This is a genomic window from Dyella sp. 2YAF14 (assembly GCF_052114725.1).
In the GTDB taxonomy this organism is placed as follows: Bacteria; Pseudomonadota; Gammaproteobacteria; order Xanthomonadales; family Rhodanobacteraceae; genus Dyella.
Window position 1 is genome coordinate 57672 of the sequence record NZ_JBFRFH010000007.1, and the last position, 57671, is coordinate 115342.

The 57671-nt window shown below is 60.8% G+C and carries 49 protein-coding genes and 1 pseudogene (2 of these 50 cut by a window edge); 24 read left to right on the top strand and 26 right to left on the bottom strand.

Annotation, left to right across the window (positions count from 1 at the left end):
• The 3 genes from AB4Y82_RS12430 to AB4Y82_RS12440 all read right to left on the bottom strand — a co-directional run.
• On the bottom strand, positions 1-1105 hold the 5' portion of the coding sequence (locus AB4Y82_RS12430) for an SEL1-like repeat protein (protein WP_441605300.1). It extends 200 nt beyond the left edge of the window; the window shows 1105 of its 1305 coding nt (coding positions 1-1105); its start codon is at positions 1103-1105; the stop codon falls past the left edge of the window.
• A gap of 809 nt (positions 1106-1914) precedes the next feature.
• On the bottom strand, positions 1915-2289 hold the full coding sequence (locus AB4Y82_RS12435; RefSeq protein WP_441605299.1) for a hypothetical protein: 375 nt from the start codon (positions 2287-2289) through the stop codon (positions 1915-1917).
• A gap of 368 nt (positions 2290-2657) precedes the next feature.
• Positions 2658-3641, bottom strand: coding sequence for an MBL fold metallo-hydrolase (locus AB4Y82_RS12440; RefSeq protein WP_441605298.1), 984 nt, complete (start codon positions 3639-3641; stop codon positions 2658-2660).
• Positions 3642-3781: 140 nt separating this feature from the next.
• On the opposite strand from AB4Y82_RS12440, the gene AB4Y82_RS12445 reads away from it, so the two are divergent.
• Positions 3782-4366, top strand: a complete 585-nt coding sequence (locus tag AB4Y82_RS12445; protein WP_441605297.1) for a TetR/AcrR family transcriptional regulator — start codon at positions 3782-3784, stop codon at positions 4364-4366.
• A gap of 466 nt (positions 4367-4832) precedes the next feature.
• On the opposite strand, the gene AB4Y82_RS12450 is transcribed toward AB4Y82_RS12445, so the two are convergent.
• Complete coding sequence (locus AB4Y82_RS12450; RefSeq protein ID WP_441605296.1) at positions 4833-6113, bottom strand: M24 family metallopeptidase; 1281 nt, start codon at positions 6111-6113, stop codon at positions 4833-4835.
• A gap of 545 nt (positions 6114-6658) precedes the next feature.
• Between AB4Y82_RS12450 and AB4Y82_RS12455 the strand changes: the two genes are divergently transcribed.
• Complete coding sequence (locus tag AB4Y82_RS12455; RefSeq protein WP_441605295.1) at positions 6659-8155, top strand: DUF1254 domain-containing protein; 1497 nt, start codon at positions 6659-6661, stop codon at positions 8153-8155.
• Positions 8156-8164: 9 nt separating this feature from the next.
• Here AB4Y82_RS12455 and AB4Y82_RS12460 read toward each other — a convergent pair whose 3' ends face one another.
• Together AB4Y82_RS12460 and AB4Y82_RS12465 are read right to left on the bottom strand one after the other, a co-directional pair.
• Positions 8165-9484: a DUF1214 domain-containing protein gene (locus AB4Y82_RS12460; RefSeq protein ID WP_441605294.1), complete on the bottom strand. Its 1320-nt coding sequence runs from the start codon at positions 9482-9484 to the stop codon at positions 8165-8167.
• A 140-nt stretch (positions 9485-9624) separates the two neighbouring features.
• A complete protein-coding gene (locus tag AB4Y82_RS12465) occupies positions 9625-11940 on the bottom strand; it encodes an alkaline phosphatase D family protein (RefSeq protein ID WP_441611315.1) in 2316 nt (771 codons plus the stop codon).
• A gap of 46 nt (positions 11941-11986) precedes the next feature.
• Here AB4Y82_RS12465 and AB4Y82_RS12470 point away from each other — a divergent pair, with 46 nt between their 5' ends.
• Both AB4Y82_RS12470 and AB4Y82_RS12475 read left to right on the top strand, forming a co-directional pair.
• Entirely contained in the window at positions 11987-12832 is an 846-nt protein-coding gene (locus AB4Y82_RS12470; protein ID WP_441611317.1) for a methyltransferase domain-containing protein, read from the top strand.
• Positions 12833-12893: 61 nt separating this feature from the next.
• On the top strand, positions 12894-13211 hold the full coding sequence (locus AB4Y82_RS12475; protein WP_441605291.1) for an antibiotic biosynthesis monooxygenase family protein: 318 nt from the start codon (positions 12894-12896) through the stop codon (positions 13209-13211).
• 67 nt (positions 13212-13278) lie between these two features.
• Here the strand turns inward: AB4Y82_RS12475 and AB4Y82_RS12480 are convergent, their stop codons facing one another.
• Positions 13279-13839 carry a methyltransferase family protein gene (locus AB4Y82_RS12480; protein ID WP_441605290.1) on the bottom strand — a complete coding sequence of 187 codons (561 nt, stop codon included), beginning with the start codon at positions 13837-13839 and terminating at the stop codon, positions 13279-13281.
• A 239-nt stretch (positions 13840-14078) separates the two neighbouring features.
• Here AB4Y82_RS12480 and AB4Y82_RS12485 point away from each other — a divergent pair, with 239 nt between their 5' ends.
• Entirely contained in the window at positions 14079-15014 is a 936-nt protein-coding gene (locus tag AB4Y82_RS12485) for a GlxA family transcriptional regulator (protein ID WP_441611319.1), read from the top strand.
• 246 nt (positions 15015-15260) lie between these two features.
• Complete coding sequence (locus tag AB4Y82_RS12490; protein ID WP_441605288.1) at positions 15261-16253, top strand: VOC family protein; 993 nt, start codon at positions 15261-15263, stop codon at positions 16251-16253.
• 160 nt (positions 16254-16413) lie between these two features.
• On the opposite strand, the gene AB4Y82_RS12495 is transcribed toward AB4Y82_RS12490, so the two are convergent.
• Positions 16414-17286 carry a GNAT family N-acetyltransferase gene (locus AB4Y82_RS12495; RefSeq protein ID WP_441605287.1) on the bottom strand — a complete coding sequence of 291 codons (873 nt, stop codon included), beginning with the start codon at positions 17284-17286 and terminating at the stop codon, positions 16414-16416.
• Positions 17287-17931: 645 nt separating this feature from the next.
• Positions 17932-18345 (bottom strand): PDZ domain-containing protein, encoded by a 414-nt coding sequence (locus tag AB4Y82_RS12500; RefSeq protein WP_441605286.1) that lies wholly within the window; start codon positions 18343-18345, stop codon positions 17932-17934.
• A gap of 655 nt (positions 18346-19000) precedes the next feature.
• On the opposite strand from AB4Y82_RS12500, the gene AB4Y82_RS12505 reads away from it, so the two are divergent.
• The 4 genes from AB4Y82_RS12505 to AB4Y82_RS12520 all read left to right on the top strand — a co-directional run bounded on the left by AB4Y82_RS12505 (position 19001) and on the right by AB4Y82_RS12520 (position 22699).
• Complete coding sequence (locus tag AB4Y82_RS12505) at positions 19001-19240, top strand: hypothetical protein (RefSeq protein ID WP_441611321.1); 240 nt, start codon at positions 19001-19003, stop codon at positions 19238-19240.
• 449 nt (positions 19241-19689) lie between these two features.
• Complete coding sequence (locus AB4Y82_RS12510; protein WP_441611323.1) at positions 19690-19977, top strand: RcnB family protein; 288 nt, start codon at positions 19690-19692, stop codon at positions 19975-19977.
• Between the two features lie 327 nt (positions 19978-20304).
• Positions 20305-21504 (top strand): DesA family fatty acid desaturase, encoded by a 1200-nt coding sequence (locus AB4Y82_RS12515; protein ID WP_441611365.1) that lies wholly within the window; start codon positions 20305-20307, stop codon positions 21502-21504.
• 478 nt (positions 21505-21982) lie between these two features.
• A complete protein-coding gene (locus AB4Y82_RS12520; RefSeq protein ID WP_441611325.1) occupies positions 21983-22699 on the top strand; it encodes a Crp/Fnr family transcriptional regulator in 717 nt (238 codons plus the stop codon).
• Positions 22700-22738: 39 nt separating this feature from the next.
• Here AB4Y82_RS12520 and AB4Y82_RS12525 read toward each other — a convergent pair whose 3' ends face one another.
• From AB4Y82_RS12525 to AB4Y82_RS12535, 3 genes are all read right to left on the bottom strand, one after another.
• Positions 22739-22903: a DUF1328 domain-containing protein gene (locus AB4Y82_RS12525; RefSeq protein WP_441611326.1), complete on the bottom strand. Its 165-nt coding sequence runs from the start codon at positions 22901-22903 to the stop codon at positions 22739-22741.
• A gap of 810 nt (positions 22904-23713) precedes the next feature.
• Positions 23714-24064, bottom strand: a complete 351-nt coding sequence (locus tag AB4Y82_RS12530; RefSeq protein ID WP_441611328.1) for a hypothetical protein — start codon at positions 24062-24064, stop codon at positions 23714-23716.
• Between the two features lie 351 nt (positions 24065-24415).
• Positions 24416-25369: a hypothetical protein gene (locus AB4Y82_RS12535; RefSeq protein WP_441611330.1), complete on the bottom strand. Its 954-nt coding sequence runs from the start codon at positions 25367-25369 to the stop codon at positions 24416-24418.
• A 51-nt stretch (positions 25370-25420) separates the two neighbouring features.
• Between AB4Y82_RS12535 and AB4Y82_RS12540 the strand changes: the two are divergent.
• The 3 genes and pseudogenes from AB4Y82_RS12540 to AB4Y82_RS12550 form a co-directional block, all read left to right on the top strand.
• Positions 25421-25545 (top strand): annotated as a pseudogene (locus AB4Y82_RS12540) (IS30 family transposase); the annotation flags it as partial.
• A gap of 357 nt (positions 25546-25902) precedes the next feature.
• Positions 25903-26928: an HAD family hydrolase gene (locus AB4Y82_RS12545; protein WP_441611332.1), complete on the top strand. Its 1026-nt coding sequence runs from the start codon at positions 25903-25905 to the stop codon at positions 26926-26928.
• A 98-nt stretch (positions 26929-27026) separates the two neighbouring features.
• The gene (locus tag AB4Y82_RS12550) at positions 27027-28700 is read left to right on the top strand and encodes an arylsulfatase (protein ID WP_441611334.1); all 1674 of its coding nucleotides are present in this window, start codon (positions 27027-27029) and stop codon (positions 28698-28700) included.
• Between the two features lie 87 nt (positions 28701-28787).
• On the opposite strand, the gene AB4Y82_RS12555 is transcribed toward AB4Y82_RS12550, so the two are convergent.
• From AB4Y82_RS12555 to AB4Y82_RS12565, 3 genes are all read right to left on the bottom strand, one after another.
• Entirely contained in the window at positions 28788-29387 is a 600-nt protein-coding gene (locus AB4Y82_RS12555) for a response regulator (RefSeq protein ID WP_441611336.1), read from the bottom strand.
• A gap of 218 nt (positions 29388-29605) precedes the next feature.
• On the bottom strand, positions 29606-30100 hold the full coding sequence (locus AB4Y82_RS12560; protein WP_441602132.1) for a hypothetical protein: 495 nt from the start codon (positions 30098-30100) through the stop codon (positions 29606-29608).
• Between the two features lie 204 nt (positions 30101-30304).
• A complete protein-coding gene (locus AB4Y82_RS12565; RefSeq protein ID WP_441602131.1) occupies positions 30305-30673 on the bottom strand; it encodes an RcnB family protein in 369 nt (122 codons plus the stop codon).
• A gap of 431 nt (positions 30674-31104) precedes the next feature.
• On the opposite strand from AB4Y82_RS12565, the gene AB4Y82_RS12570 reads away from it, so the two are divergent.
• Complete coding sequence (locus tag AB4Y82_RS12570) at positions 31105-31824, top strand: hypothetical protein (protein ID WP_441602130.1); 720 nt, start codon at positions 31105-31107, stop codon at positions 31822-31824.
• 80 nt (positions 31825-31904) lie between these two features.
• A complete protein-coding gene (locus tag AB4Y82_RS12575; RefSeq protein ID WP_441602129.1) occupies positions 31905-32738 on the top strand; it encodes a transporter in 834 nt (277 codons plus the stop codon).
• Positions 32739-32818: 80 nt separating this feature from the next.
• Here AB4Y82_RS12575 and AB4Y82_RS12580 read toward each other — a convergent pair whose 3' ends face one another.
• Together AB4Y82_RS12580 and AB4Y82_RS12585 are read right to left on the bottom strand one after the other, a co-directional pair.
• Positions 32819-33043, bottom strand: coding sequence for an Imm32 family immunity protein (locus AB4Y82_RS12580; protein WP_441602128.1), 225 nt, complete (start codon positions 33041-33043; stop codon positions 32819-32821).
• Positions 33044-33195: 152 nt separating this feature from the next.
• Positions 33196-33873, bottom strand: a complete 678-nt coding sequence (locus AB4Y82_RS12585) for a hypothetical protein (protein WP_441602127.1) — start codon at positions 33871-33873, stop codon at positions 33196-33198.
• A 1006-nt stretch (positions 33874-34879) separates the two neighbouring features.
• On the opposite strand from AB4Y82_RS12585, the gene AB4Y82_RS12590 reads away from it, so the two are divergent.
• The 3 genes from AB4Y82_RS12590 (at position 34880) to AB4Y82_RS12600 (ending at position 37451) form a co-directional block, all read left to right on the top strand.
• Positions 34880-35338: a radical SAM protein gene (locus AB4Y82_RS12590; RefSeq protein ID WP_441602126.1), complete on the top strand. Its 459-nt coding sequence runs from the start codon at positions 34880-34882 to the stop codon at positions 35336-35338.
• Complete coding sequence (locus tag AB4Y82_RS12595; protein ID WP_441611338.1) at positions 35301-35984, top strand: SPASM domain-containing protein; 684 nt, start codon at positions 35301-35303, stop codon at positions 35982-35984. The genes AB4Y82_RS12590 and AB4Y82_RS12595 overlap by 38 nt, the downstream gene beginning before the upstream one ends.
• A 243-nt stretch (positions 35985-36227) precedes the next feature.
• Complete coding sequence (locus AB4Y82_RS12600; protein WP_441602124.1) at positions 36228-37451, top strand: sulfotransferase family protein; 1224 nt, start codon at positions 36228-36230, stop codon at positions 37449-37451.
• An 81-nt stretch (positions 37452-37532) separates the two neighbouring features.
• Here AB4Y82_RS12600 and AB4Y82_RS12605 read toward each other — a convergent pair whose 3' ends face one another.
• Positions 37533-37973 carry a hypothetical protein gene (locus AB4Y82_RS12605; protein WP_441602123.1) on the bottom strand — a complete coding sequence of 147 codons (441 nt, stop codon included), beginning with the start codon at positions 37971-37973 and terminating at the stop codon, positions 37533-37535.
• Positions 37970-38560 (bottom strand): DUF5671 domain-containing protein, encoded by a 591-nt coding sequence (locus tag AB4Y82_RS12610; RefSeq protein ID WP_441602122.1) that lies wholly within the window; start codon positions 38558-38560, stop codon positions 37970-37972. The genes AB4Y82_RS12605 and AB4Y82_RS12610 overlap by 4 nt, the downstream gene beginning before the upstream one ends.
• 478 nt (positions 38561-39038) lie before the next feature.
• Between AB4Y82_RS12610 and AB4Y82_RS12615 the strand changes: the two genes are divergently transcribed.
• Positions 39039-40415, top strand: a complete 1377-nt coding sequence (locus AB4Y82_RS12615; RefSeq protein WP_441611339.1) for an aldehyde dehydrogenase family protein — start codon at positions 39039-39041, stop codon at positions 40413-40415.
• Between the two features lie 115 nt (positions 40416-40530).
• Here AB4Y82_RS12615 and AB4Y82_RS12620 read toward each other — a convergent pair whose 3' ends face one another.
• Both AB4Y82_RS12620 and AB4Y82_RS12625 read right to left on the bottom strand, forming a co-directional pair.
• Entirely contained in the window at positions 40531-41205 is a 675-nt protein-coding gene (locus tag AB4Y82_RS12620) for a cysteine hydrolase family protein (protein WP_441602120.1), read from the bottom strand.
• Positions 41206-41273: 68 nt separating this feature from the next.
• On the bottom strand, positions 41274-43196 hold the full coding sequence (locus tag AB4Y82_RS12625; RefSeq protein ID WP_441611341.1) for a M61 family metallopeptidase: 1923 nt from the start codon (positions 43194-43196) through the stop codon (positions 41274-41276).
• 723 nt (positions 43197-43919) lie between these two features.
• Here AB4Y82_RS12625 and AB4Y82_RS12630 point away from each other — a divergent pair.
• On the top strand, positions 43920-46817 hold the full coding sequence (locus AB4Y82_RS12630) for a TonB-dependent receptor plug domain-containing protein (RefSeq protein WP_441602118.1): 2898 nt from the start codon (positions 43920-43922) through the stop codon (positions 46815-46817).
• A 1040-nt stretch (positions 46818-47857) separates the two neighbouring features.
• Here AB4Y82_RS12630 and AB4Y82_RS12635 read toward each other — a convergent pair.
• Positions 47858-49132 (bottom strand): MFS transporter, encoded by a 1275-nt coding sequence (locus AB4Y82_RS12635; RefSeq protein WP_441611343.1) that lies wholly within the window; start codon positions 49130-49132, stop codon positions 47858-47860.
• A gap of 266 nt (positions 49133-49398) precedes the next feature.
• On the opposite strand from AB4Y82_RS12635, the gene AB4Y82_RS12640 reads away from it, so the two are divergent.
• Entirely contained in the window at positions 49399-49686 is a 288-nt protein-coding gene (locus AB4Y82_RS12640) for a hypothetical protein (protein ID WP_441602116.1), read from the top strand.
• 78 nt (positions 49687-49764) lie between these two features.
• On the opposite strand, the gene AB4Y82_RS12645 is transcribed toward AB4Y82_RS12640, so the two are convergent.
• Positions 49765-50634, bottom strand: coding sequence for an isocitrate lyase/PEP mutase family protein (locus AB4Y82_RS12645; RefSeq protein WP_441602115.1), 870 nt, complete (start codon positions 50632-50634; stop codon positions 49765-49767).
• A 160-nt stretch (positions 50635-50794) separates the two neighbouring features.
• On the opposite strand from AB4Y82_RS12645, the gene AB4Y82_RS12650 reads away from it, so the two are divergent.
• Positions 50795-51628, top strand: a complete 834-nt coding sequence (locus tag AB4Y82_RS12650) for a helix-turn-helix transcriptional regulator (protein WP_441602114.1) — start codon at positions 50795-50797, stop codon at positions 51626-51628.
• A 3-nt stretch (positions 51629-51631) separates the two neighbouring features.
• On the opposite strand, the gene AB4Y82_RS12655 is transcribed toward AB4Y82_RS12650, so the two are convergent.
• Positions 51632-51892, bottom strand: a complete 261-nt coding sequence (locus AB4Y82_RS12655) for a hypothetical protein (RefSeq protein WP_441602113.1) — start codon at positions 51890-51892, stop codon at positions 51632-51634.
• 189 nt (positions 51893-52081) lie between these two features.
• Here AB4Y82_RS12655 and AB4Y82_RS12660 point away from each other — a divergent pair, with 189 nt between their 5' ends.
• Both AB4Y82_RS12660 and AB4Y82_RS12665 read left to right on the top strand, forming a co-directional pair.
• The gene (locus AB4Y82_RS12660) at positions 52082-52225 is read left to right on the top strand and encodes a hypothetical protein (protein ID WP_441602112.1); all 144 of its coding nucleotides are present in this window, start codon (positions 52082-52084) and stop codon (positions 52223-52225) included.
• 222 nt (positions 52226-52447) lie between these two features.
• On the top strand, positions 52448-54658 hold the full coding sequence (locus AB4Y82_RS12665) for a TonB-dependent receptor (RefSeq protein WP_441611345.1): 2211 nt from the start codon (positions 52448-52450) through the stop codon (positions 54656-54658).
• Between the two features lie 43 nt (positions 54659-54701).
• Here the strand turns inward: AB4Y82_RS12665 and AB4Y82_RS12670 are convergent, their stop codons facing one another.
• Together AB4Y82_RS12670 and AB4Y82_RS12675 are read right to left on the bottom strand one after the other, a co-directional pair.
• Positions 54702-55727 carry a PfkB family carbohydrate kinase gene (locus AB4Y82_RS12670; RefSeq protein ID WP_441602110.1) on the bottom strand — a complete coding sequence of 342 codons (1026 nt, stop codon included), beginning with the start codon at positions 55725-55727 and terminating at the stop codon, positions 54702-54704.
• A gap of 132 nt (positions 55728-55859) precedes the next feature.
• Positions 55860-57671, bottom strand: the 3' portion of a protein-coding gene (locus tag AB4Y82_RS12675; RefSeq protein ID WP_441602109.1) for a TonB-dependent receptor. 477 nt of this gene lie beyond the right edge of the window; only the last 1812 of its 2289 coding nucleotides appear in the window; its start codon lies off the right edge, out of view — the gene reads right to left on this strand; it ends in the stop codon at positions 55860-55862.

Below are 57671 nucleotides of genomic sequence, written 5' to 3' on the forward strand. Positions count from 1 at the left end.
CTGTGTCCGCCAGGGCGTACGCAATCACATCGTCAGACAGCACACCCGAACCGACGTGGTACATGACGGCGAGATTGAACAGGGCCGCCGCATTTCCCTTCTCTGCCGATCGCCGGAAAAGTGTCGCGGCGAGTGCATCGTCCCTGGGAGCCCCCTCTCCGTTTCCGTACATCATGCCCAGACTGTTGAGCGCGTTGCGGTCTCCTTGGCCTGCTGCCTGACTATAGAGGTCCTTGGCTTTGGCGTAGTCCCGAGGGACGCCGTTGCCCTCGCGATACAGGTCGCCCAGGCCAGACTCGGCCTGCGCGTCGCCCGCTGCGGCTGCCATGCCATACCAGTGCAAGGCTTCCGCAAAGTCCTGTGCCACGTCATCGCCATTTGCATAGATGCGGCCGAGGCCTCGTTGCGCCTGGACGTTGCCTTTCAAGGCTGATTGCTTGCGCATGGAGACCCCACGGTTGACGTCGCGCGGTACGCCATCGCCTATCTGGTACATCACGCCAAGGTTGTTGAGCGCCATATCGTTGCCTTGGGCGGCGGCTTCCCCGTACCAATGCACCGCTTGCTCCTTGTCCTGGGTTACGCCTCTTCCATCGTCGTACATAAGTCCAAGGTTGTATTCGGCCAGGTCGTAGCCTTGCTTGGCCGAGCTCGAGTACAGCGCCGCCGCCTTTTCCTGGTCCTGCGGCACGATCCTGCCGTGCTCGTACATGCGTCCAAGGTTGTACTCAGCCCTGGCGTTGCCCATGTCCGATGCCTTTTGATAAAGAGCCACCGCGCGCGGCAGATCACCTGGGATACCTTCAAGCTCGGCGGCAAGGCTATTGATGCCGTCCGGGTAACCTTGTGCCGCGGACTGTTCGAAGAGTTTCATCGCGATCTCTTCGCTGGCTTGGACGCCCTGCCCGTAGATGTACATTCGGCCCAATCGTTGTTGCGCTTCAGCGTTGCCGCTTTTTGCCAACGGCTCAAAGGCCGCCCTGGCCGCAGCGAAATCCCCTGCCTCCAGCGCTCGCCGACCTTGATCCAGCTGATTCGACGCCGAGCAGGACCCAAGCAGCACAACTGCCGCAGCCATCCACATGCGAAGCGAAAGCCTTTCCATTTTTCCCCTTGAGGCCGGTTCATCCGGCCGATTACGTCATGGGACGTTCAATGTACCGAACCGACCTAAGAAGAAGCAGGACCAGTTTCTGGATGGCATTCGATCCAGGAACTTAACCTGAGCCCGTTCGCCCAGACTCAACGAGACAGCACAGATCTGGGCTGTGGTTCGAGAACCGAACCATCCATGAGTACCCAACAATCCATGGTCGGCCATTGGCCTGTCATCGGACCATTTGAAGTGAGCTCGTAGGAGATGGTCCACGCCCAACCATCCAGCACCTTTTGTAGCTTTGCTCTATCTAATGACCAGTAGGCCGCAGTCGATGTACTTAGAACAGTTAGATCTACCTGGCCCGGGGGTATCTTGACGATGCATTCTTTGCTTCTAGCTATCGCATCGGCGCGGGATAGAGGCGGATCAGGCGCCACAGCCGGGTTCCATTTCGGAGCCCGACCAACCATAGCGGCTGTAATGATGTACTCGTACTTATAAAACCCATCCCAGCGTGCATAGGTGGGATAGACCGCGAGCTCGTCGTCCCCCATGGCTGCGCATGAAGCGGATGAAAGAACACACCCCAGAGCGAACCCGAGCGCGGCGTTTCCAGGAAACCGCCAGTGGTGCGCCAGGCGAAGTACCAGTCGATTGCCTGTTTCCATGGATGCTGTCATTGGCCGAAATCCTTTCCAGCAAGAAAGTGTCCGCTTTGGGTTGCGGATTCAGCCGGTGGTTGCAACACACTGAAGACTGCGCGAGCAGCAGGAGTGTTGCAACCACCGGCTGAATCCGCAACCCAAAGCGGACACTCAAAATTCCGCAGTCGTCCAGTTCGACGCGTACACAGTGAGCTTGAAGAAGATATACGTCATCACCGTCCACCCTGCGAGTTGTCCAATCAGAGTAACAATAAAGTTTATGGGCTCTTTGGCAGCATAAATCTCCCGCGCCCCTATTCCAACGCTCCCAACGATGAAGCCGCTCAGGGCGTTTCGGATATGCCCAAACACGATCATCAAGGAACCCGTCGCAAGCGGAAAAGCAGCGATGAACCTGCATATGCTCAGCACCGTGGACCTGGCTTCCACCAAGTGAAACCGAGTCAGCACCCAGTAAAGCACTCCCATCAGGAAGAAGTTGCCGAACATCACGCACGACACGACCAGGAAGAATTTCTTGCCCACGCCCCGTCGCGGTTCCGCAAGGTCCCCATCTTCGTAGACGACTAGCGGATCAGGTGAGTCGTGCGAGGTTTTCGCATAAGCCTTGCCACAAGAAGGACACTGCCATTCAGGGGCAGAAGAGCCCGGGCCCCTTTGATGGCCACAGGCCCGACATACGGTCTCCATTCCCTCTCCATCCATAGATTTACCTTATTGAGAGAAAGCTGGGGTCAGAGTGCACTTCTCCCGACCGCTTGCATGGAAAGTCCACTCTGACCCCAGTTTTGCCTTCGTAATCTGCATGACACACGCTGACACAATCAATTCAGCGCTATGTTGCAGCCCCGGGGCCACAGCCCGCAGCCCCGGTCTGCTCGTTCTACCTGCGTTTAGTGGATAGCGGTATAGCTGGCCGGAATCCAGGTATAGCTGTTATTGCCGGTAGCGCGGATGTGGCCCACGCCGGGGAACGACAAGTGGGCGCCGGCGATCCAGTACCCTTGCTTGGCAGCGTCGGCCAACAGCTTCAGACGGGCTGCCTCGGCAGATTTGTTGTCCGCATCGAAATGAATGGTGACGGTGGGTTGGGCAAATTGCACCGCGCCCACGTGAATCACATCGCCCCAGGCCAGCAGCTTCTGGCCTTCGCTCTCGATCATGTAACCCGCGTGTCCCGGTGTGTGGCCGGGCAGGGGCACGGACTTGATGCCAGGCAACAACTCCGCAGCGCCATCAAACGGCTTGTACCTGCCGGAATCCACATATGGCTTGAGTGCGGCCTGGGCACCTTGGAAGAAGCCCTTGTCATCCTTCCCGGCCTTATCCAGGTTGGCCTGGCTCAGCCAGAAATCGCCTTCGCGTTTGTCGGCGCGCACGAGCGCGTTGGGGAACACGGCCTTGCCGTTGGCCACCAGGCCGCCAATGTGATCCGGGTGCATGTGGGTGATGTAGATTTCATCCACCTGCTCAGGGGTGTAGCCCGAAGCCTTCAGCGCATCGACCATCTTGCCCAGGTTGGGGCCAAACAGTGCGCCTGCGCCGGTATCGATCAGTACGAGTTTGTCGCCGGTATTGATCAGAAAGGCGTTGAAGTTCATCTCGTAGGGCATGCTGATGTAGTTCGCCGCGAGAGCCTTCTTCACCTGCTCAGGCGTAGTCTGTGTCAGCAACTGGTCGACGGGCAACGCCGTCGTGCCATCGGAGAGCGCGGTGACTTCGAATTTTCCGAGCATGAAACGGTAGTACGCCGCACCGGACTTCCTGATCTGCGGCGCCGCCGCCTGCGCCTGCTGCACTGGCGCTGCCACGGCACCCAAGCCAAGGATCACGGCCATTGCAAGGCCGGCACGCATCAACACACCCGAAGATTTCATTATCGTGACCTTATTGTTTGCAGGAGAGCAACATGGGTACCTCGCGGCGTTGCACCGTCGAGGCAGGGAGAAAATCGAGGTTTCACATTCTGGACTGGATGGTCCACAATGCACCCACACGCTGTCAAGGTGATGACGTCATGCCAAAAACCATGTCCCGCGCTGGCCGACCTCGATCGTTCGATCAACAGGTGGCTCTAGGTGACGCCCTGGGCGTGTTCTGGCGCAAAGGCTACGAGGCCACTTCGCTGGATGACCTCACCGAGGCAACCCAACTCAGCCGATCAAGTTTTTACGCAGCGTTTGGCTCAAAGCGTGAGCTGCTCCTGCATGCCTATCGGCGCTATGCCGATGCTTTCTACGCCGACATGAAGGCACTGGCGGATGAGCACGAGGATACCGACGACGCCTTGCGCGCCATGGTAAGAGCCCTGGTGGACACCCGGCCTGATGATCGTGGTTGCTTTTGCGTGAATGCCATCGTGGAGCTAGCCCCCAGCGACCCGGAGCTGGCTGAACTCGGGCGCGCGCATATCCAGCGTATGTGCGCACTGCTGGAAGAACTCATCACGCAACGCGGCACCCGGCGGCCAATGGCGCGTGCCCAAGCGGCGACGCTGATGACATTGACTATGGGCAGCGCGGTGTTTCGCAAAGCCAGTGTCGCCGAGGACACCCTCAAATGGGTGCAAAAGCAGGCCCTTGGTTTGCTTGACCTTACTTAAGCCGGACGCACTCGTCCGATGAACTGACTCGTCTTTACCCTTGGTATGGCAAATACGAGATTAGCGATATTTCGACATTTGAACGCTCTGGACGAACGGTTTTCGAGGCTGTCCGAGTATTGCGGCAGGTCGTCGAGTGCAGTGCCTATGGTGTATCTTTTTTTTCTATGGCAACGAAGTATCCAGTTTGCTTCTCGACATACTGTATCGCCTGGATGAGATCCCTTATTGAATAGATGGGGTCGCAGCACACGTCGCCAGCAACGGCCAGAACCATCGTCAAATTTGAGCCGAGCCAGATCCATCCAGCCATGCTCCCTCCGATGCTCGCGCCAGATTCGCCTTCGCGTATCCGTTTCGGGTCGGAAGCGAATCTGACGCACCGCCTGATTTCTGGTTGTACCTGACTCCGCTTCGAGTCCAGAGCGGAGGTTTCCCCAACGCTCGTCAGTACTCGTGAAACCCATCAAATCGGGTCGTCGATCGACTTGGCGAGCTCAGTGAAAAGTTTTGGGCCGGTCTCGGTCATGTGCCAGCAGTCTTCCAGGCGGATGCCGAATTCGCCGGGAATGTAGAGCCCCGGCTCGTCGGAGAAGCACATGCCCGCCGCCAGCGGCGTGGCGTCGCCATGCACGAGGTAGGGCGACTCGTGGCCGTCCAGGCCGATGCCGTGGCCGGTGCGATGCGGAAGGCCGGGAAGCTTGTAGCCGGGGCCCCAGCCTTCCTTTTCGTAGTAGGCGCGCACGGCATCGTCGATGGCGCCCACCGGGGAGCCCAGCTTGGCGGTGGCCAGCGCAATCTCCTGGCCGCGCTTGACGGTATCCCAGACCTTGCGCTGTTTCGCGGTCGGCTTGCCCATCACCCAGGTGCGCGAGATGTCCGATTGATAGCCGTGCACGGCGCAGCCCACATCCATCAGGATGACCGAACCCTCGTGCAGGGTCTGCGGCTGGCGCGAGCCGTGCGGATAGGCGCTGGCCTCGTTGATCAACACCAGGGCAAATTCCGGCGCGCCGCCCAGGGCCTCGGTGGCGGCGTTCATCATGGTGGCGATCTCGTCGGGGCGCATGCCGGCGCGAACGTGGCCATGGACGTAGCGCAGCGCGGCCAGGGTGACGTCGTTGGCGGTTTGCATCAGCGCGAGTTCGGCCGGGGATTTGATCAGGCGCACGGCCCTCACCAGCGCGTCGCCGGAAACCACGGTGTAAGCGCCGGCGCTTGCGTCGCGCACACCATCGACGATGAACAGTCGCGTGGTGGCTTCGAAGGCAATCGGGCCGGAGGTCACGCCGCGGTCGCGCAGTGCGCCGACCAGGCGGGCAAACGGACTTTCATGCTCGTTCCACGGCCGCACATCGTCGCCCACGGCCAGGGTCTCGCGGATCGAGGGCTCTTCGAAGGCCGGGGTCACGACGACGATGTCGCCCCGGGCCGGAATCACCGCAGCCGTCGTACGCTCCGAGCGATGCCACTGGATGCCGGTGAAGTAGTCCAGGCTCGAGCCCGACTCCAGGATCAAGGCGCCGATCTTCTGCTCGACCATCAGCTTTTGCAGCCTGGCGATGCGTGAGCGTCGCTCCTCAACTGTAATTGGCTTGGCGCCGCCGGTGATGGACGTCAATCCGGCCAGCCCGGTGGGGGCGGCTTGCGCGGCAGGCGCGGCCTGCGCCGAGCGGCCGGCCAGCATAAGGGTGGACGCAGCAGCGGTGGCGGCTACAGCTCCTGTGAGAAAGTCGCGACGACGCATGAAAACTCCGGACCGATACCAAGGATGCCTCGCAGTATGAGGCCGGAGTTGGCGACGCGACTACTGTCCGGCGTGGTGTCAGATAGCATTTGCGCCATCACCACGACCTGGTTCACCATGCGGCGTTGCTCTACGCCTGCGCTCTACGCCATGCCCCTCGCGCAGGCTCGCGCCGCAAGAGCCTGACGCGCATCGTCGCCCGCCGTGAGCATTGCGTATGAACGCGCATCGATGTCATGCGTTCGCGACGGATCGAATTCGGACGTCCATCTCGTTTCATCCAGTGGCTGATGGCCGACTGTCATGGGAGCGATGTCGCATCTGTCGGTCATGCCCCATGCATACGGGCAGCGAGCCGCTCGTTGCCGGCCAGAGGCCCGGCAGTCATCCCATCCCTGCCGCTGTCGACGCGGCGCGTTTAGGTGTTTTTACCTACCTCGTATCGGTAGTACCACAGAGGCGACGTTCGCCTGCCTATGGTTGGATAGCGGCGTTCTGCACCCACGAGCCGTGCAGCAAGATGGTTTCCGACTGGAGGCATGGTCATGTCCAGAGCACTTCCACTTTTCTCGGTGACTCTGGTGTTGTTGGGCGCAGGAGGCCTGGCGCACGCCTGTCCGTCGACCGATGCTCAAGCGGGATCGCCTCAAGTCCCGGCCCCTGCTCACGCCAGTGAACTGAAGGGCACGCCTGAGGGCACGATGATGACCAAGGAGTATGTCCAGGCCATCGGTCGCATGGCGTACATCTGGGGTTGGCCGCTGGTCAACAACTACAACCGGTCGCTCGCGCTGGCCAAGCTTCCCGGACCCGGCCGCAATGGCGGCATCCTCCCCGTGTCGCCTCCGGGCGCCATCAGCATGCTGACCGACTATCTCAAGGCGGATCAGAAGTTCATCACCTGCCCGAACCAGGACACCGTCTACGGCTCGGGGTATCAGCATCTCGATACGCTGCCGGTCGTCGTTCAAGTGCCCGATTTTGGCGACCGCTTCTATGTCTACCAGATCGCCGATGCGCGAACCGACTCTTTCTGTACGATCGGCAAACAATACGGCACCAAGCCTGGCTTCTATTTGCTGGCAGGCCCCAACTGGAAAGGCCAGGTACCCAAGGGCATCACCGGAGTTTGCCGGTCAACCACGGATCTGGCGGTCGTATTGCCGCGCGCCTTTATGGACGACACGCCCGAGGATAAAGCGGCCATACAGAAAACGCTGAGCCAGATCATGGTCTATCCGCTGGACAAGTTCGACGGCAAGATGAAAACCATCGACTGGCACAAGACGCCCGATTACCCCGCGCCGCCAAGCAGCGGAGCGGGCGAAATCCAGTGGGTCGTTCCGGAGAAGTTCTTCGACGAGCTGCCTGTCGTGATGAAGCAGATTCCCCCGCAACCGGGTGAGGAGTCACTGTACGCCTCGATCCAGTCGGTGCTGGATGCCGCCGCCAAAGATCCGCAGCTCAAGCAGGCGCTGGTGCAGACCGCCGTGGCCTCAGAGAAGGAAATCATTGCGCCGCTGTTCGAGTTCCGTAACAACGGTCGTCCAGTGGGCAACGGCTGGACCTCGCCGCCCAATGGCGCCAACTGGGGCGTGGATTATCTGTCGCGCACCGCAACGGCCAAGTCGAACATGTACGACAACGCGCCGCAGGAAACGCGATACATCTACACCGATTTCGACGCCAAGGGCATCAGGCTCAATGGCGCAGGCAACCATGCGTATACGATCACCTTCCCCAAGGGCCAGACGCCGCCGGTAAAAGGGTTCTGGTCGTTGACGATGTACAACAAGCACCACTTGTTCGAGCCCAATGCGCTCAATCGCTATTCCCTGGGCACCAAGAGCCGGGACCTCAAGACCAATGCCGATGGATCGCTCACCCTCTATGTCCAGCACGCCTCTCCCGGCAAGGACAAAGAGAGCAATTGGCTGCCCGCCCCGGCGGATGACTTCTCGCTCTACATCCGCGCCTATTGGCCCGACGCCGCCATCACCAATGGCACGTGGAAGCCGCCCTCGGTGTTGAAGACGCCCTAGCCGCCAGCCTCACAGCTCCTTCAAGGCCGGCGGAAAGTAGCTGCGATCAGCCACAGCACCCTTGGGTCGATAGAAGCGGAAGGTCAGGCTGTAGCCTGTTCCCTTCGGCGTGGGGATCCAGTTGCCATCGGGTGCGCCGCTTGGCTTGGCGGCGCCAAAATACAATGTCAGTGAGCCATCCTTGCCGTAGCTCAGCTTGGAAAAATTGCTCAGCAGATAGCGTTTGAGTGGATTGGGAAGAACACGGCGATGGCCCGAATCCACCGCAATGACTGACCAGAAGTACGTCGCGTAGAGCGTCGGCAGCTGCTCCTTCTCAAAGCGCAACGCGTAGGAGTGATCGCCATTGAGCGGCTTGCCCGAAGGATCGATAAAGGCCTTGTAGTAAATCACCTCTTCATAGCTGTTGGCCCAGATGCCGCCAAGGTTGACTAAGGTACGCAGCAACCAGTTGCTGCCATACACACCGATCGTTGTGGGCAGCGCCCAGCCATCTTTTACCGTGCCATCGCCGAGCGTTGGCGAGGCCTTGTAGATCGCAGGAATCGCTTGCTGGCGAATCACCTGATCGACATGCTGACGCACGCTCGCATCCTTGATCGCCCTGGCAACGGCGCGCGTACTCGCCTGTAGCCTGTCCATGCCCGGGTTGATATCGGCGGCGCTATCCAGCGCCACGGTGGCCGAGTCGAATGCTTCTACGCCTGGCAACTTTTCGATGTCGAACCTGACCGTCTTTGGCACCTCGGGCGCGGCAGGGTGACCGCTGGTGCGGATGTTGAACTTCTTCTGCAGCACCACGGCCTCGTCCGGCGTTGCTCCCAGTTCAACGCGGGAAAGCACGCGCAGCACTTTGGCGGACACATCCACACGCTGCGTCGTTGACGGCAGCTGGACCACGGCGCCCTTCAGGCACACGGCAAACTCACCATCAGGACGCTGCGGATAAACGCGTTCATTGATGTTCGCCAGGGTCTCACCCCAGCCGTTGAGGAACTGCACGGTGTAGTAGCGGTCTTTCACCTTCGGCACCGTGATCAAGGCGCAGCTCTTCTCATCGATGGCCACCCAGGCTTCCGAATAAGCGACATCAAGATTGGGGTTGGGCCAGTCCACCTCACCCACCTTGCGGTGGACGAGTTGGTTCCACTGAAAGCCGTTGCTGAAGTCCGCCTGCTCCTGGTTGAGCACCAGCAGTCGACTGAGCAGATAGATATAGCTATCGCTGATGTCCTGGTCGTTCGGCACGGGCGTTGGCGTCTGCCCATGGGCCATTGCGGCAACGAACGCCGCCAGAGCAACACTCAGGTACCGCGCATAAGCTTTCATGACCGTTCCCCATTGGCACCGCAACAGCGTGCACTGTCCCGGCCGGTCATTTCGACAGCAAACGTACGGTTTTTTGGCGCGTATTTTTACTTATCGTCGATGCTGGAAGTACGGCGGCTTGCGCCACGATGCCTCCTCTCTCAAACCGAGAATGGCGCATCGCCCTCCAGCATCCGTTGCTCAAGACGCGGCGACTGACCCTTTTCCCACAGCGATACGCGATGCTGCACGCGATAGACCAGCGGGCCGCCGTCTTCGCGATCACTGCGCTCAAGGGGTCGCGGCAGGCAGACGAACTGCGTCTCCAGCGCATGGCCTGACGCCCGCACGACGGCATAGCCGTGCCCACCCATATCGACGAAAGCCAGATGGGGCGCGTTGTCGGTATTCGTCATGGCACGCGCTTTTGCCAGGTCGCCGCTCTTGGCGTACTCCAGACAGGACCGAACGCCGTGGCGAAGCAGCATGTTGATGGTCGGCGCCGGCTTGTCCACGCCCGGCCTGTTGGCAAGGAACAAGGGGCGCAGCGGATGATCTTTGGGGAAACTGTGCTCCATCGCCTCCACCATGCCAGGCGCGGAGATCGAACCGACCACGAAGGCCACACCCACCGGTTCGAAGGCTTGAGGCGGCAACGACTTCGCAGCCAGCCCGGCCCAGAAACTGTGGCGGTCGCCGGCGACGGTCGCAAATCCGGTAATGCCTTCGCGCGCGACAAAATCGTAGATCTCGGCGCGCTCGACATAGGCGCTGCCATGGTCGCCACCGCCGAATCCTGCATACCCGGCGCCCGGCCACGGCCTGGTCAATCCGGCAGGCAAGTTCTGCGGGTCAGCGCGCATATCAAGCGTGGCGGTGGTATTGCCCCAGATCTTCCAGGTCGCGTCCGACATCTTCAACTGCTGGAGAAACCAGGTTTTCTGCCTGGCACCCAGGATGGTCTGGGCGGGCTTGTCGCGCCAGAAGTTGTCCACGTCGTGGCCATCGTAGCGAATCGATGGAGGCGGGTTTCCGTGGTTGTAGGTGCGCCCGGCGTCGAGGATCTCCTGCACTTCCTGCGGAATGAACTGAGGGAAGTCCTTGCTTGAGAAAACCTTGGCCTCCGGTCGGCCAACGGGCTCTTCGGAGCGATAGCTACGCTGATCGGTAATGACCAGATCCACATGCTTGCCCCAGCGCAGCGCACGGTAGCCGGTGAGGCTGGCCAGTGCGACCAGATTGTTCGCTTCCAGACCCAGCCCTGCATCATCGTAGTGTTCGATGGGTGCATCCACGACACTGGGCGCAGTGAACCATTCGAGCGATTCACCCGGTGTCTTGACGCGAGCGGGATGGAACTCGAACCACGCCTGGTTGGCGGCAACTTTGCGTGTCTGCGCGGGCCGTGTCTTGCCATCGAATTTCTGCAGACTCTGCCAGCCTTGCCAGCTGAACTCGTGGTTGTCCCAGATCGACACAAAGGGAAAGCGTGCCCGGGCGTCCTGCACATCCGGGTCGCGCAGGTAGGCACGGTAGACCGCGCGATAGTCGTCCACCGTGGTCGGCACATGGAAGTCGTCTATTTTTTCGCCGTGCGCGTAGCGAACGACATCCCGGATGCGCCGGTCGTACATGCCTTGCGGCCGGTCTTCCGGATACCACACGAGTTCGTAAATGAAATCGCCAAGGTGAAGTACGAACCCGAGACGATCCTCCGGAGCGGCACGCTCGTCTTCATAAATCATCCGCCGGTATGCATTCTGTGCGCCCACATTCGCGTTCTGGCATGAAACGAAGGCGAAGCGTACGGGGCGCTCGTCCGATTCTTCGGGTGCGGTCAGCGTGCGGCCGATGCGGCTGCCATGGCCCTCGCTGTCCGTGAAGCGATACCAGTATTCGCGCGCGGGCTTCAGTCCGCCGATCAGCACGCGGCAAGTCCAATCGGACGCGATCGATACCCGCGCCTTGCCACTGGCGACGACGCGCTCAAAGGCAGCGTCTTCGGCCACTTCGACCTGAAGTGTCCAGCGCTTGCGGGCATCGGCGGAGGGATAACGCGTCCAGAGCATCACGCTCTCGGCCGTGGGATCGCCGGAGGCGACGCCTTCGGGGTATCGCTCTGTGCATGGGCGCCACGCCACACTCGACTTCGCAAACATCGGCCTGCACCAGATGGCCGCCGCGCCGAACGCGGCAGCAGCTGCGAGAAACTGACGTCGAGTGAGCTGCATCATGATGTGTGTCTCAATGATGGATGCCGCGAGCCATGATCCAGGCAGCCTCTGGACGGCTCGGCATGGCATGGCATGGCGGCTGGCAGCATATCGACCGGGGCGGTCAGCGACCCGTGTCGATGGACATATGACCCATGACCTCCCCTGCCCGTCCCCCGAGCGGCAGTTTTTCTTCACGAGCTTTGCCGCTGGCGTGATCCCTGAACGCCCACTAGGCTTGGCATGGCTCACGGTCGAGGCCATACAGGCCTTCGGCCACCGCAGCTCCCACTCAGGCATGCGTGATCCCATGACTCGTCCGACAACCACGTTGGGACTGCTTGGCGATACGGCGTCGCGCGACTACGCGGACAAACTCCGGCTGTTCAACGCCTTCGCCGCACCGGAAATACGCCAGGCCATCGCGAGTCTGGCGCTGAAGCCCGGCATGCGCATACTCGATGCAGGCTGTGGCACGGGCGAGGCACTGGCATGGCTGGCGGACGACGTCGGCCCTGACGGCGCCGCGATCGGCATGGACCTGGCGACACCACACGTCAGGGCGGCGCACAGCACGGCCGCCAAGAGCGGCTCACTGCTGCTGCAAGGAAACATTCTGGCGCTACCGATGGTGGCGGCCAGTGTTGACCTGGTCTGGTCAGTGAACGTGATCAACCATCTCCGCTCGCCGGTTGCGGGCCTGCAAGCCCTGATGGCTCTGGTTCGCCCTGGCGGGCGCGTTGCGCTTGGTCAGAGCTCGCTCTTGCCCGACATGTACTTCGCCTGGGATTCCCGCCTGGAGCGCCTGGTCAACGAGGCCGTTCGGCAGTACTACCGTGACCGATACCAGCTGGACGAGCGCGACCTCACCTCCATCCGCGCCATCGCCGGCCTGCTGCGCCAGGCCGGATTGCGGGACGTGCATGTGCGCACCTTCATGATCGAACGCCTCGCCCCCTTGCGGCTGGAGGACGAGAACTACCTGCTGAATGCCATTTTTCGCGGCACCTGGGGCTCGCGGCTGCAAGCGTATTTGTCGAGCAGCGATCATGAAGAAGTGATGCGCCTGTGCGACCCCAACCATCCCGACTATGCGTTGCGCCGCCCCGATTTCCACTTTCTCCAGAGCTTCACATTGGCCGTTGGCGTGGTCTGATTTCCGTAAAGCGCAAGCCGACGGAGCAGTTCAAGCCGCGCCCAAACCGGAGGGATAGAGCATGAGCTACGCCACCGTTTGGGAGTTCCTGGTACCCGAGGATCAACGGACGGCTTTTGAAACAGCCTATGGCCCCGACGGTCCGTGGGCTCAGCTGTTTGCGCGAGCCCCTGGCTTTCTTGAAGTAAGACTGCTCCGCAGCCGCGAACATGCGGGCCGATACCTCACCATGGACCGCTGGCAGACCGCCGCTGCGTTTGAGACCTTCAAGAAGCGTTTCGCCGGGGAATATCACGAGCTGGACAGCGCACTGGAAGGCCTTGCCTCTTCCGAAGTGCCCGTCGGCTCATTCGATGAAATCCCCCCGATGGCGCCATAAGGGACGGCGGCGACACAATCGCTTCACCCGCCCTGAGGCCACGGCTTCATGGCCTCCACGGCGTCGGTCAGTAGACCCAGGGAACAAGGCGTTTGGTGCGTACCGCGTACTGATGAAATGCGTCGCCAAACGCCTCGGCCAGCGCCGCTTCCTCTTCCTTGATGCGATAGAGATAGAGGCACGTAGTGAGGCTCACCATCACGATCACGCCAAGCCAGTTGCTCAAGGTCAGGGCAAAGCCGAAGAATCCAATCATGGCGCCCAGATAGCTTGGGTGGCGCACATAGGCGTACAGGCCTTCTTCCTTGAGTTGATGATCGCCGCGAATCGCCACGTTCGGTGTGTGGAACCGGCCCAACTGGGCGATGGCGAGTGAACGCACGGCGATGCCGATCAGCAGAACGACCAGTCCTGCCCATTGCAGGGCCACTGAGTTCAAGCTTCCCACCGCCCCGTAGGACAAGGCGATGCAGATGGCGAAGACCACCGGACCACCCATCATCAGCAACTTCAATGACCGGTGATCCCGATTCTCCGCCGTGCCCGTCTTCAGGCGAAAGACCGCGAAGGCATCGATGATCAACCACACGAAAAAAACGACCAGGCCCAGGTTGCGCACCATGTTCATGCCGTCTCCGCCTCTTGTGCCTGGATAAGAAGCGCGGACCGTCCACGCATCACACTGCGCTGGCCCCGCACCCCGCCAGCATCCTCCGTCGGACCTGGCCCAGCAAGTGAAAGCGATCCCGTTACTTCGTCTTCAGCGAAATTGGCCCGCTCGCTTCGCTGCTCGTGATCATGGCCTTGACGCACGCCTTGCAGTTACGCCACTTTCTCGACACTGGACCGAGTCATGCGACTGCCACCATGCGACGCGACATCGCCATCATTGTTTTTCCGGGATTTCAGCTGCTGGATGCGGCCGGCCCGGTCGCGGTATTCGAGATGGCCGATCGGTTTCGGCCGGACAGTTATGCGATTACCGTCCTGGCCCCCGGAGGCGGCGTCGTGCGCAGTTCGTCGGGGGTGAGCCTGGCGGCCTCGCCGATTGAACGCAAGCCGTTCGACACCGTGATCGTATCGGGCGGCAATCTCGCGCAGATCGAAGAGAACCAGGGCGACATCGTCAACTGGCTCGGCGACGATGCGTGGCGGCGAGCGGCGGGTGTCTGCTCCGGCGCGTTCTTTCTCGCGCAGGCCGGCTTGCTCGATGGCCGGCGCGCGACCACGCACTGGGCCGTCGCCGAGCGTTTCCGATTGCTCTATCCGCAGGTACGGCTCGATGCCGACCGGATGTTCGTCCGGGACGGCAACGTGTGGACCTCGGCAGGCATTTCCGCAGGCATCGACCTGGCGCTGGCGCTGGTCGAAGACGACTTCGGCCCTGGCATTGCGCGGCGCACGGCGCAGCAGCTCGTGGTGCACCAGCGACGACACGGCGGGCAGTCGCAGTACTCCGTGCTGGTGGACCAAGGTGGCAAGACCGGACGCTTCGGCGACCTGATCAACTGGATGCGCACACGCATTGCCGAACCGATGACGGTCGAGCGCCTGGCCGAGCGCGCCGCGATGAGTCCCCGCCATTTTGCCCGCGCCTTCTCGGCAGAAATCGGCGCGACGCCGGCAAAAGTCGTGGAAGGCCTGCGCCTGGAAGCCGCCCGCATCGCGGTCGAGACCAGCCACCTCACCCTGGACCACATCGCGGCATCCACGGGCTTCGGAGACGCGAGCCGCATGCGTCGCGCTTTCGTGCGCGCGTTCGGCATGTCACCACTGTCGCTACGCCGCAGCGCCGGCGGGTGATCGCCGCGGGCTACCACGACGCTTGCGATGCAAGGCGTTGCGCCCGATCCGAGATGGCCGTTTTTGTCCGGAAATTGTCCTTGTAGGCGCCGTTCGGAACACGCATAAAAGAGCGCCGAGAGTCCCCTGGCCAGGTGGCGAGCGCACCGACCCGCCCATGGCCGCTGTTCGATTCATCGCAGCCGCAGGCGTCATCACTTCTGCGGCCTGCACGAGAGCACCATCCACGTTCATGTGAGGATACGCATGCGCCTGATCCCCTTTCTTTCAGCATGTCTTGTGTGTTTCGCCGCCGCCCAGCCCGCCACGGCCGCAGCCGCACCGGTGGCTCCCACCACGCGACTCGACCATATCCTGCTGTGGGGCCGCGGGATCGACCAGGTCACGTCGGTCATGGCGGTCAAGCTGGGCTTTCAAGTCCGGCCAGGGCGCGACCCTGATGGCGTGGCCAATCGCTATATCCGCTTTTCGGATAGCAGCTTTATCGAATTGCTCGGCATCACACGGCCCAATCCCACGTTCGATCCGGGCATGAAAGAGGATCAGCAAGCATTGAAAGGCGGCCCCGGTTCACGCACGTTCGGCTTTCGCTCTTCGTCGCTCGATACGATCCACCAGTCACTGCAGTCGCTGCATTACGCCGTCACGCCATTTTTTTCCGGGCCCGATAGCGCCAAGCCAGGCTGGCGTCTGTTCGCCTTCGACCGCGCACCGCTGTCGAGCAACACCTTTTTCATCGACTACGCGGCTGGCTACGCACCCGATCAGTTCGACCCCGCCAATGCCGACGACTACCGCGTGACGCGCGAACACCCCAACGGCGCGCGCGAGCTTTCGTCGATATGGCTGGTATCGGGCGACGCCGATGCCGATCGCCGGCAGCTTGAGAAAATGGGTTACGGCAACGCAGTGCCGGTAAAGCTGGCCGCACTCGGCGCCAAGGGATTCTGCGTGCCCGTCGGCCCGACCGCGCTGCTGGCACTGCAACCCGACGGCGCTGGGCTGGCCCAGCAGACCATGGCGAGCGGCGGCCCACGCATCCTGGGCGTGAGCTTGGGGGTGAGTGATCTCGAACGTGCGCAGCGCTGGGTCGAGCGCGGCTACGAGCACAAGCTGGCGACTTATCGCGGCCTGTCCGGCGATTCCTTCCTGGCCCCCACGCAGGAAGACCTTGGCCTCTCCATCGAATTCCACGCGATACAGGCCGGCGGCTCGCCTTGTCCAGGCGCGCGGCTGTAGAGAGCACACGACCAGACACTGTTCGGGCATGGCGCAAACCTGGAGGGCTGCTTCGGACCGACAGCAGAAGCTCGATCGATACCGCGTTACTGCGCCAAGCGACTCGACGCCGTTCGTTTCGCTTGAACAGCCTCCCGCGACAGCCGGCCGTGCGCTGACATCACAGTTGCTTCTCAAAGAAGCTATCGGCATAGGGATCGTCGTTGAAGCGATCGATCTCTTTCCATCCCGTCTTGAGATAGAGCTGTTTTGCCTCAGGCAATGCGCGATTGGTATCCAGGCGGAGCGTTTTGATGGACAGCTCCCGCGCAATTCGCTCAGCCTGGGCCATCAGGCGCTTCGAAAGTCCGATGCCACGCGCAGAAGGCGCCACCCAGAGCCGCTTGATCTCCGCCACGCCGGGCCCGCCTCCCTTCAACCCCACGCAGCCAACAGGAAGATCGTCAGAGCAGGCGACCAGGAACGCGCCGCGAGGCCGCGTCATCTGCGCGGCGACCGGATCCCGCGAACGCGATACGTCGAAACCATGCTCGAAGCGACTGCTGATTTCCGCATAGTAGGCGCCGAGGCAGTAGGTGGCTGCCTCCCCTTTAGGGTCCGCCTCTTCAATGATGACGCGGTCGCGCCCAAGTACGCAGGCCACGAGATCCATGGCTGCCAACAGTTCGTCTGGCCGCGCGTGGCCGGCGAGCATCGCGTCGGCCTGGGTGTTGGAAAGCTTTTCGTACGCCCGAAATTCCGATCGCCCAGTCTTGGTCAGATGCACGACGCGGCGGCGCGCGTCCTGCGTACTCACCACCGTTTCGACCAGGCCTTCATCTTCAAGGCCGCGCAACAAGCGGCTCATCAAACTGGTTTCGACACCCAGGTACTCCCTGAGCACCGCGACGTCGGTTCGCCCGTGCCCAATGGCATTGATGACGCGAGCAGACCCCAGCGGCCGACCGCGTCCAAGAAAGGACTCGTCCAGCGCGCCGACTGCTGCCGTCACGGCCCGGTTGAAACGACGAACACGCTTGATGGCATCATCCATATACCTAACTTAGGTCAGGTAATTTACAACGTCAAGCGGACAGCCCCTCAAGGCAGGCTCCGGACGTCGTCCGCTTCGGTCGCAAGCAGACGATTGCCCGTCCAAGACTTATTCGCCCCGACGACACTCGTCAGGAAGTCGGCCAAAGCTATCTCGGATAAAAGTGTCTGCCCCATTCGAGAGCAAAAAATCCACCGTGTCCTCACGCCCGCCAGCATAGGCGTAGTGCGAAGCGGTAGACCATTCGAGTCGATGTAAGACATCGGATCTATCGGAACGCATGGGTCTTGATCAACATAGTTGACCAGATGGCTATACCGAGCCTGGACCTCGGCTATCTCTTCTGCGTTCATGRCTGACCCTGCCAAATCTTCACCAGCTTCCATCCTCAGCCTGACTGATGCGAAAAGCGTCCGTTTTTGCCTGCACACCATGGCCCGAAGCCGAAGCAAGATCATCTAAATTCATAGGTACGCACGGACCACGAATTTCGCGCGTTTGTTCGCCAGGCGCGCATGCCCAAGATGGTCATGCGCGCCAGGGAGTGATCAATGCGAAAGAATCCATCAGGAAAAGCAGCGCCAGGAAACAGGCAGGTCCAACCCGAAGCGCGACGCCGACTTTCAACCCTGTGTCACAAGACGATCAGCTTTTCGGGATGAACTTCGCGTAATCGACCCGCGCAAACTGAAGGTCTCGTCGCTGGTAAATGCGCATGTCGATGTCGTGGTGGTTAACGGTAAGCACGACAGGACTCGGCGCGTGACTCTTCATCTGCCCGACGAGTTGTCCCACCCAGCGCACCGGCTGCCCATCGATCCGCTCTATCTGGTCGGTGCTGTGCAATCCCATCCAACCGTCAGGCCGAACCTGGCTCACGAAAACCCGCTGGAATGCATCCGTCGTCAAGACGATGCGATGGCCTGCATCTTTCCAGACAAGAAAATTCCCGCTGTAGGACAAAGTACCGTCCTGGCCCGATGGACCGTCATCCGAAAAAGCCGGCATAGCCATCGCAAGCGCCGTGGATGCCACCAATGCAAGTGTCGAAGTCTTCATAGCGATACCTCTTCCTGAGCCGCTAAGGACAGTGGAAGCATCGCACTAGGAAGAATCACAGCCCGGGGGCTTCCACACATGGGAGTGCGCCAGTGAAACCAAGCCGGCAGCTACCGGCGCTGAAAAACTATAGCACCCGCCTTCCGCCGGCACTGCCTTCACAAAACCATCATGCAATCGGCTAGCGACCTGCAAAACCAGACTCTGTTTTCACCAGCTTTTGGCGTCTGCTTTGGGTCGAAAGCGGACCTTTCCATTCAAGCTACCAGATGTCCAATCGTGCGCTGCTGGCCAGGATATGGTCACCAACGGTCAGTCCGCCAGGATAGTAATCGTCCAGCTGCCTATCTAGGTCGATGGCCTTGGGCACTCGGGAGATGAAAGCGCCCCCTCTCGCCAGTCTCGAATCTGTTTCGATAAGACCCCCCTACTCTTCGGCTGGCTTACCACAGCGGCTATCGCAGCGGCAGCCTTCATTATGTTTGTTACATGGGGAACTGGTTCCTGTGTTGCGCACCGCACAGATGCCTGGACGCTTCACGTACATGCTGTGAGAACAGCAGGCATGCCTTCAGTGCGGCCGGGTCCCGTTTTAGCAGGGTGCCTTTGCAAAGGATATGGATTGAAGCCACGAATGGCCTGCATGGAGTAAATCATGGTCGATATCGCGGGTGTACATCTACAGGTCCACTACCGAGCTACCTATCGGGTCATGGATAAACAGACCCGATGGCGGGCCACTTTTCACTGGGGCAAGGAAGAAATCCGCCAAGAGGGCCAGTTGTTGGACGGCCAGTCAACGTACCCCACCTCTCGGACCCGCCTTCATATCTTCCTTCAGCGCTACATCGAATCCATGCCCTGGAGTGAAGAATTTGGCACGCAGATACGCTGAGGAGGTTCAACCTCCTTCCCACGAGCGGGGTTTGTCTTAAGTGGACATTGATGACCGGAACATGGCAGCCGGAGGGTTGGTCGGTGCATGGAACAATGCCTACCGAACCATTTGCTCATTTCTTTCTCAACGGCTTTACGAAGGGATTCACATGTGCCGGGCTCTGGCCGGTACGTCCGCGCGCGAAGAATTTGTCGAGACGATTCACAAACACTGCCCTGATCACTCTATGTGGTCTCCCGTACCGACTCATGCTCGCCACAAGCCCATGCTCGACCGACAGCATCGACGGCTCTAGCGCGACTCAACGTCCTGAGAAAGCGCGCAATCGCACGCACCTTGCTGTTGGCCTGTGGCATACCACGGGCTCCGCCTCCACCAAGGACAAAATCATGAAAACGAAAGTCGTTTTGGCAACATGAGCTGCGCTGGTACTTTCCGGTGTCGCGATGGCTGCACAAGCCCAACCTATTGGCCAAAGTTCGGGAGACACCGTTAAAACGGTTCAAACCACGACAACCGTGCAGCATATCAACGGTCGCAACGAAGTTTGGTACAAAGAGGGAGGTGTTGTACCTGCCGAGTACCGCGGCGATACGTATGCCGTGCAGCAGTGGAAGAACGAGCACCTGAATGAACCTGTTCAGGGTTCCCACTGGATACGCGGCGACAATGGCGACTTCCTGCTAGTTGATAACAATTCCGGCATGATCACCAGCATCAGTCGTCAGCACTAATTGACATGTCAGTTGCGACTCCCGGCTTCCCGGACGGAGCGATCGATGTTCGGGTCGCCTGGAGGTAGGTTTCGTCGGGTTGGAACGGGCAAATCCGTTGACTGCCATCCATCGTTTTTCGCCGCACACGGGGGGGCGGAAAAGGAGGTGAGCCGCGCCAACGAGGCTCTCGCGCTGCCCTAGCGCCGACGCTTCCGCTTTGCCAGTGCGGCAAACATGACGGTTGTACCCACGAACCAGGCCAAGGTCCTAACAACGGGAAGTGCGCAAGCCGAAATCGAACCGACACGGCGTTGCAGTGCGATCGCACTAGTTATGCATCAATCAATGATTGACCGATTTTTGACCATGGCTTCGCACGGCGTGCTCCGCGCAGACGTGGTCACGATGCTGCTTTACCTTCTCGTGATGACTCAGCTCACGATTTTCACGGTGACGCTTTACCTCCACCGCAGTCAGACTCACCGGTCGGTGGATTTTCACCCCGCGCTCGCGCATGCCTTTCGATTCTGGAGCTGGCTAACCACCTCGATGGTGACTCGCGAATGGGTGGCGGTACATCGCAAGCATCACGCCCATGCGGACACTGAGCACGATCCGCATAGTCCTTACATTGCCGGTATCCACACCTTGCTTTGGAAGGGCACTGAGCTCTACACCATGGCGAGCCAGGACAAGCAATTGCTTGCCTCCTATGGCCGCGGCACGCCGGATGATTGGATCGAGCGCCATATCTACACGCCTCACTGCAACTGGGGTCCCACGCTATTGGCCGTGATAAGCCTCACCCTATTCGGCGTGGGCGGCATGGCTATTTGGGCCGTGGAGATGATGTGGATACCTTTCTGGGCTGCGGGTGTGGTCAATGGCATCGGACATTGGTGGGGCTATCGAAACTTCGAGACGCCAGACAAGTCCGCCAATGTTCTGCCTTTCGCAATCTGGGTGGGAGGCGAGGAGCTGCATAACAACCACCACGCCTTTCCCAGTTCGGCAAAATTCTCTGTGCGGCGCTTTGAATTCGACATTGGCTGGCTGGTTATCCAGGTGCTTGCCGCACTTGGACTGGCACGCGTCAGGCGGGTCGCCCACGTTGAGCGGTCACGAATGGACTATGGAGCGGCACGCCCTGTACCTCTTGCGCCACGGGTGAAGGTGATGACGGCGTTCTTTCGCAAGGTGACGCTGCCGGCGGTCAAAGACGAGATGCGCCGAAGCAAAAGTTCGCCGCTCTCCATGCGCTTGCACCGAGCGTTGGCTGATGGTGGACGATGGCTTTCTGCCGATGAGCGGGCCAACTTGAATGCGTGGATCAACGCCAGACCTTACCTTCGCACCATCTGTCAACTGCGAACCCAGCTGGCTGCGCTGATGGAATCGCGTAACACCGACCATACGGCAGAAGCGCTCACCGCATGGGTCAGCGCAGCTCAGGCCAGTGGTATAGATTCGCTCCAGCGGTTCGCCTTCTCACTGAGCGAAGGCCTGATCGCGCAGCGCGCTCCGCTTGGAGACAAGATTCAATGAAACCCGGTGCGAGGCCCAAAGTTGTCGACATACTGTGCCGGTTGTCGATGCCCACTCCAGGGCGTTCCATCTATCGCGCGACGTAGCCCCGATCGATCAGGATCACATAAACCAGAACCGATGACTCGGCCTGCGCGCGGCTGTCAAACGCGGCTCATCGCATTTCGATGAACTGCCGATGCAGTGGTGGGCGCGGCATTCTGGAGCCCCGCGTGATGAGTGGACCATGGGAGCTCGGCTCTGCCTATCAGCACCAAGGCTTCGTTAGGTCTGATGCCGGTCGAGATACGACATGGGCTGACGGCTCTTTGCGGGCACCGTACCCCTAGCTTGCAGTCCCAAGCCCCTCATCGCTCCTTTGACGGGACCGGAAGCCTGCCTGGCGGACTTACCGGTCGCCGCGGGGCCCGTCGTGCCGTGCCCTCCGGTCCGCAAGAGCGGTGGTAAAGTAAGCAGGTAAACCGCGAAGAGGACAGGTATGCCGGCCATTTCCGACCCGCGAGATAATCGCCTACTTGCCGCACTGCCAGATGCCGAGTGGGAACGATGGGCGCCTCACCTTGATCCTGTGGACATGCCGCTCGGTAAAGTCCTCTACGAATCGGGAAGCCGGCTTAGTCACGTGTATTTTCCCGTGACTTCCATTGTCTCTCTACTGTATGTCATGGAGGATGGCGCTTCCGCCGAGATCGCCGTAGTTGGCAACGAGGGCATCGTCGGCATTTCGCTATTCATGGGCGGTGAATCGACGCCAAGCCGGGCGCTGGTCCAAAGTGCCGGCCAAGGATTTCGGCTGAAATCCGAACTGATGCTGATGGAGTTCAATCGCGCCGGCCCCGTACTTCACCTGCTGCTGCGCTACACGCAGGCGCTGATCACCCAAATGTCTCAAACAGCGGTGTGCAATCGGCACCACTCGCTCGATCAGCAGCTCTGCCGCTGGCTCCTGTTGAGTCTTGATCGTTTGCACTCCAGCGAACTAGTCATGACACAAGAGCTTATTGCCAACATGCTTGGTGTGCGCCGCGAAGGCGTCACTGAAGCGGCCGGAAACCTGCAACAGGCCGGGCTGATCCGCTATCAACGCGGGCACATCACAGTGGTGGACCGTGCCGGGCTGGAGCGGCGCACCTGCGAGTGCTACGCGGTGGTCAAGAAGGAGTATGACCGGCTACTGCCGTCGACGACGCCATGACCGTGTGTACCCGGCGGGCCTTCGAGCCATTGGACTGAACTACTGGGTTCGACGGCTCCGCCCCATAACGAGGCACACAGCGCACAGCCCGAGAAAGACGAAGAATAGGATCTTGGCGACACCAAAAGTTGCGCCCGCGACCGCGGAGAAGCCGAGCACTCCTGATATCAACGCGATAGCCAGGAATATCAATGCGTAGAGCATGATGACCTCCGAACAGCGATCCAATGATTACCTGCAGACGACCGTCGGAAAAGGGACGTCGGCATTGGCAAGATGTGGTCTTTAAACCATCGCGGTGTGACGCCAATGCGGCCACATCGTTGAAAGATATGTGCAGGCGAAGCGCCAAAATTCCCAGCGCTAGGTATACGCGTTAGGTCCTTCCATGTCGGTGCGTTCCCGCACGTCCGATCTTCAAATTCAGTTAGCCGTACCTCAAGCATCGCTGGGTCATGGTTAGTGGGGCGAACGACCCGTCTCTTCAGCACGTCGCGTGCGGCTTTCCTACCGCACTCGTCACTGCGGTAGGCGCAGCGACGTCCGGCGCATGACAACTTTGTCTATTCAAGGTCGAAGGTATATTGGCAATCCCTGAGGGAGAATTTGATCGATTGCCGCCTAACGCCTGGCATCGCCGGGGCTCCCCAGCGATACGAGGTGGCGCATCGTCACATGACTGTCTCGATCGAGCAGGAATAGCGCTCTTTTTATCTTAGCCTTCACGTACCGGGGCCGACACTGGCCGCACGCAACCGGTAGGCCTCGACAGTGCTGCGACTGACTTGAAGTCTTGGTTCGCCACAGAGGTGCGGAGTATGCAATGTGGATAATTCTGAAGTCGCCGCGGCCGCGGCTGAGGCAGAGCAGGGCGAAGTCTTGAGCGCTACCGAGCTTGATGCCCCGTCCAACGAAATGCCGTTGCCCCACTATCCTCGGTCGTATTCCAGGGTGGGCCTAGCTGGCTGGCAAGGTCCGCTTCGGGTCGGCAGCGGACCTTAGCCGGCACCAAAATTAGCACGCGTTCAGCCCCAATAAGACCATGTCCAAGGGTTTTATCAGCTTGGAACAAATTGCCGAGGCGGAGTGAGCTCTTGCGGCCCTGATGGCTTTGGCGATGGCTATGTTGCGCACCGTACAGACGTTGAGCGGTCCATTAGGCAGCATGGAGTTCGGCAGCACGAGTGACATTTTATGTCCGATGAAGATGACATCAGGCAGGTCGATATCGACCTCCTTTTCGTGCTCAGCCACGGCGAGCTGTTGCACATTCCGTTGGCGAGTGCCAATCGGCTGATGACGTGGAGATTGATTCAGCCAGTCAGCATGCTTGATGGCGCGTCGGTGATTGGTATGAAGCGCCATAACGTGGGCATTACGCGAAGGGGCCTTTGCATGGTGTCCGCGGTACGAAAAAGGCAGGAGCCACGGTTCATCGCGCCGGCTCTGTGACAGGTGAGGCGGACGCCAGCCACGTTTCGATGCTTTCCTAGCCTGAGGTCGTCGTTGACGTGATACGTAAGGCTGCTGCCCCTGTTTACAAGATCTAGAGAGCTTCGTTGACTCTACGGAATGCGGTTTGAGACCGCCCCATGTGGGCGGTTTTTATTTGATCGTCATCGAATACGCATTAGGCGTGCCCACTATGGGTAGACAGCTGACAGTTCATGGCCGATGGGGCCCGGCCTCGCTGTGCCGCTGCAATGGCACGTCCACCTATCCGCCCGTGAAGGCGGCGAGGTCCAAAATTACCAATGTCCCATCGTCAGTGAGCCGGGCAAAATCGCGGTGAAGGATTGCGGCAATTACCGCCGGGTGACGGAACTGTAGGCCCGGGTAATCCAAGATGTTCCAGCGTTCATGAAGTCCGTCCGAATGAAGGGCCAATAGGCCTTCGGCTCCTGAATAGCGAAACTCCCGAAACTTCGGTTCTCTCCGACCCAAGATGCCGGGAACGCTGACCAGGCCACGACTACCGGCGGAGCCTACGATCCGACCTGACACGTCTCCCACCCCCGCAAAAGTGAGGACTTTGGAGGAACGATCGAAATGAGCCAAGGCGCCGACGCCACCAATCGTAGGGCCCATCTGAGTGTGAAGATTGTGCGCCGCCAAGGCTGGTGCGCAAAAAGGATCGCGGAGAAACGCCTCAATGCCGACTGCGACGGCAGAGGCAGCCAAAGGACCATGGCCTAGCCCATCTAGAAGGGCGACTGCTACGGCCTTTTCGTTAATCGCGAATGTCCAGCTGTCACCGCAGAAAGACTCGTTTCGGTACGTATGCTGGATGGCTCCAAAACGCCGATCCAGAGACTGGCCGAGGTCACCCAGCCGGATAAAAGCCGCACTGCCTTGCGGACCTTCCCACGAATCAAACCGTTCGTTGGTGGCCATTGCTACAGGCCGCTCAAACCTGACGGACTGCCTTGCTGTAGCCACGATTTCAAGCCCGGATACGTTGCCGTCGAGGCGTCGAAGGTGAAGTTCGCCACCGACCGGGGCCAACGATGCTTGCCAGCTCGCCAAAACATCCTTTGCCCCCACGACGTAATGCGGATCTAGCGCACCTGAGCCAAGCAGCTCACTAAACAAGCCCACGACAGAGAGCGTCGAGTTTTGGTTGGTGACCTGGACGCTCATCCGCAGAGATGGGCTGTGATACTCGATCATGGCGCAAGCACGGCTGTTCCTAAGTACGTAATGCGGTGTGAGTACGGAATGCTATCAGGCATTACGCAGGCTAAGCTCAACGCCGTCGCTAGAGAATTGAACGGACGAGCCCGAGAGACGTTAGGCTTGAAACACCGGCCGAAAAATTTCAACGAGCTGTTGCGTTGTCCGGTTGAGGCCGCCGTCAGAAGCGGACATTAGAACCCTCTCCAAGTGTCCTTACAGCGACCACACGAACAATCCAAAAGCCACGCGGCCCCGGGGGCCTCCACCGATATGGCACCCCCACAGTATGGGCACACCTGATCTACGGAGAGTCCTCTGCGACCAGCGTAGCGACCCCAAGAAAGACCGTAAGCATCATTGCCAATGTTCGCCGCATAGTGCCCCGAATGCGCCCCTTTGGGGATACCGCTTTAGTAGTTCTACTTAGCTGTTTCCAATAGAAATACGGTGGCGCAAGTCGGGGGGCGGGCTTCAATCTAGTCCGCACTAGACTTTCCGTTTGCCGCAGGCTCCAAGGGAGAGACTCGATGACGTCTCGGTACTTCGTTCAAACCCATTTCATTTTGTCCAAGGGCATTCAGTACTTAGTTGGCGCGCTCCTCCTGGCGTTCTGCAGCTTCTGCTTTGCTACAGACTCTCTCCCTTCCTGGAATGACGCAGCGACTAAGCAACAGATCGAAAGCTTCGTAAAAAGGGTCACCACCTCCGGTTCTCCTGATTTCGTGGAGCCAGCCAAACGCATCGCCGTGTTCGACAACGACGGCACGCTATGGGCAGAGCAACCAATCTATTCGGAGTTCTTCTTCGTTCTTGACCAGGTCAAGGCGCAGTCACCCAAGCACCCGGAATGGAAGACCACCGAGCCGTTCAAGTCCGCTTTGTCGGGCGACATGAAAGGCTTGGCAGCCGCTGGCGAAAAAGGCGCAGCTGAGCTGATGGCCGCCACCCACGCCGGCATGACCAGCGTTGAATTTGCGCGACAAGTCAGTCAATGGGCAGCCACGGCGCGGCACCCCAGGACCCATCGCGTGTTCACCGAGATGGTCTATCAGCCGATGCTGGAACTGTTGCGCTACCTGCGCGACAACGGCTTCAAGACCTTCATCGTCTCCGGTGGTGGACAGGACTTTATGCGTGCCTGGGCCACGCCGGTCTACGGCATTCCGCCCGAGCAGATCATCGGTAGCCAAGGCGAGTTGAAGTTCGAGATGCAGGACGGCAAGCCCGTCTTGCTTAAACTACCCAATGTCGCCTTGATCGACGATGGTCCGGGAAAGCCGGTTGGCATCGAGCGCGCCATCGGGCGCAAACCGATTCTTGCGTTCGGCAATTCCGACGGTGATCAGCAGATGTTGGAGTGGACGGCATCGGGTGATGGCGCGCGCTTTGCCGGCTTGGTGCACCACACCGATGCGGAGCGCGAATGGGCTTACGACCGACAGTCCAAGGTCGGCAAGCTCGACAAGGCACTGGACGAAGCCACAGCCAAGGGGTGGACCGTGGTGGACATGAAGAAGGACTGGAAAGTGATCTACCCGTCGGAAAAGCAGTAGCTCCTGACGACGGCGCAGTGCCCTAGGCGCCGTTGCGGAATGAATGATGTGGTCAACGTTGGCTGCCGCGCGCAGTCGTGCCCATTAGGAGGTTCCCCATGTTTCGCCCGTGGCAGCGCAGTACGTTCCTGAAATCACTGACAACTGTAGTCGCGACGGCTTTGCTCGCCGTCGCCGCCGTCACTATCCAACCGCCTGCCGCCAAAGCGCAACCTCCGGCGCAGGACCAGCAGCAAGATCAAGCGAACAATGGCAAGCCGAACATCCTCGTCATCTTTGGCGACGACGTGGGCATTTCGAACATCAGCGCCTATTCGATGGGGCTAGTCGGTTACCGTACGCCCAACATCGACCGCATTGCCCGCGAAGGCATGATATTCACCGACTACTATGCCGAAAACAGCTGTACTGCCGGTCGTTCTACTTTCATCACCGGTGAGAATGTGTTGCGTACGGGTATGTCGAAGGTGGGCGTCCCAGGTGCGCCAGTTGGTCTCCAGGACGGCAATGTCACAATCGCCCAGGTACTGAAAGGCATGGGCTACGGCACAGCGCAGTTCGGCAAGAACCATTTGGGCGATCAGGATCGATTCCTGCCGACCAAGCATGGCTTCGATGAATTCTTCGGAAACCTCTACCATCTCAATGCCGAAGAGGAGCCGGAGCGTCCATACTGGCCCAAGGACAATCCGGATTTTCTCAAAGTCTACAACCCTCGGGGCGTCCTCCATACCTTTGCTGACGGCAAGATCGAAGACAGTGGCCCGATGACCAAGAAGCGCATGGAGACCATCGACGACGAGACCACCGGCGCCGCAATCTCCTACATCCAGAAGCAGGCTAGGGCCGGCCAGCCCTTCTTCACCTGGATGAACTTCACGCGCATGCACGTATTTACACATGTACGGCCTGAGTTCGAAGGCAAAGCAGGGCTCGGCGCCGGGGACATGTATGCCGATGGTATGTGGGAAATGGATCAGAATGTCGGCAAGTTGCTGAAAGCGCTCGATGACGCCGGCATCTCCAAGAACACCATCGTGATCTTCACCACGGACAACGGCCCGAACTTCTTCACGTGGCCTGATGCGGCCAATACGCCATTCCGCAGTGAGAAGGATTCCAATTGGGAAGGCGCCTTCCGTGTGCCGGCCATGATCCGCTGGCCGGGTCATATCCGTGCTAATACCGTCAGTAATACGCTGATCTCCGGCCTCGACTGGTTTCCGACGTTGGTCGCTGCCGCCGGTGACGGAGACATCACCAATAAATTGCTCAAAGGCGGAAGTTTCGGTGGCAAGAGTTTCAAAGTGCATTTGGACGGCTACAACTTCCTTCCCTATCTAACGGGGCAAACTAACGTAGGTCCACGCACCGAGTTCTTTTACTTCAATGATGATGCCGAAGTTGTCGCCGTACGGTTCGACATGAAGAGCAACGGAGCCCGCGTGCCTACTGCGTGGAAGGTTGTGTTCTGCGAGCAGAAAGCCCCGGGTGGCATGCAGATATGGATGGAGCCCTTCGACTGCCTGCGTACTCCCAAGCTATACAACCTGCGTATGGATCCTTATGAGCGAGCCGACATCGGCCCGACCACCGGCTACTACCAGTGGGTTGCCGAGAACGCCTATTTGCTGTTCGAAGGCAATCGTCGGGTGTTCAACATGCTGGCCACGTTCAAGGACTATCCGCCGACCCAGACACCGGCGACATTCTCTATCGATCAGGCCGAGCAGGCTCTGAAACGGCAACTGGAACAGAAGCAGGGCAAGTAACCGAGCGCGCTAGTGACAGGGATGTCACCTAGCGCCACTAACGCTCTTGAGAGAGCTTCGCTAAAAAGTGATTCGGCCCTATAACTATCAGTACAAGAGGCGCTGGTCTAGCATTGCTTCTTTAATTTTTCTGATTAGTTGAGCGTTTGATTGCGCTTCATATTCGCGCCTCAACCAATGCAAGTAGGTCTCCACGGACTTAACCGAGAGCTGCAACGTGATTGCAATTTGCTGAGTCGTGAGACCTTTCAGAAAATACTCAGCCACTTGCGCTTGCTTAGGATGGAACCTCGAGCGCTCCCTGTCCTTGGTCCAGGGAGTTGGTATTTCGGCCGACGTGTAAGTTCCACCATTGAGGATCATCGTTACTGCCGTCCTCAGGTCGTCTCCACTGCCAGTCTTAAGAAGATATCCTTGCGCGCCACGTCGTAAGGCCTTACTCATTAGTCGCGGAGACGCGTTGCCAGTCAAAAATAGAAAGGGCGTAGCAATCCCAACGAGCCTCAAGGTGCTCAGTGCAGAGAGCCCGTCAACGCCCGTTAACTCCGTCTCGGAGATGACGAGATCTGGATTTTGCTGCACCACGTCGTCAATCAGAGCTTCACCTGAAGACACGCAAGAGACGACAACAGAGCCATCTAGTAGCCGCTCTACCACATCGACCATAAGCCGTTGGTCGTCGGCCATGACGACGCGCAGATTACGGGCCTTTCTTGGTCTTGAGGTTCTCGGTGTCGCCACTCGATATTTCCTCCCGCGCATGGGAATCAATAGGGTCTCTCATGGCAAGCCCCTTTGTAACAGTAACTACACTAGAGAAATCTAGGTAGAACTACTGCCTTCCTAGCGTCGCTGAAACCTCGCTGTTAGGTCCGCTTCGGGTCGAAAGCGGACCTAGAGCCCCCCTACTCGTCGAATAAATCCGCAGTCCGGCGTGCATCGTCAATTGTGTCAGCCGTAATTGAGAATTTGTCGCCATGAAAAGGGGCCTCGTTGAAGCCCGCTACGACGGCTTGACCTTTAACCGAGAGAACCAATTGTTGCGGATTACCGTGTGCGGTGAGCTTGGAAAGGCTCAGTGCACTAGCCGGATCAAGTTTGAGGACGACCTCAAAGAGACCAAGTTTCTCGTTCTCAGTAATAGCCACCGCTACTAGTTTGGCAGCTGATAACTGCCTAGCTGCGTCGACGCACTCGGTCTGCTGAAAGTAGCCCACGGCAAGACTGGAGCGCGTCAAATCACGCTTATCTTCGTTCCGAGTGGCTTGGCCACAACCAAGGGAGAACGTGACAGGGGCGAATTTGTGGGTCGAAGTCCTGACTGCCTCATTGGTACCGGTTGCCGCCAAAATTAGCCCTGGCAGGCAAAAAGAGAGCGACAACCAGAACCTTTTTCTCATATGACCTACTCTCCAGACTGTTCAGCAGCGCGATGTCCGCTTCGGATCGAAAGCGGTCCCTACGAAGTAATCAAACCTTGACTGGCGTTTCCGATGCCATAGGCGTTGACGAGAAAAGGTCCCACCAGGGACCTTTTCTTCTTCCGTATGGCCTGGCTGCTCGCCACAACTTTGTTCGACACCCGCGAGTGTCGCATTGATAGCTCAGAACCCCGCGGCGATATCAATCACGACACCACTTGAGATCAGCGTCAAATAGAACTGGCCGCCATCGGCGCGTACCCAACGATAACCCGGATCCGGGCGACGCAGGTGATACCGCTCATAGTCGGTCACGTAGTACTCGCGGCTGTAGTAGTGGTCCGGCAGTCGAGCCCCTTTCTTGTACCAGCCATTGTGCTTGCCGTTGTCGTGGCGCCCTTCGTCCTTGGGGTTGTGGCCATGACCATGATCGCCGTCGTCCCAGTGATCATCGTTGCCCTTGCCGTGGCCGTGATCCTGTGGCGAGGCGAAGACCATGCTGTTACCGACAAGCAAAACGGCGGTAATCGCGAACGAGAGTAGGCGCTTCATGTGAGCTCCATCGGTGGCGTGGAAGTATTCGGTGAATGTCCCGAGCTTTCGCTGGTACGACACAACGACAACATCGCATAAAAATGCGAGCGATGGCGCATGCGATGAACTTCACCATTAAGCGGGCAGCGAATTTTCTTGTTCATCTGGCGAGTCGAACAAATACAGCCTGATGCAAGAAAACCCTTGTTTTATGCGACTTGGCGCACGAAGTAAAGGGCTGTTTGACTCCCAGCTGAAGCGTTTCCTCTTCTTTGCTGAACTTGCGGATCCGGGCCCTTTTCTTGCGTTGATCACTCCGCCAGTATCTGCCGCCGAGGCCGTCCGGTGAGCTGATTCTTGCTGCACCACCGCATGGCAGATGCGGAGTTCATCTGGTGCCCGAAGGGCGCCTCGAAGGGAAACGAATCATCACCTTCAAGGGGCAGTCCATGAAAAATCGTGTGCATGTACTTACCGCGTTGAGCATTGCAATTGGCGTATCCATGGGCAGTACATGGGCCATGGCCGATACTGCACCGGCCACTCAACCCGCGCCGACCAGCGGACAGGAAAGCGTCAAACTCGCCGGTACCTATACAACCTTCGCCGGCTCCAACGGCAATGCGCAGGCACTGGTCAACGGTTTGCGTAGCGGCTCCACGATCGTGCTGGTGACGCCTGCGACGGCGACCACCCCGGCCGTGCAAACAAGCTTTACGCCGAGCACTGGCCATCTGGGCTATGGCAACGTGAACATCGCGCTCTCGCTGGCTCAGGCCGAACTCTCCGCCTCCGGCATCACGCAGCCCACGGCAGCGCAGATCGAAGCGGCATTGAACGGTGGCACGGTTGCCGGCCCCAAGGGCCCCGTGCAGCTCACTGGCGTGCTGGCGCTGCGCGCCGAAGGCCAGGGCTGGGGAAATATCTCCAAGACGCTCGGCTTCAAGCTGGGCGACATCATGAGCGCCACCAAGGCGCACGGGCCGGTGCCCGATAGCGCGGATATCGCGCACGGCGAAAAGATCGACAAGGCTAGCCACGCCGACAAGGTCGCCAAGGTCGACCGCCCCGACAAGGCCGATCGCCCCGACAAGCCGGATCATCCGGACAAGCCCGAGAAGCCCGAGAAGCCCGAGCGCCCCGACAAGCCCGAACGCGGCGGTCGCTGATCACACCAACTTGACTCCGATACGTGCGGAGGCCTTGACAGGCCTCCCGCACTTCTTTTGCTACGCCCTAGGAAAAACGCATGAATCTCAAGAACACCGGCACCCTTTGCGCCCTTGGCGTACTGGGCCTGATGGCGCAGGCGGCGCACGCTGACGACAGCTCCACCATCAAGGTGGGTGCAGGCATCGACTACACCACGGGCAAATACGGTACGTCGGAGACCACCGACATCACGCAGGTGCCGGTGACCTTCGGCTACGACATCGATCGCTGGTCCTTCAAGGTCGCAGTGCCGTACATCCACGTGTCGGGTGCCGACAACGTCATTCCCGGCGTGGGTCCGGTGAAGAACACCAACCCGAAGGGTCGCGGCCACGGCAAGGGCAATTCGCAGGGAGGCACCACGCCAATCCCTGAGACAACTGGTTCCGCATCCGGGCTGGGCGACATCACCGCAGCGGCGACCTATGAGGCGTATAGCAATCGTGAGTCGCAGTTCGGCATCGATCTCACTGGCAAGATCAAGTTCGGCACGGCCGACGCAAACAAGGGCCTGGGCACCGGCAAGAACGACTACACCTTCAGTGCCGACATGTACAAGGGCTTCGGTGCCTGGACGGTGTTCGGCGGTGTGAGCTACACGTGGTTGGGCAGTTCGCAGTACATCCAGCTCAACGATGTGTTCGGTGCCAACGCGGGCATGAGCTACAAGCTCGACACCCATAGCAGTTTTGGCGCGTACTACGACTATCGCGAAAAGGCCTCGGATACGAGTTTCTCGCGCAACGAACTCACGGGCTACTACGCGTACAAGTTCGCCAGTGGCTGGAAAGCTCAAGCATATGTGACCAAGGGCTTCACCGATGGGAGTCCGGACTGGGGCGTTGGAGCAACGGTGGCCTATTCGTTCTGAGTCAACTCATTGGCCTGGTGGGCACAAGACACCGGGCCAATGTTCTTTGGGCGTCCGCTTGGGGTCGCAAGCGGACATATTCACCTGACCTTAGCCACGATCAGCTCGGGGCCATCGCCTAGGCTTGGAAGCCTATCGGTCAAGTGCACATGGTCAAAGTCATCAGCCTCCATCTCGACCGCCAGATCGGCGAGCACTCTGGCAATAGCTCTCAGTTCGGCCGGGCTAGCCAATATGCTCGCCTCTGAAAGCCTCAACGGTGCCCGGTGATCGTGACTCCCTTCTTCGTATCCAAACAGCTTCATGGCAGCTCCTTGTTTGCAATTTTTGCGTCCTGCCAGCGGCGTGTGCAGCACCTGATGCGAGCATTCACATAACAAGCAGAGAGCGGAGCAACGCGGATGGAGGTGGTTGGCCTGGCTCAACCACCTGCGCCCCTTTCTCAAAGCCTCTGGAACTACGAGCCTGCGGCCCCGCTTCCCGACGAACCACGACCTACCTGCTTAAGGCAGCCAGCAAACAGGCCCTGCTGAAACCTGTACTGGTCGTCCTCGCTGGTGAAGGCATAAACCTGGTCCACGATGCCGGCGAGGTACGCTTTGTCGAGTTGCCTGCCATAGGCCTCGACCTCTCGCGGAAGGGTTGCCGTCGTGGCAATGCCTGCCTTCCTGTGAAGGTGGGCCAATGCCGCCGGGCCCATCATGCTGAAACAGGTGCGCTCAAGCGCCTGCGATTGCGTCGCGGCGTGCTGGATGGACAAGCAGTAGTCGAAGTGACTCTGGTCAATCGAGCCCAGTTCGGCGTGCGATGCCCACAGGGAAAATTCGCGCTCCTTCTGTTCCTTCAGATGTGCGCCCTCGGCCCCATGCATCATGTATTCGTGCACCTTGTCCGGCGGGGTTTTGGCCAGGCGCAGGGCCATAAGGCCTTCGTTGTAGCGAAGCGCCACGTCCACACAGCTCTTGACTGGGCTATCCGTGGACGTTGATGCCAAGGACACCAGCTCGTCCTGCGAGTAGGTGCGCACCGCCGCCTGCTGGATCGATGGCGGGGAATTTGCAGGATCGTTTGTTCTTGTCTGAGCCGTACAAGCGGCTAGAACGACGGCACATATACACGCGAGCAGACTTTTCAACTTCCCCTCCGTTTTGTCCTAACAGTAAAGGCCGCCAGGGGCACGCATGTGCCCTCATTTCTTCCAGCCACCCGATGAAAGCACTCTGATCCCTTTTCTTCTCCGGTATTTCACCTGGAGTGACACTTTGGAATGCCTGCCATGGATCGACAGCAGACCCTAACCAGAAGATACGGATTCCCATCTCGCGCCCCATTGACGAGCGAGCGACCAACTAGAGCTCGCTCGCCGGGACGTTTCTACCATGCGCAGTACGAGAGCGTGCTCAGTTGCGCCCAGTCGTATTAGAGCGACGCCGGCCTCGATGGGTAGATCGAAGTCAGAAGGCGCGGGGGGATCCAGACAGATGGCCAGAGCCTCAATCGTCTCGGTACCGGCATCTCCCATGGCTGCCAGAGCCCTGGCCGCCGTCGCGCTACCAGCACGAAGTTCCAGCGCCAGAAGAGGCTCCAATGCCCGAGCCCGAGGGCCTAGTCGAAGGGCCACGTCCAGTGCACAGCGAAGAGGCAAGCCAAGGTTTCGGTAAGGAACGCCAAACTCATTCCTGGCAGTTCCGTCCAGAAGATCACGCAGTAACGGGACTGCCTCTCCTCCCATGGCAAGAAGGGCTTTTTCGCCATCCAGCATGGTGGACGGACTCAAAAGTTGGTCAAAAATTGCGCTGGCCATTTCGCCTCTCTTTGCTGAAATGCTATCTCGATCCAGCGTCTGGTGTAGCGAGGGCAATGGGCCGACAGGTACCTCGGAGTGCGCGCCGCCGGAGGTACTGCCCGGCCCGCAGGGCGAACTGTGCTGTTTATGCGGCCGGCATTGCGGCTGGATCGACGCACGCCTCAATCGTGTCATTCGTCGCCGCCACCCACGCGCGCTGTCATCGATTGATCAGCGGTGTGTCGGCTATGTGACAAATCCCCGCCACGGCCTCGGTAAACCAAATCGTCGCCATGCAGCACATACACCCGGGGAGGCGTATTTGTGCCTCGAGCTTATGCCGAAAGTGGCAAACATGATCACCACGGGAAATCCACGCGCCATGTCCGCACTCAGCCTGCCAGTTCTCGAAGCACCCCTCACGGCGGGACCGCGGCCCAGACACGTGGTTCTCGGGGTCAACAATTTCTGCAACCTGCGTTGCGTCATGTGTGACGTCGGCACCGGCAATGCGGAGACCAACTTCGGCGCAAATTTGATGGGCGCCCGGACGCGTACCATGCCGTGGGAGCTGTTCCAGCGCGTCGCCGACGATATGGCGGCCTTCTGCCCCGAGGCACGCCTGGGCTTCGCATTCACCGAGCCGCTTGCCTGGCGCCCGCTCGGTGACGCACTGAGCTATGCGTCCGCGCTGGGCTTGTACACAACGGTCACCACCAATGGCCTGCTCCTGCCAAAAACGGGCAGCGGAGTTTGCGGCGGGCCGCTGCCGAGGATTGTTCGTCTCGCTCGATGGTCCGGCGGCTTTGCATGATCGCATCCGGCGCCATGTCGGCAGCTTTGCGCGGGCCGTAGAGGGGATTCGCGCCGTCGCGGCGCTGGAGGGCGCGCCCGAAATATCCGTCTTCTGCACGATCAGCGAGTACAACGTCGGTCACCTCAAGACCTTTCTTGCCGACATCAGTGATCTGCCACTGAAACAGGTTGGGCTGATCCACAACAACTTCGTGACGCCCGAACTGGCCAATGAACACAATGCGCTCTATGGCGCGACCTATCCTGCCACGGCCTCCAACAGCTTCGAATCCGATCCCACGACGATCGACATCGCCCGTCTGGCCGACGAGCTGGCCGACATCAAGGCCACGACCTGGCCGTTCTCCGTCACGATCCAGCCCGATCGCACGAGCGAGGCCGACCTCGACATCTACTATCGTCACCCCTCGCAATTCATTGGCCGCCGTTGCCACGACGCCTTTCGCATCCTGATGATCGATGCTGATGGCGAGTCGGTGCCTGTACACGGGCGGTGCTATCGGTTTCCGATCGCCAATGTGCGAGACGCCGGCCTTGAAAGCATCTGGAAGCACTCAAGCATGGAAGCGCTGCGGGCCGCGCTCACCGAGGCTGGAGGCCTTCTGCCTGGCTGCAGCCGGTGTTGCGGCGGCTTTGGCACCTAAGGCAACCAAAGGGACGCCCGGGCGCACTCACCATCATCATTGGACGTGGAACGCCGCCGCCAGGGTATCGGCACCGGGCGCACGTGCCGTCGCAGCACTATGGGGTCGGCGTTCTCGATTCGCCCGAACGGGATACGACCATGGTACGCGCTGTGCTGATTCGTGCGTCCTCTTGCGGCAAGGCTTCGGCGCAAAAGAGCGCTTTCGAAGTTTCGACTGTACGCATCGCACAGAGCGGGTGAAATGAATCGCGAGTTCTTGAATATTGTCGATCTCGAGGCGCAGCTCGATCAGCGGCTGCAAAGGCCGCGCGTCACCAATCTAGGTGCCGTGCGCCAGGCGGCCATGGCCTGGTCCCAAGCCGTGTGGTCCGTCAGCGAGTCGGCCGGCCCCCGGATACTCACTACGGGCGAGATCGAGCGGGGGCTCGCCATCGCGCGTCGGCCTGTGTTCGTTCTTGGCTCGCGCCGAAGCGGCACCACGCTGGTACGCGATTTGCTCGACCACCACCCAGCCCTCTCGGTGCTTCCCGCCGAAGGCACCATGCTCACGAATTTCGCGTGGCATCTGAAGCGGCTGGAGCCCGATAGCTGGCTGCCATTCCTCGGCTGCGAGTGGTTGCGCAGACTCGCCAATCCCATCAACCAGCAGCCGTACTGGCTGCTGGGCCGCTCGTCGGCAGAAGGCTCACCTTATGTTGAATTCGGTCGCGCCTTGCGGGCTTGGTGGCCCTTGGTCAAAACGCGGCTCGGGCCTCGCACAACCTCATGGCCGCTGGTCGCGATCGCGCTTGCGTACGCGCATTGCACGACCGGGCTTGACGCTGACTCACCCTTGCAGCGGTGGGTTGAAAAAACGCCTACCAACGAGCGTTTCCTGGCGCGTCTGATGGCGGAATTTCCCGAGGCGAGAATGCTCCACGTCGTCCGCCATCCTTTCGCGGTCTATGCGTCGAGCTGTAAGGCCCTGCGAGATTCGGGCCTCCCTTCGAGCGAAGAGACGCTGGTCCTGCGGCAAATGCGCTTGTCGTACCGCGAGGCGGCCACTCGCTCCGCTCAACCTGCATCGGACTCGTACCTGCTGGTTCGCTATGAGGACCTGCTCGAGGACACCGCAAGCGGCGTTGAACGGATGGCCTCGTTCCTGGGGATCCAGCCGCTGCCCATCATGACCCAGCCAACCGCGAACGGCATTCCCACCCCGAGCAACAGCTCTTTTGACAGCAACAAGGTCGCCGGAAAACTGGATCGCCGGCCGGGGGATGTCGAGTTCAATTCGCTGACCAGGCGCGAGCGCGAGCGATTGAGCGCGATCCTGGCCAACGATGCGGGGAAACTCGGCTATACGTTGACTCCGCCGCCTGCGTTGCGCCGACAACTGCTGCAAATCTGGACACACGCCGGCCTGGTTGTCGATCGTTTCAGGACGCGCTGGGTGCGCCTGCTTTCCGTATACCAGAGGCCATGACGGAAATCCGGGCGCTGCAACCTGACCCTGTCAGGCGGCCCTTGTCAGCCACGAATCTGCACTGTCCCGGGCGATGGCGTCTCATTGCATTGGCTCGCCCACCTCGCCTCCGTACTTTGTGCCCAAGTCGAAACAGTACCTGCCAGCGAGGTGGTTCCAGCGAAGCACATAGGTTCCGAGCGACCGCCCCTCAGACTCGGATGCAGCGTCGAATTTGGCGCATAACCGGTAGGTCTCCTTGCCAGTTGTTGCGTACTCGAACGTCGCACCGCTGACCGGGTCGCTGGTCATCGGCGGGGCAAGCTTGAGCGAAGCGAGATCGGGTGGCAGGGACTTGTGCTGGGCCCAGTACGCGCTGACTTGCATGGAAATAAGACTCAGGTCAGACACCCTGCGCGAATCAAGTTGCAACGCCCGTTGGTGCATGGGTGAACCGAGCACACCCAGGCCCGCGACAATGGCTGCGGCCATGCCCAGGGAAGCCACTATCGCGAGCAACCGCACTCCCAGGCGCGGCATCATGCGACGCGCTCATCAGCGCGCAAATCCCACAGGTAGTAGCCAAAGACCGTGCACGCAATCACGGCGGCAACGACGACCTTCAGCGTGAATCGAACCGTAATTTCTCCGCCGAGCACGCCGTCGACCAATGTGATCAGGTCGCAGATGAGTACCACGGCCGCGGCGAAGAGCGTCAGATAGGTCAACCACCGGCGAACCGCCGATTGGCGCTTCACCGGCTGCCGGCTCACCTCGCTGCGAATCCGTGCCGTGAGCCAGAGGAAAACCGGGAAGGCGATGATGATCGAGGCCACGGACCAGCGGATGCTTCGTGCTACACCGTTATTGTATGGAGAGGCTGCGTCCGGAAAGCTGCGGTTGATTAATTCAAACAGCAAACTCCCGAAGTGATAGACGCTCAGATAGAGCGTGGTAAACAAGACGAGATAGATAAACGCGTCCCTTGCCGATAAGTAGGGACGGGGCCGGGGCACCGGCACTGCAAATGAAACGTCGGCGAAATTCGAGAGCGCTCCGCGCACCTGTTCTGGCGTCCAGCCAGCCTCCATGAGTGCCTTGTCGATGCTCTGCCGCGAGCATCCGCGCATGAGCGAACTCCGCACAAACCGTTCCAAGTCCTGTGTGCTGCTAGCCATAACTTCCCCTGTTGGTGATCAAGCACGATGAAGCTAACGATGCCTCCCGATCCGGGCCTGGCGAGGCGCGGCATAGGGCAGATGTCTGTCTTTCGCCATGTGGCCGGGCCAGAAGCGGACGCAGTGACTCTCCCATTCCGAGATCGCGGGTTCAAGCCGTCGGAGTGTCAAGCCCGTTTGACCGCTGCAGCGCTGTTAAGCGGATGTCAAAGCCCTCCGCCAAGAGTACTGGGTAAGGACCAGCGCCCCATGCGCGCATGCAGGCCGCGCTGCAGCTACTCACGGGGATGGCATGACCGCGCGCAATCCAGCAGCTCTCCCATCACTTCTCACCTCGCCTTCGCCGAGGCACGAGTAACGTTGCGCAGCTCCGTGCCGGCGAAGTCATTGCCAATCGCCCGCCATACCAAACTGCCAAGAGGAGGATGAAATGATCAAGGTCGTGCAGGCGTTTGATCGCCAACTGATGACTGAGCTGCCGAGCGATGACGCCGAGGCTCTGGAGGCGAAGCTTGCCACGGCGTACCGGTTGTTCAAGGACCGGTCCAGCTGGCTCAAACCGTATGAACGTATCGAGATTCTGCGAAAGCTCGCAGCGCTCATGGAGGGCAGGCGCGAGTACTTTGGCAAACAGATCGCGCGTGAGGGCGGCAAGCCTTACGCGGACGCGCTGGTGGAGACTGATCGGGCCATCGATGGCGTTCGAAATGCCGCAGAGATCCTCCGAACCAGTGCGGGTCGCGAGATTCCCATGGGCATCACCAAGTCCAGTGACCATCGCCGGGCGTGGACGATTGAAGAACCCATCGGGGTAGTCGCTGCCATTTCAGCCTTCAACCATCCGCTGAATCTGATTGTTCACCAGGTGGCGCCGGCGATCGCGACGGGCTGCCCCGTTATCGTCAAGCCTGCGACGACCACGCCCCTCAGCTGTCTGGATCTGGTCAAGCTGGTGCACGAGGCCGGCATGCCGGAGGGTTGGGTGCAAACCTTCCTGCCCGAGGAACGCGAGCTCGCCGAAGCGCTTGCAACCGATTCCCGAGTGGCATTTCTCAGCTTCATCGGGTCCGCGCGCGTCGGCTGGTATCTTCGCTCGAAGCTCGCTCCCGGCGCCCGCTGTGCGCTTGAGCACGGTGGCGCGGCCCCTGTGATCGTCGACAGGAGCGCGGACCTCGACAAGATCATCGAGCCCATTGCCAAGGGCGGTTACTACCATGCTGGCCAGGTTTGCGTATCCGTCCAGCGCATCTACGTCCATGAGGACATTCAGCAGGAATTTCTCGATCGGTTCGCTCGCCGGGTGGCGTCTTTGAACGTCGGTGATCCGGTGTTGCCGCAAACAGAAGTGGGGCCGCTCATCTTGCCGGCAGAATCCGATCGCGTGCAGAGCTGGATCGACGAAGCGGTGGCGGCCGGCAGTCGTTTGATTGGAGGTGGCCGTATCAGCGAAACGACGTTGAAGCCATCCATCCTGGTTGATCCGCCCAAAGACGCCAAGGTGTCCACGCTGGAAGTCTTCGGCCCGCTTACCTGCGTCTATCCGTTTCGCACGCTGGACGAGGCCATTACAGCCGCGAACTCGCTTCCCGTGGCTTTCCAATCGAGCATTTTCACGCGGGAGCTGGCATCCGCCTTCGAAGCTGCCGAACGACTGGATGCATCAGCCGTGATGATCAACGACCACACGGCCTTTCGCGTCGACTGGATGCCATTCGCGGGCCGCCATGTATCGGGGCATGGCATCGGCGGCATTCCCTACACCATGCACGAGATGACGGCCGAGAAGATGATCGTCTTCAAGAGCTAGCGATAGCCGCCAGCGTTGTTCGATGTCAGTCCTTTGGAGAGAACCTCCAGGTATCGTATGCGACAACCATGCGGTGGCACGGATACAGAGAGGCGGGCGAGCAGATACGCCCGGCTCAATGCCTGGACGAGTGCAACGCCGTGGCCAGGCGCTGTGTATCAGTTACCCAACCAAAGTTGTCGCCCTCGCTGTACATGACGCGCACGGTGGCTTCGTGATCGGCAGGGTCATAGGCCGCACAGGCGTCCTGCAGAAGAACACAGGCATAGCCCAGGTCGACGGCCTGGCGCAGCGTCGAGGCGACGCAGCATTGGGTTGTATAGCCCATGAGCAGCAGCGTATCGATGCCGCGTACGCGCAGTACGGTATCGAGCGTTGTCTGGTGAAAGGCGCTGAAGCCCGCCTTGTCGATCACGGGCTCTCGATCGGCCGGGCGCAGGTCTGCAATGATCTCCGTCCCTTTCTCACCCTTCACCAGGAAGCGGCCCAAGGGCCCAGGCGAACCGATGACCAGGTCGTTCTGGCGGCGAAACAGATTGAGGTCGGACAGGTCAGGCGCGTAACACTCACGGGTAAAGAACACGAGCATGCCGGCTTCGCGTGCCGCCGACAGTGCGCGCTGTGCAGCCGGTATCGCCGCCAACAGTGCCTCGACAGGCAATCCCAAGGCCCCCGCGCGGCCCTCAGGCAAGACGAAATCAGCCTGGAAGTCGATGCAGGCCAGCACCGTGCGCGCCGTGTCCAGTTCGATCGAGCGTCCGCGCTCGCAGGGCAGATTGATGCGGGCCAAGAAGTACCTCCGACCTGGGTGTCGATGCGAGCATGGAGCGTCTGGCCATCCAGACGCCCCGTCGATGCTTACTTGCGCGGCGCAATGATTTCGCTGAGGTAATCGGGCTTGCCTTCGATGCGTACGAGATGCGGGTACTGCAGGCCGTCGTGGTAATCAAGCGCGACGGTGCGGTAACCGCCCTGATATTTCAGCAGCAGCTGGATCGGCGTCTTGCTGCCCTTGGCCGCGGTGATGGCGTCTTTCAGCAAGTCTTTCGAATAGTCCTGCCCGTTCACCGCAACGACGGTGGCGCCGGTGCTGATGCCGGCCTTGAAGGCGGGGCCGTTCCAGCGCACATCGTTGACTTCGCCTTTGTCGTTGATGGTCAGGCCGATCGACCAGGCGAAGTTGTAGAGGTGGCGCGAGGGTTGCGAGCGGCTGTTGTATTGCGCCTCGTAGTCGCTCTCCTTGTTCGTATAGACGAGCTTCCAGCCGGTGGCCGCCAGGCCGTCCTGGAGCGGCGGATTGAGTGTGTCCACGTGGGCGCGCAGGAAGGTCGCCCAGTCGTACGGCGCCACGCCATTGAGTGCGGCGACCACGTCGTCGAAGGTATAGGTCTTGGTGACGTAGCTACCGTTGTCGACGCCGAAGAACGCGCGGGCGAAGTCGTCCAGCGATTTGTGGTCCTGGGTGAGTGCGCGCAGCTTGGCGTCCACTTCCAGCCACATCATCTGGCCGCCGCTGTAGTACTCCTCGCTCATCTGCCAGCTGCGGAACGGCAGGCCGGAGCGACGCGCGGCAGTGGGGTCGTTGGTGGTGTCTTCCAGCGTACGCCACTGGAAGCCGACGCGGTTGCGTTCGTAGTTGGCGGCCGTCATGGCCAGTGCGTCGCGGAATTGCTGCGCCGACCATATGCCCGAACGCGCGGTCAGCACGTAGCCCCAGTATTGGGTCTGGCCCTCGTACACCCACAGCAGCGAATCGCCCATGGGCACGTTGAAGTTCGGCGTCCACAAATCGTCGGGGCGGCGGAACTTGCCGTTCCACGAATGCACGTATTCGTGCGCGAGCAGGTCGCGATCGGGCGCGGCATCCTTCCAGGCGGTGAAGTAGTCGGCGCCGAGGCCGTCTTCGCTGGACTGGTGATGCTCGGTGCCATTGCCGCCCAGCGTGTCCGACAGCGAGAACAGGAAATCGTAGTGATCGTAGTGATGCGAACCGAACAGCTTCAGCGCCTGGGTGACCAGCGCGCGGTGCACCTGTACTTGTTCCTTTGACATCTCCAGGTATTTCGGCGCATCGGCAAACACATCCAGATACACCGGCGCGTCGCCGGCCTGGGTCAGGTCAACGCGCTTGAAGTAGCGTCCCGCGTAGATCGGCGAATCAACCAGGTTGTTGAAGGTCACCGGCTTGAAAGTGACGGTGTCGCCGGACTTCGATGCGGTTTCCAGCGCCGTGCCCAGCTGCCAGTCGTGCGGCAGCGTCACGCTGGGCGCATACGTGATGCCGCGCGTGTAGTAGCCGGCCGGATAGAGCGAGACCTTGCTCCACTCCATGTCCATCATGCGGTCGGTGATCTCGAAACCTTCGCTGTCGGTGCGGCCGGACAGGTACTGGAAATCCACATCGAGCGACGACACACCCTCGGGCACGTCCAGATGGAAGGCGTAGACGTTGTACTTGTCGCGCTTCCACATGATCGGCTTGCCGTTGGCGCTGAGCTTGAGGCCGGCGAGCATGTTGATCGGGCCGGTCGGCGAGTGGTCGCCCGGGATCCACTGCGGGTAGAGCAGCGTCAGTGCGCCTGCTTTCACCGGCAAGCTTTCGTGCACGCGGAAGATGCCCTGCGTCGTGTCGCTCGCGTCCACATGCAGCGTCACCGTGCCTGGATACTCGCTGTCCTGCGGGGCGGGCACATCGTCGGTACGCGTCTGCTCCGCCACCGCCACACTCGCGCCCAGCGCGCAGGCCACGGCCAGAGCGAGCCGCGAAAACCTGCGACGCATAGCAGCCGCAGACGCGGCGGAAGGGGCGCGAGACATGAAGTGCTCCGGTGAGCGAATGGAAGATGGCGCAACTTAGCACCACCCGCGCATCGCACCGCCAGCGCCAAGCGTTGGCTCGACTTCGTCGTGGCGATGATCTAGCGGCCCCTTGCGGCACGGCGGGTGACTGGACGCCTGGCGATCGGGCTCTTCGGCAGGGTCTAGGGGCGGGCGTGCACGGGTGCGCTTTCCGCCCTCTCACGGATCGGCACTTGGCTCAAAAGAGCTCGGTGAAGCTGCGTACCCATTGACTCTGAGACTGTCTAAAAAATAAGCAAATGAGTTAGAGAAAATTCATTGAGCGAAAGGTTGGCGTTAGTCATCACCCCCTCCTGCCTGTCGCCACGCCATACGCTGGCGTTCGTTATTGTAAGTTAGTAGACAGCAAATGCCCGGAAAGGCGCATTTGATCGTTCTTGTTCAGCTAAGCGTGGCTGTGACGGCTGTCTAAGCATTTGTTTTTTCTGAAACTTACACATGGCTGACAAAAATCGTTGACTTTTTGTGATCCAGTTGTCTAAGTTCGATGAAGGGCGGCAGGGGGGACCTGCGGTTTTGAGCTCGGTTCAGAGGCTGACGGAACTGTCTTCAGGACAGTGCCGCGGGGACCTGCACGCCTAAGCAAAGCCAGGACGACGCCTGGCTTGCCACCTTCTTTGATCACGTCGTTAGGGGAGTCAAAACGTGAAGCATTTTGGAAACAGCAAACTGGCAACCGCTATCCGGCTGGGCCTGGCCGTGGGTGCCCTGGCCGCCGCAGGCAGCGTATTCGCTCAGGACACCGGCAGCAGCAACGCCACGCCGGATTCGGCCAAGAAGCTCGAAACCATCACCGTCACCGGTTCGCGCATTCGCAGCGTGGACGTGGAAACCGCACAGCCCGTCATCACCATGACGCAGGCCGACATCCAGAAGACCGGCCTGACCAGCGTCGGCGACATCCTGCAGAACCTCACCATCACCGGCCAGCCGACCTTCTCCAAGGCCGCCGTGCTGACCAGCAACACCGAGGAAGGCGGCCAGTACGTCAACCTGTACAACCTCGGCGAGAACCGCACGCTGGTGCTGGTGAACGGCAAGCGCTGGATGACCAGCCTCAATGGCTACACCGACGTGTCCACCATTCCGGTGGCACTGATCGAACGCATCGAAATCCTCAAGGATGGTGCCTCTTCGATCTACGGCTCCGACGCTATCGCCGGCGTGGTCAACATCATTCTCAAGGATCGCTTCAACGGCGCTGCCGTGAGCGGTTCGGTCGGCCAGAACGAAGGCGGCAACAACGACGGCACGCAGCAGGCCTACTCGTTCACCGTGGGCACCACCACGGACAAGTCGTCGATCGTGTTTGCCGCGACGTACAACAAGACCAGCGCCATCTGGGCGAAGGATCGCGACTTCACCAAGTACACCTATGGTGATTTCGACCGCACGGCCGGTTACAGCGGTACGGGCCCGTGGGGTCGCTTCACCAACCCCAACGACGGCGACACCTATGTGCTGAACCACACGGGTGATCCGAACCACATCGGCGTGGGCGCCGACTCGCGCAACATAAACAACTACCATGATGGCGTGCAGGACAACGATTACTTCAACGCCACCAACCAGATGATGGAGCAGCTGCCGACCGAGCTGAAGTCCATCTTCACCGAAGGCAGCTACAACCTTTCGGACAACGTGACGTTCAAGGCCACCGGCATGTACGCCGAGCGCAATTCGTCGACTCAGGTCGCCGGTTATCCGCTCACCAGCACCAGCCAGCCGAACTTCCCGGTGTACCTGAGCGGCGAGAGCTATTACAACCCGCTGCCGGGCAACGACCTGTCGTACGCGCGCCGCATCACCGAGCTGCCGCGCGTGAGCAGCGAAAGCGCCAAGTCGCTGCATTTCGATGCCGGCTTTGAAGGCAGCTTCGACTTCCTCAGCCATGCCTGGAACTGGGACGCTGGCTTTGGCTACAACAAGTACGACGTCGACACCACCAACACCGGCAACATCAACCTGCTCAACCTGCAGCAGGCGCTGGGCCCGTCGTTCCTCAACGCCAGCGGCGTCGTGCAGTGCGGTACCGCCGCCAACCCGATCGCGCTCAACCAGTGCACGCCGTTCAACATCCTCGGCGGCCCGAGCGCGTCGAACAAGCAAGTGCTGAACTACATCATGGCGCGCGAGCACGCCACAGATCAGAGCATCAACAAGGACTTCACCGCCAACATCACGGGCGGTTTGTTCGAGCTGCCGGCCGGCACCTTCAGCATTGCAGCCGGTATCGAACATCGCGGCGTCAGCGGTTACGACCAGCCCGATGAAATGGCCAGCGCCGGTTACACCACCGACCTTGCCGCCGGTCCGACCAATGGTTCGTACACCACCAACGAAGCCTACCTCGAGCTCAATGCGCCGCTGTTGAAGGATCTCCCGGGCGCCAAGTCGCTGGCCGTGGACGTCGCCAGCCGCTATTCGCACTACAGCAACTTCGGCAGCACCACCAACAACAAGTACAGCTTCACCTGGTCGCCGTTCGATGACCTGATGGTGCGCGGCACGTTCGCCAAGGGCTTCCGTGCGCCGACGCTGGGCGACTTGTTCGGCGGCGGTTCGCAGACCTTCGATCAGTACACCGATCCCTGCGACGTCAACTTCGGCAGCCTCAGCAACCCGTCCGTGGCCAAGAACTGTGCGGCCGCCGGTCTGTCGCCGACCAACTTCCACCAGTTGGATACGGCAGGCAATGCGGTGAAGGGCCCGAATCAGCAGGGCACCACGCCGTTCGTGGCCGGCGCCGGCAACCAGTACCTGCAGCCGGAACACAGCACCACCCGCACGCTCGGCCTCGTGTACAGCCCGCACTATGTGGACGGCCTGGACATGACGCTGGACTACTACGACATCAAGATCACCAACGTCATCACGCCGATCGACGCCAACTACGTGTTGGACCAGTGCTATCAGTACTCGGTGCAGGAGTTCTGCTCGGCGTTCCAGCGTGATGCCAACGGCCAGGTGATCAACCTCAACCGCGGCAACGCCAACCTGGGCTGGATCGAGACCACCGGCTACAACATGGGCGTGAACTATCGCCTGCCCGCGTTCTCGTTCGGCAAGTTCGTGTTCAACATGAACGTGAATTACCTCGACGATTGGAACCAGGTCAGCGCCACCAATGCTCCGGTGGTCAACTACGCCGGCCAGTACGGTTACAACCACTGGCGCGCGAACCTGGGCCTGGACTGGAACCTGGGCAACTGGGGCGCTACCTGGGGTATTCGCTACTACGGCGCGTTCCTGGACCAGTGCTTCAGCGACACCATCCACTGCAACATGCCCAACTACACCAGCGTGAACTGGGGCTACGGCACCGGTGCCAACCGCATGGGCGCCACCGTGTTCAATGACGCGCAGGTCCGTTACACCCTGCCGTGGAAGGGCACGATCGCGTTCGGCATGCGTGACATCTTCGACAAGCACCCGCCGAACACCGTCAACGCCTATGTGCTGGGCTACAACTCGTCGGGCTCGGTCGATCCGACGCTGGACCTGGGTCGCTACATCTACCTGCAGTACAACCAGACGTTCTAAGCAACACGCAAACCTGTAACACCTCCCCGCAACACGTTGCCGGGGCTCCGCAAGGGGCCCCGGCCTTTTTTTGTGCGGGATGTGTGTGCGGCACCGAACAAGAGGCCTTGAAGCAGAGCCTCCCCCAGCCTCAGTCCATCAACCACCGCCGCGCCTGCTTGTCTGTGGGAGCGCACCCTGTGCGCGACAGCCACGCCGGGGTGTACCGCTCTGTAGGTTTGTCGCGCACAGGGTGCGCTCCCACAAAATGGCCGCCCATCACTCTCAATCTGCGACCCAAGGCGTGCGCACCCTTGTAGGAGCGCACTTGTGCGCGACAGCCACGCCGGGTGTACCGCTCTGTAGGTTTGTCGCGCACAGGGTGCGCTCCCACAAAGAAAAGGCCGCCCATCACTCTCAATCCGCGACCCAAGGCGTGCGCACCCTTGTAGGAGCGCACTTGTGCGCGACAGCAGGGCTGGGATGTACCGCTTCGTAGGCTGGTCGCGCACAAGTGCGCTCCTACAAAAGAACCACCCGGTCGGGCAACGACGAGCGTTGTCCGGCTCTTGATGCGGCTCTAGACCTTCGGGGTTCCCGTATGTCGTTGCCGGGGCTCTGCGAGAGGGCCCCGGCCTTTTTTGTGCAGGATGTGTCTGCGGCACCGAACAAGAGGCCTTGAAGCAGCGCCTCCCCCAGCATCCGTCCATCAATCACCGCCGTGCCTGCTTGTCTGTGGGAGCGCACCCTGTGCGCGACAGCCACGCCGGGGTGTACCGCTCTGTAGGTTTGTCGCGCACAGGGTGCGCTCCCACAAGAAAATCGCCGCCCATCACTCTCAATCTGCGACCCAAGGCGCGCGCACCCTTGTAGGAGCGCACTTGTGCGCGACCGCAGGGCTGGGATGTACCGCTTCGTAGGCTGGTCGCGCACAAGTGCGCTCCTACAAAAGAACTACCCGGTCCGGCAACGACGCGCGCTATTCGGCTCTTGATGCGGCTCCAGGCCCTCGGGGTCCCCGTATGACGCGGCGGGCGGGTGAAGGAATGGCCGCAACCCGTTCAAGCCCGCGGCCGCGTCTCCGGCATCGTCATCAACACCGGCAACACCGCCAGCGCGATGACCGCAATCATCACCCCCGGCACCGCCGCCCACCCCGTCATCTTGACCAGCAGCTCAGCCAGAAACGGCGTGATGCCGCCGAAGATCGCGGTGGCCACCGTGACGCCAAGCGCCAATCCACTTAGCCGTCCCTCACCCGGAAATTGCTCGGCCGTCGCCGACGCAGCCACGGCACTCACGCCACCAGCCACACAGGCCAGCACCACTGCAGCGATCACCACGTGCCACAACGAACCCTGCGCCATCAGCGCGAACATCGTCGAAGGCAGCGCCGCGCACAGCAAGGCGAGCACGACCAACACCGGCTTTCGGCCAAGGCGATCGGAAAGCGCTCCCGCCCAGGGCGTAACGAGAATGACGGCAACCGCCGCAACGGTCGACAACGCGAGAGACATGCCCTCGCCTATCGCACCCGTCGAACTCAGAAACGTCGGCACATAAGTGATGCCCACGTAATAGGTAATGGAGCCCAGCGCCGAAATCGCAAACGTCCTCGCAATGGCAGCTCGGTGATGCGCCAGCGTGTCGCGCACGGGCGACACAGGCACGGTGCCACGCGCCTTCTGCCGCTCGAAATCCGGCGACTCCTGCATGGCCGAGCGCGCGACCCAGATGCTCCCCGCCAACACCGCGCCGACGAAGAACGGAATGCGCCAACCCCATGCATCGAGATTCTCTCGACTCATCAAACCCACGGTAAGCGCGGATACGCCCACGGCGAGCAAGGCGCCAATTTCACTGGCTGCGGAAGCCAGCGATGTGATCAATCCCCGGTGATGCTTGTCCGCACCCTCGAGCAGATACGCGACCACGCCGGTGTACTCGCCGCCCACGGAGAACGCCATCAGGCAGCGCAACAGCAGCAACAGATAGCCGGCTGCCATGCCGATACGGTGGAAGTCCGGGAGCAGCGCCGTCGCCAGCATCGCCACCGTCATCAATGCCATCGACATCAGCAGCGTATGGCGCCGCCCCAGTTTGTCGCCAATGATGCCGAACACCAGCGCACCGAGCGGCCGCATCGCATAGGCAATGGCGAAGCCCGCCAGCGTCGCCAGCAACGAGTTGCCGCCACCGCCGAAGAACACGCGCGACAACACCGTGGCGAAATACAGATAGAGCGTGAAGTCGTACCACTCCACGATGGTGGATAGCGCGGCAATCACCATCGATGCACGTGTCATCGATACACCGCCCTGCCCGGCGCGTTTCATGGCCGCTCTCTGAAGCATCGTCACGTCCCATGCGGCGCTTGCGCGGCCGTCTCCCAGGTTCCATCGATCATGCGGCCTTCACATGCTTGGGCGAGGCCGGCGTGCCGTCAAACGATACCAGCAAGCGCTTTGGACGCGCCGACCGTGGCATTTGGAAAAGGCCATGCAGATCGGAAAGCGGCACGGGCGACATCGGAGGAGCATTTCATCCATGCACTGATCCACGTTGCATGAAGACATTCACTCATCCTTTCCGGAGGCACGACATGAACACCAAGGCACTGATCACGGGTATCGTTTTGGCCACCGCGCTGGCCCTGCCGTTCGCCAGCATGGCGCAGGAAGGCGGCCCGGTGGTCGACATCGGCTATCGCCACGGCAACCTGCGCAACGCCCAGCAGAATATCGTGCAGGCCTGGCAGCTGGTGAGCGACGCACAGATCGACAACGACGATCGGCTCGGTGGTCATGCCGCCCGCGCCAAGGCGCTGCTGACCCAGGCCGATGAAGAGCTGCGTCTGGCCGCCGATGCCGCCAATCGCAACCGCTGGTAAGGCGATGCGTTGCACCATGCACAACGCCCGCCTTCATGGCGGGCGCTTTGCCTGAGAACGATTTGCCTTGCCGAGAGTTCAGGCCCGTCGACGCTGTTCGCTGGCTACGCCTGGTTCGAACAGGCCATTCGCCTCGCCCACCGAAAGCATGTGATCGCCCATGGTGTCGTAGCGACCTTCGACCAGCGCTTCCCGCGCGATGCGGGCCAGATGCGACAGCACCGCCTGCATGGTGCCGCAGCCCAGGCTGATGCGACGCACGCCCAGCTCACGCAAAGTCGCCGCGTCCGGCGCACCGGGATATCCCACATAAACATTCAGGGGCACCGGCAGCAGCTCGGCGAGGCGCCGGATTTCATCGGCATCGGCGAGACCGGGAACGAAGATGCCGTTCGCGCCAGCGCTGACATACGCCAGCGCCCGCTTGAGGGTTTCCTCAAAGCGCGCCTCGCCCGACAACTCCTTGCTCAGATAGGTATCGGTACGCGCGTTGATGAACAGCGCGATGCCGCGATGCTCCGCCACGGCGCGAATGCAGGCGATGCGCTGCGCCAGCAGACGCGAATCGGCCAGTTGGCCGGTGGCCGGATCCTTGCCATCCTCGATATTGATGCCGACGACACCCAGCTGCATCAAGGCACCGACCAGGCCGCCGGTTTCCTCGGCATCAACGCCATAACCGCGTTCGATATCGATGCTCAAGGGCACCGAGACTGCCTCGGCGATGCGGCGACAGGCCGCCAGCAGCTCGTCCAGCGGCATCTGTTCGCCATCGGGGTAACCCAGCGCCCACGCCATCGCGGCGCTGCTGGTGGCGACGGCCTTGGCACCGGCGTGCTCGATCACGCGGGCACTGGCGACGTCCCAGGCGTTGGGCAATATCAGTGGTTCGGCGCCGGCGTGGAGCTGGTGGAAGGCCTGGGCCTGGGTGGCCTGATCGTGGTTCATGGTGGTGACCTGGGGACGCCCGCCATCGGGCCTGACCAGGAGACCATTCGCCGCGCGGGCCCGCTGTCAGAATCTTTAGCTACCGACCCTTGGCACAGGATGGGCACGCGGGGCCTTGTTATGCTCGCAGCACCTCCGGACGAGTGCAGCCGGCCCGATCATGTCGAGTTTCTCCAGCCAGGTTCTGCTGTCGACGGAAACGTTGACGCTGCGCGACGTGCACTGCAGCGGCACCTGCCGCCATCGCAGCGCGGAAGAATGTGCCGCCTCGACCCAGCTGGTGTTTCCCTATCGCGGGTTGTACCTGCGCCACGTGGCCTCCGACCAGACCGTGGCCGACGCCAATCACGTGTTGTTCTTCAATGCGCAGCAGGGCTATCAGGTGAGTCATCCGCTGCAGGGCGGCGATGCTTGTTTATCGCTGCGCCTGTCGGACGCGCTGCTTGCCGAGCTGGCGCCCAAGGCGCTGGTGCAGACCGGCGAAGACACGATCTTCCGCGCCCAGTCGCAGCGCATCGATGCTCGTGCGCAAGCGCTGGTGGCGCTGCTGCGTCACAACCTCGAACACGACAGCATCGAGCCGCTGGAAGCCGAGGCGCTCGCGCTCACCCTGGTATGCCGCAGCCTGGGACCGCGCACCTCGCGCACGCCGACATCCACGCACGCCCGTCGTCGCCTCGCCGATCGCGTGAAGATGCTGCTGGCCAGCGACTTGTCGCGTCGCTGGACGCTGGCCGAGATCGGCGAGGAAATCGGCGGCTCGCCGGTTTACCTGACGCAAGTGTTCAAGCAGGTCGAAGGCATGCCGCTCTATCGCTATCAGCTGCAACTTCGGTTGGCGCGCGCGCTCGATCGGCTGGGCAAGGTGGATGATCTCTCGGCCCTTGCGGCGGAACTGGGATTCTCAAGTCACAGTCATTTCACCAACGCGTTCCGCCAGGCTTATGGCCGCTCGCCTAACGAGTTTCGCCAGGCGTCGCGCGGTCCCGCCTGATCGTCAGTCGTCGATGGGCACGTGCAGGTGCACGCCCAGCGCGTAGCCGCCCACGAGTCCGGCCGCGATCGCGACCAAGGTGGTCATCCACACGAGGGGATCGGAAAGCAGCAGGTGGATTTTCCACTCGGCGGAGAACGCCATGGAAATCAGCGTGACGATGGCGCAGATGATGCCGCCCGCCCGTGCCCAGGCGCGACAGGCGCGTTCGCTGCGTGCGTCCACAGGGCGGGCAAGGTACGTGGAAGACGGGTTCGGGGACATGGACAGACTGCGCGTGAGTGAGTCTGCGCAGCTTAGGTATGCCCATCGCCGGGAAATATGGGACGAATCCTAAAAATCGCGCCCGGCATCTCGCGTCACCACCAACGGCTAAAGAATTCGACAGCGTAGGAGAACGGGCGCGTGGTCTTCTGGGTGAACCCAATCTCGGGTGACATCCGGAGACGTGCCATGAGTGAGAGGACCTGCGCCGCGTGCGATTACCCGCTGGACGACAACGCCATCAAGGTGACCGTCGGCCATCGCGTGGTGGAAGTGTGTTGCGAGGAGTGCGCGGAGAAATTGCGCGAAGCCCAATCCCGCGCGACCGGCTGATGTCTGGTCACGTGCATCCAGTGCGATGCGCGTGTCGCGTGCCGCCTACCCGGCATCCACAAATCGCTGCCGGGTACGCGGCATTCCTTTGAAAAATCCTGCGGAAAACGTAGTTATTTGCGTTTAAACCATAGCCTCGACAACGGGCACTTACGGCGCAAAACAAATGAAAGTGATTCTCAGTTACTGCCTGCTGAGCCTCACTCGCCGCCGAGGGAACCCATGCCACATATCCAGGATCGCCGCTTTTCCCCTGCCGTGCGTCCGCTGCGGCACTCGCGCCTAAGTCATGGCGTCCATCTCGCCCTGCTCACCGGCGTCGCGCTGTTTGCCTCCACGGCATGGGCGCAGGAGGCCGTGACTCTCACGCCCGTCTCGGTGCATGGCGTCTACGACCAGAGCGACCGCACCAATAAACCCGGTCTCGCGCCCTCGCTGGGCAAGACCGGCACCCGTATCGAGGACCTGCCCGCCAGCGTGCAGGTGATTCCACGCGCCCTGATGGCCGAGCAAGGCGCGACCATGTTGCGCGACGTGGTCGCCAACGCCAGCGGCGTCAATGCCGGTGGGCAGGATTCGAAGGGCTACTTCGATCACTTCCTGATCCGCGGCCTCAACGCGCAGATCTACAGCGATGGCTTCTCCGATGGCGATCAACTCAGCGGGCTGTCGCACTCGCTCAACGGCGTGGAGCGGGTGGAGATTCTCGAAGGCCCGGGCTCGGCGCTGTTCGGCAGCGGTCCGCCGGGCGGCACCATCAACATCGTGCATTACGCACCTGCCGCCACGTTCCACTACGGCGGCAGCCTGCAGTACGGCTCGTTCGGCTCGATCACCAACAGCGATTACGTCACCGGCCCTACCGGCGTGGCCGGTCTGGATTATCGCGTCGACGCGACGTTCTCGCATGTGGACGGCTTTCGCGACCTGCACAGCCACGACTACGAGGTGCGCCCCTCCCTGCGCTGGCTGTGGGGCAATCACATCACCGACGTTGCGCTGGATGCGCGCAACATCCATGAAACGCCCGACTCGTACGGCATCATTTACTTCGACGGCCAGCCACTGCGGCATGTGTCGATCAATGCGCTGTATTCCTCGCCCTTCACCAGCGCGCATTCGGATTTCGTGCGGCCCACGCTGTCCGACGAGTGGGCGGTGAGCAATGTGCTGACGATCAACAATCGCCTCTCCTACCTTCACCGCACGCTGGATGCCGTAGTGAACGGCGACAGCGCCAGCACCAGGGTGACCAACGGCGAAGTGGTGAATCGCCAGCTGCGGCAGCAGGATGACGCCGACGACAGCGTCGACTACCAGTTTGAACCCGTCTGGCGATTCGCCACCGGCGATGTGCACCACACCTTGCTCACCGGCTTTGAATATCAGAACCAGCGCCTGTCCACGGAACGCAGCACCGCCGACCTGCCCAACATCGTCGACGCATTCGCGCCGGTGCCGCCGGAAACCTCGCTCGCCGACGTGACGTTCAAATGCGACGCCAAGCACTCCTGTGACGACGACCGTCTGCGTGCGAACTACTACGGCGTCTACGCCACCGACCAGGTCGACGTCACCGATGCGTTCAAGCTGCGCGCCGGTGTGCGCCAGGACTGGTGGGACACCTCGCTTAGGCCCCGCATCACCGTCCCCGGCCGGTTCGGCACCGATGACAAGCCACTGCTCGCCGGCGTGGAAGACTCCTGCAACGATGCGCCACTGAGCTGGAATATCGGCGCCCTTTACAAGCTGTTCTCGTGGATGTCGCCCTATGTCGGCGTCTCGCGCAGCCATCAGGCCAACTTCAATTCGGAGAACACGCAGAACGGCGTGGGCGCGCCGGAATCCGCGCTGCAATACGAGGCGGGCATCAAGTTCGCCTGGCTCGACGACCGGATCGTGCTGAACACCGCGGCGTTCGACGTGAAGCGCGACCACGTGGCGGCCGCTACGACTCTCAATGGCGTGGAAGCGGTGGTATTCGACAGCCAGAAGACGCGCGGCGCGGAAGCGTCCATCGATACCGCCCTCACCGACCAGTGGCATCTACTGGCCAATGTCACCAGTCAGGACGCTACCATCACGGACAATCCGCAGGGCATCACCTCGGTGGGACATCGTCCGCAGGGTGCGCCGAATTTCCTTGGCAACCTGTGGACCACCTATCGCTTTCCCATCGCGGGCATGCCCGGCTTCCGCATCGGTGGTGGCGTGAACTACCAGGACAAGAGTTATAGCGATATCACCAACACCAACAGCATCCCGTCCTCCGTCGTGTGGAACGGGTTGCTCGGCTATCAGGCATCGGTATGGGGCGTGGATGTGAACTTGCGCAACCTCACCAACCGACGCTATTTCGTGGCGGCGAATGGTGCAGGCGCACTCGTGGGCGAATCGCGCAGTGCGTTTGTGAGCGTGCACGCGGATCTGTAATTGACACGCATGGGAGTTCGCGGGACTGTCCCGGCGAGTGCCTCTAACGGCGGACGTCGAACGACTCGCCGGCCATGAACTGGCGGATATCGCTTTCGCCAAGCAGATTGACGTCGCCCGACACCGAGTGCTTGAGGCAGAAAGCGGCGAAGGCGAATTCCAGGGCGTCGCGCTCGGTAGCCCCAGACAGCAGACCGTGCAGGAAACCTGCCGTAAACGCGTCACCCGTGCCAATGCGGTCGACGATGCCCGGCAGCGCGCACCATCGCGTGTGCATGATGCCATCGCGCGTTGCGCAAAGACCACGCACGTCCTGTTGATCCGCACTGTGATGAAGGCGCTCCGTGGCGATCATCCAGCGCAGCCGCGGCCACGTCGCGAAGGCAAGCTCGGCGGCGGCCGCAAAACGCTGGCTGGCATCTTCCTGGGTGAAGGTGGCGCCGAGCATCAGTGCGATATCGCGATCGTTGCCGATCAGCACGTCAGCCTCGGCAGCCATCTTGCTCGTGAGTGATGGGGCATCGCCTGCCCGGTCGCCCCAGAGCTTGCTGCGGTAATTGCAGTCGAACGACACGGGAATATCGCCATCGCGTGCCGCCTTCACCGCGGCCCGTGCTGCTGCAGACGTGGCCTCACCCAAGGCCAGGTTGATCCCGGACACATGCAGCCACTTCGCTCCCGCCAACTGGGATGACCAGTCGTAGGCATCGCCGCGGGTCAACGCAAACGCAGAGTCGGCGCGATCGTAAAGGACATCGGCGGGACGATGCATCGCTCCCGGCGAAAGGAAATACAGCCCCATGCGACCATCGGCATACCGAATGGCCGGCTGCACGCCCAGGCGTTTGAGCTCGCCGGCGCAGGCGCGGCCCAAAGCGTTGTCAGGCAGGGTGCTGACCATCACGCTGCGATGGCCGAGGATGGCCAGCGATGCCGCCACATTTGCTTCGGCGCCACCAAAATGCACGCGCAGATTCGGCGACTGCAGCAAGAGTTCGTTATGAGCCGGCGAAAGGCGCATCAGCAGTTCGCCAAAGCACACCACGTTGCCGTCACTGATGGGATTCATCGCCTGGTTGCACTCCACCTTTGTCGCCGACCGGAGGATAGCGCGAACCATCGCTCAGCCGCGGCGTCCGTGCCGCTGTTCCGGCTACCCGCGATGCGCCTCACCTGGGAAGCGCATCGCGGGACGTCTTGATTACTGGAACTTGTAGGTGGCGCGGATACCGAAGTAGCGCTCGAAATCGCGCGGCAGATAGGACTGCACCGCCAGCATATTGTTGTAGTTGCTGGTGGAGTTGGTCAGGTTCGAGTAGTAGTGCTTGTTGAACGCGTTGTTGACGAAGCCCACCACTTCCCAACGATCGGCCTCCTGGCGCACACCGATGTCGAAGTTGGCCACGCCATAAGCACCTTGCACGGTCAGCGGATCCTGGCTGAGCGAGTAATTGACGGCGCTCTGGAACGTATACGAGCCATCGATCACACCGAGCAGGCCGGTCGAACCCAGCGGATGGGTGTAGTTGAAGTTGGCGGCAAACTTCCACTTCGGCGCGAGCGGGGGGCGCGCGCCGGCCAGGTTCTGGCTCTTCACCGCCGTACCCGTGCAGCCCTGTGCCAGGGTCTGGTTGGGATAGCACTGGGCGAACGGGAACTCGGTGATCTTGGCGTCGAGATAAGTGACCGAGGCGCCAAGGGTCAGGTCCTCGTTCACGTGATAGCCGCTTTCCAGCTCGATACCGCGCGTATGCAGCTTGCCGACGTTGGCCAGACGGTAGTTGGTGGTGCCGTCGGACAGCGTCTCGATACCCTGTGCCTGGAAGTTCTTGTAGTGGGTATCGAACAACGTGGTGTTCAAGGTCACGTGTCGATCGAGGAACTGCATGCGCGAGCCGAGCTCGTAATCAGTCGAGGTCTCCGGCTTCACCGGACCACCGGCAGCACGCACCGCGTTGAAGCCCGTCGACAGATCGTAGGTCTCACCCTTGTGGCCCGAGGCCGTGGTGAAGTACAGCATGATGTCGTCGTTGATCTGCTGCTGCACGCCGACCTTGTAGGTGCCGAAGGTGTCGCCGTTGCTGCCGTTGAAGGCCTTCTTGGCGATGTAGTCGTTGAAGGTGTAGCCGATCTTTTCGTAGCTTTCGCGACCACCGAGGATCAACGTGGTATCCGGCAGCACGTCATATTCGACCTGGCCAAAGGCGGCGTACTGCTTGGAGTACGAGGTCGCATACCAGGAAGCTAGCGAGTAATACGGACCGCGGCCGAAGTTGCGGCTGTAGTTCACATCCGCGTAGAACAGGCCCAGGGTGTAGCGGAAGCGATCATCGCCCGGCGACAGCAGGCGGAATTCCTGCGTGGTCTGATGCGAGGCAAACGTGCCGAACTGACGGTTGTCAAGCTGCTTGAGCGCCGATTCGTCCTGATCCAGGCGATCGAACATCTTGTAGCTGTCCAGCGAGGTGATCGACATGAGCGTCGGACCACCGAAGTCGTAGGAGACCTTCACCGAACCGGCCGTATCCGTGTAATCGGTGCCCGTCGTGTAGTTGTTCACGACATTGGTGTTGTCCGGATAGGCCGTGACGCCCGGCGCAAACACCGGCGGCGCATAGACGCCGCGCAGATAGGCGGTGGGGCCCAGCGCAATGAACGGGCGTCCGGTGGTGGTGTGGCCATCGATGTAATCGAAGCCAAACGTGACGTTCAACGCCTCGGTCGGATCCCACACCAGCTTGTTGCGCGTGGACAGCGTGCGACGACCATTGACGTCGTTGCCGTTGTACAGGTTGGTCACGTTGCCGCCGAAATTGTCGTAATTCCAGCTGCTGCGGAAACCGAGGTTAGACGTGATGGGACCGGAGAACACCGCCGTGCCGCCGGCCTCGCCGTCACCCGTGGCCAGCGCGCTGACTTCGGCCGTGAGCGTGTCCGAGGGCGGCAGGGTGGTGATGTTGATCAGGCCCGCCGAGGCGGACTTGCCATACAGCGTGCTCTGCGGGCCGCGCAG

Excerpts from the sequence above, each read along its gene's own strand:
- AB4Y82_RS12485 (WP_441611319.1), top strand. The coding sequence starts at position 14,079 with ATGCGACGCGACATCGCCATCATTGTTTTTCCGGGATTTCAGCTGCTG.
- AB4Y82_RS12615 (WP_441611339.1), top strand. The coding sequence starts at position 39,039 with ATGATCAAGGTCGTGCAGGCGTTTGATCGCCAACTGATGACTGAGCTG.
- AB4Y82_RS12600 (WP_441602124.1), top strand. The coding sequence starts at position 36,228 with ATGAATCGCGAGTTCTTGAATATTGTCGATCTCGAGGCGCAGCTCGAT.
- AB4Y82_RS12510 (WP_441611323.1), top strand. The coding sequence starts at position 19,690 with ATGGCTGCACAAGCCCAACCTATTGGCCAAAGTTCGGGAGACACCGTT.
- AB4Y82_RS12440 (WP_441605298.1), bottom strand. The coding sequence starts at position 3,641 with ATGAAATCTTCGGGTGTGTTGATGCGTGCCGGCCTTGCAATGGCCGTG.
- AB4Y82_RS12625 (WP_441611341.1), bottom strand. The coding sequence starts at position 43,196 with ATGCGTCGCAGGTTTTCGCGGCTCGCTCTGGCCGTGGCCTGCGCGCTG.
- AB4Y82_RS12660 (WP_441602112.1), top strand. The coding sequence starts at position 52,082 with ATGAGTGAGAGGACCTGCGCCGCGTGCGATTACCCGCTGGACGACAAC.
- AB4Y82_RS12525 (WP_441611326.1), bottom strand. The coding sequence starts at position 22,903 with ATGCTCTACGCATTGATATTCCTGGCTATCGCGTTGATATCAGGAGTG.
- AB4Y82_RS12545 (WP_441611332.1), top strand. The coding sequence starts at position 25,903 with ATGACGTCTCGGTACTTCGTTCAAACCCATTTCATTTTGTCCAAGGGC.
- AB4Y82_RS12555 (WP_441611336.1), bottom strand. The coding sequence starts at position 29,387 with ATGGCCGACGACCAACGGCTTATGGTCGATGTGGTAGAGCGGCTACTA.
- AB4Y82_RS12535 (WP_441611330.1), bottom strand. The coding sequence starts at position 25,369 with ATGATCGAGTATCACAGCCCATCTCTGCGGATGAGCGTCCAGGTCACC.
- AB4Y82_RS12670 (WP_441602110.1), bottom strand. The coding sequence starts at position 55,727 with ATGAATCCCATCAGTGACGGCAACGTGGTGTGCTTTGGCGAACTGCTG.
- AB4Y82_RS12470 (WP_441611317.1), top strand. The coding sequence starts at position 11,987 with ATGACTCGTCCGACAACCACGTTGGGACTGCTTGGCGATACGGCGTCG.
- AB4Y82_RS12475 (WP_441605291.1), top strand. The coding sequence starts at position 12,894 with ATGAGCTACGCCACCGTTTGGGAGTTCCTGGTACCCGAGGATCAACGG.
- AB4Y82_RS12665 (WP_441611345.1), top strand. The coding sequence starts at position 52,448 with ATGCCACATATCCAGGATCGCCGCTTTTCCCCTGCCGTGCGTCCGCTG.
- AB4Y82_RS12445 (WP_441605297.1), top strand. The coding sequence starts at position 3,782 with ATGCCAAAAACCATGTCCCGCGCTGGCCGACCTCGATCGTTCGATCAA.
- AB4Y82_RS12460 (WP_441605294.1), bottom strand. The coding sequence starts at position 9,484 with ATGAAAGCTTATGCGCGGTACCTGAGTGTTGCTCTGGCGGCGTTCGTT.
- AB4Y82_RS12590 (WP_441602126.1), top strand. The coding sequence starts at position 34,880 with ATGATCACCACGGGAAATCCACGCGCCATGTCCGCACTCAGCCTGCCA.
- AB4Y82_RS12500 (WP_441605286.1), bottom strand. The coding sequence starts at position 18,345 with ATGAAGACTTCGACACTTGCATTGGTGGCATCCACGGCGCTTGCGATG.
- AB4Y82_RS12560 (WP_441602132.1), bottom strand. The coding sequence starts at position 30,100 with ATGAGAAAAAGGTTCTGGTTGTCGCTCTCTTTTTGCCTGCCAGGGCTA.
- AB4Y82_RS12515 (WP_441611365.1), top strand. The coding sequence starts at position 20,305 with ATGATTGACCGATTTTTGACCATGGCTTCGCACGGCGTGCTCCGCGCA.
- AB4Y82_RS12580 (WP_441602128.1), bottom strand. The coding sequence starts at position 33,043 with ATGAAGCTGTTTGGATACGAAGAAGGGAGTCACGATCACCGGGCACCG.
- AB4Y82_RS12505 (WP_441611321.1), top strand. The coding sequence starts at position 19,001 with ATGGTCGATATCGCGGGTGTACATCTACAGGTCCACTACCGAGCTACC.
- AB4Y82_RS12635 (WP_441611343.1), bottom strand. The coding sequence starts at position 49,132 with ATGAAACGCGCCGGGCAGGGCGGTGTATCGATGACACGTGCATCGATG.
- AB4Y82_RS12520 (WP_441611325.1), top strand. The coding sequence starts at position 21,983 with ATGCCGGCCATTTCCGACCCGCGAGATAATCGCCTACTTGCCGCACTG.
- AB4Y82_RS12565 (WP_441602131.1), bottom strand. The coding sequence starts at position 30,673 with ATGAAGCGCCTACTCTCGTTCGCGATTACCGCCGTTTTGCTTGTCGGT.
- AB4Y82_RS12655 (WP_441602113.1), bottom strand. The coding sequence starts at position 51,892 with ATGTCCCCGAACCCGTCTTCCACGTACCTTGCCCGCCCTGTGGACGCA.
- AB4Y82_RS12575 (WP_441602129.1), top strand. The coding sequence starts at position 31,905 with ATGAATCTCAAGAACACCGGCACCCTTTGCGCCCTTGGCGTACTGGGC.
- AB4Y82_RS12605 (WP_441602123.1), bottom strand. The coding sequence starts at position 37,973 with ATGATGCCGCGCCTGGGAGTGCGGTTGCTCGCGATAGTGGCTTCCCTG.
- AB4Y82_RS12465 (WP_441611315.1), bottom strand. The coding sequence starts at position 11,940 with ATGGCCTCGACCGTGAGCCATGCCAAGCCTAGTGGGCGTTCAGGGATC.
- AB4Y82_RS12550 (WP_441611334.1), top strand. The coding sequence starts at position 27,027 with ATGTTTCGCCCGTGGCAGCGCAGTACGTTCCTGAAATCACTGACAACT.
- AB4Y82_RS12570 (WP_441602130.1), top strand. The coding sequence starts at position 31,105 with ATGAAAAATCGTGTGCATGTACTTACCGCGTTGAGCATTGCAATTGGC.
- AB4Y82_RS12640 (WP_441602116.1), top strand. The coding sequence starts at position 49,399 with ATGAACACCAAGGCACTGATCACGGGTATCGTTTTGGCCACCGCGCTG.
- AB4Y82_RS12530 (WP_441611328.1), bottom strand. The coding sequence starts at position 24,064 with ATGGCGCTTCATACCAATCACCGACGCGCCATCAAGCATGCTGACTGG.
- AB4Y82_RS12450 (WP_441605296.1), bottom strand. The coding sequence starts at position 6,113 with ATGCGTCGTCGCGACTTTCTCACAGGAGCTGTAGCCGCCACCGCTGCT.
- AB4Y82_RS12490 (WP_441605288.1), top strand. The coding sequence starts at position 15,261 with ATGCGCCTGATCCCCTTTCTTTCAGCATGTCTTGTGTGTTTCGCCGCC.
- AB4Y82_RS12480 (WP_441605290.1), bottom strand. The coding sequence starts at position 13,839 with ATGAACATGGTGCGCAACCTGGGCCTGGTCGTTTTTTTCGTGTGGTTG.
- AB4Y82_RS12495 (WP_441605287.1), bottom strand. The coding sequence starts at position 17,286 with ATGGATGATGCCATCAAGCGTGTTCGTCGTTTCAACCGGGCCGTGACG.
- AB4Y82_RS12650 (WP_441602114.1), top strand. The coding sequence starts at position 50,795 with ATGTCGAGTTTCTCCAGCCAGGTTCTGCTGTCGACGGAAACGTTGACG.
- AB4Y82_RS12645 (WP_441602115.1), bottom strand. The coding sequence starts at position 50,634 with ATGAACCACGATCAGGCCACCCAGGCCCAGGCCTTCCACCAGCTCCAC.
- AB4Y82_RS12610 (WP_441602122.1), bottom strand. The coding sequence starts at position 38,560 with ATGCGCGGATGCTCGCGGCAGAGCATCGACAAGGCACTCATGGAGGCT.
- AB4Y82_RS12455 (WP_441605295.1), top strand. The coding sequence starts at position 6,659 with ATGTCCAGAGCACTTCCACTTTTCTCGGTGACTCTGGTGTTGTTGGGC.